Below are 57130 nucleotides of genomic sequence, written 5' to 3' on the forward strand. Positions count from 1 at the left end.
AATACCAAGGCGCTTGAGAGAACTCGGGTGAAGGAACTAGGCAAAATGGCACCGTAACTTCGGGAGAAGGTGCGCCGGTGAGGGTGAAGGACTTGCTCCGTAAGCCCACGCCGGTCGAAGATACCAGGCCGCTGCGACTGTTTATTAAAAACACAGCACTCTGCAAACACGAAAGTGGACGTATAGGGTGTGACGCCTGCCCGGTGCCGGAAGGTTAATTGATGGGGTTAGCTAACGCGAAGCTCTTGATCGAAGCCCCGGTAAACGGCGGCCGTAACTATAACGGTCCTAAGGTAGCGAAATTCCTTGTCGGGTAAGTTCCGACCTGCACGAATGGCGTAACGATGGCGGCGCTGTCTCCACCCGAGACTCAGTGAAATTGAAATCGCTGTGAAGATGCAGTGTATCCGCGGCTAGACGGAAAGACCCCGTGAACCTTTACTATAGCTTTGCACTGGACTTTGAATTTGCTTGTGTAGGATAGGTGGGAGGCTTTGAAGCGTGGACGCCAGTTCGCGTGGAGCCAACCTTGAAATACCACCCTGGCAACTTTGAGGTTCTAACTCAGGTCCGTTATCCGGATCGAGGACAGTGTATGGTGGGTAGTTTGACTGGGGCGGTCTCCTCCTAAAGAGTAACGGAGGAGTACGAAGGTGCGCTCAGACCGGTCGGAAATCGGTCGTAGAGTATAAAGGCAAAAGCGCGCTTGACTGCGAGACAGACACGTCGAGCAGGTACGAAAGTAGGTCTTAGTGATCCGGTGGTTCTGTATGGAAGGGCCATCGCTCAACGGATAAAAGGTACTCCGGGGATAACAGGCTGATACCGCCCAAGAGTTCATATCGACGGCGGTGTTTGGCACCTCGATGTCGGCTCATCACATCCTGGGGCTGAAGCCGGTCCCAAGGGTATGGCTGTTCGCCATTTAAAGTGGTACGCGAGCTGGGTTTAGAACGTCGTGAGACAGTTCGGTCCCTATCTGCCGTGGACGTTTGAGATTTGAGAGGGGCTGCTCCTAGTACGAGAGGACCGGAGTGGACGAACCTCTGGTGTTCCGGTTGTCACGCCAGTGGCATTGCCGGGTAGCTATGTTCGGAAAAGATAACCGCTGAAAGCATCTAAGCGGGAAACTTGCCTCAAGATGAGATCTCACTGGGACCTTGAGTCCCCTGAAGGGCCGTCGAAGACTACGACGTTGATAGGTTGGGTGTGTAAGCGCTGTGAGGCGTTGAGCTAACCAATACTAATTGCCCGTGAGGCTTGACCATATAACACCCAAGCAATTTGACTACTCGAAAGAGCATCAGATTGCGGTGTGTGAAGACGAAACGAACCGAAAGTTCGAGATGCTCACAAAACACCTGCTGTCACATACCCAATTTGCTGAAGCGCGGCCAACCGGCCACGATTCGGTACCCGAATTTCTTGACGACCATAGAGCGTTGGAACCACCTGATCCCATCCCGAACTCAGCAGTGAAACGATGCATCGCCGATGGTAGTGTGGGGTTTCCCCATGTGAGAGTAGGTCATCGTCAAGATTAAATTCCGAAACCCCAATTGCGAAAGCAGTTGGGGTTTTGTTTTTGTCCGCGGAAAAGTTCGTACACCGTATCAGACTATTGAACCTGAGTCGGATAGACGGCAGTCCCATCCGCTACCTAAACTGTCAGCAGATTTGGGGATCGGGGGGCAGTGGATGAATCGCAACGAACTTCGCAAGGCGGATATCAACCTGATGGTGGTATTCGAAACGCTGATGCTCGAGCGCAATGTCACTCGGGTGGCGGAGAAGCTGTTTCTCGGTCAGCCGACCATCAGTTCGGCGCTCAACCGCTTGCGTGCGATGTTCAATGATCCGCTGTTCATACGCGTTGGCCATCGCATGGAGCCGACGGCAAGGGCCGAGGAGATCATCAGGCACTTGTCGCCGGCGCTGGACTCCTTGTCCGTGGCCTTGAGCCTGACCCATGATTTTGACCCGGCCAGCAGCACGATGTCATTCCGCATAGGGTTGTCCGACGATGTCGAGTTCGGGCTGTTGCCGCCATTGCTGCGAGCGTTGCGCCAGGAAGCGCCCAACGTCGTGTTCGTTGTGCAGCATGTCGATTACTGGCGGATTCCCGACTTGCTCGCGTCCGGCGATATCACGGTGGGTATCAGCCAGACCCGTGGCTTGCCGGCCAATGCCAAGCGCAAGTTGCTGCGGCACATCCAGCCCAGCATTTTACGCGCCGATGCCTCTGACACACCGCTGACCCTCGATGAATATTGCGCGCGACCGCACGTGCTGGTGTCCCATACCGCCAACGTCAGTGGCTACGCCGACGAGTGGCTGGCGGACATCGGCCGTACGCGCCAGGTGGTGCTCTCGGTACCGCAATACAGCTCTTTGCCAGCCCTGCTTGCCGGGACGGACCTGATTGCCAGCCTGCCGGACTACACCGCCGAGGCGATGGCGGCATCGGGAGTGCTGTTCAAGGAACCCTTTCCCATCCAGACACCTACCCTGGACCTGTCCATGGTCTGGCTCAGTCATGTCGATAGCGACCCTGCCGAGCGCTGGTTGCGCTCGCGCCTGGAAGCCTTCATGAGTGAGCGTGCCGTTTTGCCACTGCCTGAATGAACGGGGCGGTGCTGTGTTATATGTACGACCTCTCCACCCACTTACAGGAACTGACTCATGCCTCACCTGCACATGGAATACACCGCCAACCTGACTGATCTGAATGCCGATGTGGCATTGATGCGGTTGAACAATACGTTGGTGGGTTCCGGTCAGTTTGCTGCCGAATTCGACATCAAGAGTCGCGCGGTCAAGGTCAATACATTCAAGGTCGGCACAGCACTGGCTGAGCGGGCGTTCGTGCATGTGAAACTGGCGCTGTTGAGTGGTCGTTCCGCTGAGATCAAAAAACAGCTGTCTGAAAGCCTGCTGGCGGTGGTGCGGGACCTGTGTGAGTGGCCGAGCAGCATTGAGGTCCAGTTGTGCGTGGAAATTCTCGACATTGATCGCGACTCCTACAGCAAGACCGCCATTAACAACTGAACATCAGGCTGATTCCTGCTCGACGCAGGCCTGGATCACTTGCGTTCGCAACCAGGTGCTGGCGCTGTCCTGATCGACACCCTGGCTCCACTGCATGTCGAGGGTGAAACCTGGCAAGCCTTCGGGCGCTTCACAGTGCTTGAAGGTGTCTGCACTGGCCAGCAATCGCTGGATGCGCCGGGGCAGGGTCAGGACATAGTCGGTGCCGGTAATCAGCTTCAGCGCTGCACTGTAGCTGTTGGCGCGTGCAACGATCTGGCGCTGTTGTGCCTGCTGCGCGAGCCAGCCATCGACCATGTTGGTGGCGGACGTCCAGGGTGTCGGGAACACGTGTCGACGTTCGACATAGGTTTGCAGGCTCAGACGTGGTTCCGCCGGCGTGGCGCGTTTGTCGAACACACACACCAGGTCATCTTCGAGCAGCGTTTGTGATTTGAAATCGACGTGACTGCGATGAAAGTTCGGGCCGAAGCACATCACCAGGTCCAGGCTGCCTTCGCGCAACGCTTCGGCAGGGATATCGGTCTGGAGCTTGAACACATTGACCATCACTGGAAGATCGGCGAGGTCGAAGGTTTTCAACAGGCGCGGCAGGATCAGTTGCTCGAAGTATTCCGGTGCGCAGATGTTGAAGGTCACCGGCTGCAGGCCGGGGTCGAACGTGGGTAAGCCGGCGTGACACAGGTTGATGCTATCCAGGATTTTCAGCACGTGAGGGTACATCGCGCCGGCCTTGCCGGTGGGCTGCATGCCGCCGGTACGGGTATTGATGAACAGTTCGTCCTCGAAACTGGTGCGCAGCTTTTTCAAGCAGTAACTCACCGTGGACTGACTGACGCAGAGCGTCTCGGATACGACGGTGACGCTGTTCTGCTCATACACGGCGACGAACACCATGAGGTCCTGCATGTCGAGTTTTCTAAGCGAATTACTGTTGAGCATCCATTCCATCTCGCTACGTCCCTTGTACTGACCATGCGCAAGGGTGGGTGAATTATCCTAGCGGAATGAGCGAGCAGGGAAAATGCCTTGCAGGACGTTTCGCCCAAGACCCTGTCAGCCCTGGACGATCGCCGACACGGCGCGGCGGCTGGACATCAATAACGCGAACATGCCGAGGCCTACCAGCACCGCGCCGGCCACTTCCAGCGGCAGCGGCATCTGGCGCCCCCATAGCCAGTGAAACAAGGTGAGGAACAGCGTGCTCAGGTAGATATAGGAAATCACCGAGGACGGTGCGATCACGCCGATGGCCCGGTGCAGCAACCAGAACGTCGCCAGTGTGGCGAACACCGCCAGGTACATCAGCCAATAGAAATCGTTGAGCGTCAGTAATGATGCCGAGCGCCAACCGCCACTCAATCCACAGAACACCAGCAGGAACAGTGCACCGAACAGCATGTTCCAGAACGTCATGGGCACGGGGCCGCGTCCCTTGAGGCTATCGGCTTTCAGGCGATGGCTGAGGGGCGCGTAGAGCGCCATCGCCAGGCAACCGATGCCGTACACCATCAATGCATGGGGCGATGGCAACTCGCCGGGGCCGGTGCCTTTCATGATCAACAAAACCGCCCCGGCAGCGGCGAGCAGCATCGGCACAATCCGTTGTTTCAGACGGCTGTCAGGTGTCAGCACGGCTTCGAAACACAGGGTCATCAGCGGCACCAGTGTGAACATCGTCCCGATGTTGACGGCTGAGGTGTAGCGCAATGCTTCGAACAGCGAACCGAAGTACAGCGCCAGCAGCAGGCCGAGCACAGCATGGCCGAACAGCGCGCGGGCGGTCATGACGGCATTGCCTTTTAGCAGCAACAATGGCAGAAACACCAAGGCGCAAAACAGCAGGCGCAAACCGGTCAGCAGAATCGGGTCGATGGCCTGGCTCACTTGTGCCGCCGCGGAAAACGATGCGGCGATCAACAAGGCCCAAAGCAGCATGCTGGCGTGAGCGACGGCGAAACCGGTGGATTTCATGGCAGGCTCCGGGTCAATGGATGTGGCGGGTGTAGTGCCTTGGGTTGAAACGCAGAACCATCAACATCATCAGCGCCATGACCGCCGTCAGCGACCACCAGGCCCATTCAAAGCTGCCGAGCCGGTCGCGGATGACCCCCGCCAGCAGCGGCGACAGGCCGGCGATCAAGTAGCCGATGCCTTGAACGAATGCGGTCAGGCCACCGGCACGCAATGGATTGTCCAGGTGATCCAGCGATACGATCAGGCTCATCGGGAACAGGCCGCCAATGCCCAGCCCCAGCAGGCATGGCCACATCAGGCTCAAATGCCCAGGGCTCAGAATCAGTCCGCAGAATCCGGCGATGATCAGTGCCAGCAATACCATCAGCACGACGCGGCGGTCGCGGCTGCGATTGGCGATGACGGGCGTCAGCAGGCCCGACAGCACTTCCATGGCGGTCAGAAACCCGAGCAGCAATCCGGCGTGCTGTTCGCTCCAGCCCTTTTCCACGTAGTACGGCGCCAGCCAGGCCAGAACACAGGTGTAGGACGCAGTGCCCAGGCCAAAGAAAATCGCGAGTAACCACGCGCGAGAATTGGCGAAGTACGAACCTTTGCTGGATGCCCTCGAATCCAGTGTTGGCATCCCCGCGCTTTGGCTGCGCCAGAAGAGCAATGCCAGCACGGCGAGAACGGCCCAGATCGCCAGGCCTATACGCCAGCTGCCGGTACGCTCCATCACCAGCGGCGCAAAGGAGGCACCCAAGGCGGCACCGCCCATGATCGACGTGACGTAGAGCCCCATGCACAGGGCAACGTGGTCGCTGAAGCGGGATTTGATCAGCGCCGGCATCAGGGCCTGGATCAGGGCGATCCCGATACCTGCCAGCACGGCGCTCAATAGCAGCTCCGCGGCTGAATCAAGGAACAAGCGCGAAACCGTGGCCACGCCGATGATCAGCAACGAGAACACCACCGTGCGCTGCTCGCCGAGTCGCTGGCTGATGCGCAGGCCGACAAACATCGCCAGTCCCATGGCCGTCACCGGCAACATGGTCAGCAGTGAAGCCTGACTGAAGCTCAGCGTAATGTTGTCGCGAATCGCCGAGAGCAGAGGCCCGACAGCCGCCATGGAAGGGCGCAGGTTCAGGGCAGCCAGGACAATGCTGAACATGAACCAGAGGGCAGGGCGGGAAGTGGCTCGGGTGTTTTCCATGATCGGACCTTGAACAGAAGGGTTCCGATTAGGCGCGCGAGGCCTGGAGGCGGCAAATCAGAAACTCCGGCGAAGTATTTGGAAATTAAATACACGTCGCAGCCAAATGTTTAGTCAGACGATATCCAAGGTTCTTCAAATCCTGATTTAACGACTTAAGCCATCGTGTGAGTCTGCGGGTCATCTGTTTTCTGCGGTTCTCTCTATGGACGGTTGGCCAGTCGCAATCCACTTCAAGGCATCCATCGACGCTCGGGCGTCGAGCCTTGGTCGTCGATTCACGCCAGCCACCGCGCCAAACCTCTCTGCACTTCCTTCTGAACTGGCTTTTTGGGCGCTGTGGCATTGCCGCCATGCGCGCCCGCCGGATTCCTGCTTTTTCCGCTGATTGTTCCTACATATTCCGCTCGATGGCGGGATTAAAGTGCGGGTGCTTTTGCGTACCTGTCTGACACGGAAAAAGAGAGTTCCCATGAGTTGTGCCACGACCTCGTTTGCCACCAAGCAAGAAGCGCTGACCTTTCTGGAGCAGAACCCGGATATTGAAATGTTCGAGCTGTTCATCCTCGACAACAACGGTGTGCCGCGGGGCAAGCTGCTGCATCGTGATGAGTTGCTGACGGTGTATGAAAGCGGGCGGCCATTGCCGAGTACAATCCTCGGCCTGACCATCAACGGCGATGACGTGGAGAACTCCGGGCTGGTCTGGGATGTCGGTGATATCGACTGCCGCGCCTACCCGATCAGCGGCAGCCTCACGCGTATGCCGTGGCGCCTGATACCGACCGCGGCCGTGCAGGTCAGCATGCACCCGACTGAGGGAATGCCCGCCACCATTGCCGATCCCCGCCACTTGCTGGCTAAAGTCATCGAAGGTTTGCAGGCTGAAGGTTATTACCCGGTCATGGCGGCGGAACTGGAGTTCTACCTGTTGGATCAGCAACGCGACAGCAATGGCCGGCCGCAACCGGCACGGGATGTCGATGGCGGACGTCCGCACGGCACTCAGGTCTATGGGTTGCGTGAACTTGAACAGATCGAGCCGTTCCTGGCCGACCTCTATAGCGCCTGCAAGCTCCAGGGGATTCCGGCGCGCACGGCCATTTCCGAATACGCGCCGGGGCAAGTGGAAATCACCCTCGAGCACCGCTGCGACGCACTACAGGCGATGGATGAAGCGGTGCGCTACAAGCGTCTGGTCAAGGGTGTGGCGCACAAGCACGGCATGACAGCCTGCTTCATGGCCAAGCCTTTCGATGACCTGGCCGGCACCGGGATGCACATGCACGTGAGCCTGGCGGACAAGGACGGCAACAACCTCTTCGCCAGTGAAGCCCCGGATGGAACGCCGCTGCTCAAGCAGGCCGTTGCCGGCATGCTCAGCACCTTGCTCGATTCGCTGTTGCTGTTCTGCCCCAACGCCAACTCTTACCGTCGATTCCAGGCCAATAGCTATGCGCCCCTGGCGGCCACCTGGGGCGTGGACAATCGCACCGTGAGCCTGCGCGTACCTGGCGGGCCGGCGTATTCCCGGCACATCGAACATCGAATCTGTGGCGCGGATGCCAACCCCTATCTGGCAGCTGCGGCGATTCTGGCCGGTATTCATCGCGGTATCCGCGAACAACTCGACCCTGGTGCGCCGGTGGAAGGCAACGGCTACGCCCAGGCCACGAAACTGTTGCCGACAGACTGGCTGACCACCTTGCGATCGCTGGAGGGTTCAAGTTGGGCCAGGGAAGCCTTCGGCGGTGAATTCCTCGGCGTCTACCTGGCGGTGAAACGCGCTGAATATCGTCAATTCATGGGGGAGGTCGGTGAGCAGGACTGGCGTTGGTATTTGCACCAGGCTTGAGTCGACGCTAAGCCAGAGCTGAAACATTCTCAAATAGTCTGTAAGTGTAAGGCGGGATAAGTAAGCCAACTAATTGTTGGCTTCTTTTTCACAAAAAATTGATGGTTGGCTACCTAAAATTAGAGCTGTCTCGGTAAATGAAATTTTCACATTTGCCGAAGACACCTTTTTTCAGGACCCGCCGAATCTCATGCTTAAGATTAAAGCCGTGCGCCCCGAATGGGTGACACTGATTGCCAGTGCTTTTTTGTTAGTTGGCTTCAATTTTGTACTCTGGCAGCACCTGTTCGAAATCACTGCATCCGATGGCAAAGGCATCGTCATGCGTGTGGCCTTTGGGGTGATGATCTTCGCAGCGTTCAACATTGTGCTGACCCTGCTGGCATTCCGGTCGGTGCTCAAGCCGGTCCTGATCCTGCTGTTCATGACCAGCGCGGGCGTGGCGTATTTCATGAGCCAGTATGGTGTTCTTATCGACACCGGCATGTTGCGTAACTTCGCTGAAACCAATGCTACGGAAGTGCGCGACTTACTGTCGCCAAAGTTGTTTGTTTATATTGTGCTGCTCGGCATTTTACCGTCCTGGCTATTGTGGAAGGCGCCGATTAATTATCGTCGCTGGCACCGTGAACTACTCAGTAAAGTTCTGGTGATTTTTGCCTCGGCAGCGGTCATTGGCGGTGTTGCACTGGTTAACTATCAAGGCCTGTCTTCGCTGTTTCGCAATCACCACGAGTTGCGCCTGATGGTGGTGCCAAGCAACTACATTGGTGCCACGTCCGGTTTCTTGCGCGAGAAAGTAGCGACTGCGCGGCAACCCTTTGTCAAGATCGGTGAAGATGCCCGGCTTAATCCGGTCTGGCAAACTCACGGACGCAAATCCCTGACAGTACTTGTCGTGGGTGAAAGTGCCAGGGCTGAGAACTTCGGCATCCTTGGCTATAGCCGCGACACTACTCCGAAACTGAGTAAGGAAGATGGTCTGATCGCTTTCACCGATGTGCATTCCTGCGGAACTGAAACCGCCGTATCGGTGCCTTGCATGTTCTCCAACATGGGGCGCAAGGACTACAACGCCAGCATGGCAAAAAACGAAGAAGGCCTGCTGGACGTGCTCAAGCATGCGGGTATTGACGTGATCTGGCGTGACAACCAGTCAGGCTGCAAAGGTACCTGCGATCGCGTCACCGTTGAAGACGTCAGCAATCTGAAGGACCCGGCGCTGTGCGCCAACAGCGAATGCCGTGACGAAATCCTGCTGCAAGGCCTGCAACACTTCATCGATACCCTGGACAAGGACACGGTACTGGTATTGCACCAGATGGGCAGCCACGGTCCGGAATACTTCAAGCGTTATCCGAAAGAGTTCGAGCGCTTCACTCCGGTTTGCGAGAGTAATGCCCTGAACAATTGCAGTCGCGAAAGTATCGTCAATGGCTACGACAACACCCTGGTCTATACCGACCATGTGCTGTCGACCCTGATCGATCTGCTTCGCAGCAACCAGGACAAAGTGGATACCGCGATGCTGTATCTGTCTGACCACGGCGAGTCCCTGGGTGAATACAACTTGTTCCTCCACGGCACGCCTTACATGCTGGCACCGGAGCAGCAAAAGCATGTAGCCATGTTTGCCTGGTTCTCCGACAGCTATAAAAAGTCCTTTGCGGTAGATACCCACTGTCTGCAACAGGGCCGTGAAAAGCCCCTGAGCCAGGACAACCTGTTCCATTCGATGCTTGGGCTTCTGGAGGTCAACAGCAAGGTCTACAACCAGGATCTGGACATGTTTACCGGATGTCGTGGTCCAGTGACTGACGGCGTGTTGGCCAAGGATTGAGTACTCCGATTCTGTTTCACGCGGCGGCCGCAGATCTGCGGCCGGTAGAACTATCACCAAGAGCCATTGCACATGTCCGCTCAGCCTCCATCCGCCATCGAGCTTGAGATCGCCCGGCACTACGACCAGGAGCACGCGCGCGTTTGCCTTCAGCCGCAAGCGCCGAGTCTGGCCGGGCGCTTGGCGCTCTGGCGTGAGGAGCGTCTGGTGCGCAATGCACTCAAGGTCGCTGGCGAGCCTGGTCTGATCCTTGATGTGGCTTGTGGTGTGGGACGTTTTTGGCCAGTGCTGGCCGAGCACGCGAATCGGGTGATCCTCGCAACGGATCCGTCCCAGGACATCCTCGATCATGCCCGGACACATCATTCGCAGAGCCTGTTGAAGCGGGTCAAGACCTTTCAAAGCTCCGCGTTCTCGATTGGCTTGTCGGAGAATGCGGTTGACTGTATTTTCTGCATGCAATTGTTCCAGCACCTCCATAACCCGGAACATCGTCTGGCGATGCTGGGTGAGTTTTACCGGGTCAGTCGCGATACGGTGATAGTCGCGCTACGCCTCGATGGCCTTTTCAAGGGCGCGCATTCAGGCGTGGAGGGCGTTCCGGTCCGGCCGTTGCCGAGCAAGACCGGATTGGAACGCGAGTTCAGGCAGGCGGGGTTTCGTTTGCTCAGCCATCAGGACTTTTTCCCCGGTTGCGCGCGGATGCGGATCTACGTGCTGGGTAAGACCAGCTAGCCCGACGTTGTCGGACTATTCTGTATGTCACGTAGTAAATTTCGCTAACGCTCTTGTTCAGTGGATGCGCGGAAATCGCCGGGGGCGATATATACTGCGCGCCATTCTTCAAGGGAGAGCCGTGTGGCCATCGATATTCACTGGATTCGCGACAACGATAGCCTCGGACGGTTGTGCGCCGAGTGGCAACAGTTGCCATTCGTTGCCCTCGACACCGAATTCATGCGGGTCGACACCTTCTACCCAATCGCCGGCCTGCTGCAGATCGGAGACGGTGTTCGCGCCTATCTGATCGACCCGCTGACCATCGACAACTGGCAGCCATTGGCCGCGTTGCTGGAAAACCCGGCGGTGCTCAAGGTTGTCCACGCGTGCAGCGAAGACCTCGAAGTTCTGCTACGTCTGACCGGAAGCCTGCCGGTGCCGCTGTTCGATACGCAACTCGCTGCCGCTTACCTGAACCTTGGTTTTTCCATGGGCTATTCGCGATTGGTGCAGGAAGTGCTCGGCATCGACCTGCCCAAGGGTGAAACCCGTTCCGACTGGCTGCAACGTCCGCTTTCCGAAACCCAGATCAGCTATGCGGCCGAAGACGCCGTGCATTTGGCTGAAGTCTTCGTAAAGCTGCGTCCAAAGCTGTCTGACGACAAATGCGCCTGGGTCCTGGAAGACGGCGCCGAACTGGTGGCCAACCTGCGCCGCGAGATCGATCCGTACGAGGTCTATCGGGATGCCAAGCTGGCCTGGAAGCTGTCCCGCGCCCAACTTGCCGTTTTACGTGAGCTCTGCGCCTGGCGCGAAAAGGAAGCCCGGGCCCGTGACCTGCCGCGCAACCGGATTATCCGCGAACATTCGTTGTGGCCGCTGGCGCGTACGCAACCGGATAACCTCGGCGCCCTGGCGAAAATCGAAGACATGCACCCGCGTACCGTGCGTCAGGACGGCGAGTTTCTGCTTGATCTGATCAAGCGCTCTGGCAGTGTGTCGCCTGATCAGTGGCCGCCAGCCGTGCCGGAGCCGTTGCCGGTGGATGCCGCTGCACTGCTCAAACAAATGAAGGCCATAGGCCAGGCCGAAGCCGAGCGCCTGAACATCGCGCCGGAACTGATGCTGCGCAAGAAAACCCTGGAAGCGCTGCTCAAAAGCGGCTTCCCCAATGGTCCCTACCAATTGCCTGATTCGCTGCGTGGCTGGCGCCGCGAGTTGATGGGCCAGGCGCTGCTCGACAGCCTGGCCACCGCCGGAGAACAGCCTTGAAACGTATTTGTTCCATCTACCGCAGCTCGAAGAGAAACGAAATGTACCTGTATGTGCTCAAGAGCGATGCTCTGGAGCGCGTGCCGGACCCCCTGATGGCAGCCTTCGGCAAGGCCATCCACGCGTTCGACCTGGTGCTGAGCCCCGAGCGCAAGCTGTCGCGCGAGGACATCGCGGTCGTGCTGGAAAACCTCGAAAAACAGGGCTATCACCTGCAAATGCCACCTGCCGAAGACGAGTACATCGAGCATTTGCCGGAAGAGTTGTTGCGTCGCAACGATCCGGTGTGAGCGGCAGACAGGCTCTGTTCAGAGTGGTTATGAAACACTGATTGATTTTAGCGATGGCCGCATCGACGGATGCACAGCACTGTCGGCGGCCGTCTGCACCGTTTTTGAAAGGTTTGAAGCATGCGCGTCCTGATTGCTGAACACGACTACCCCGTGTACGCCCAACTGTTGCGCGAGGCGGCACCGGACCTGGAGGTGCTGACCAGCGGTGATTCCGCCGAACTGGCCAGCCAGGCCGGCGATTGCCCGGTGTGGCTCGGCCAGCCTGATTTGCTGGCGACCCTGTTACGCCAGGGCCATCAGCCGCAATGGCTGCAATCGACCTGGGCCGGCATCACGCCGCTGCTGGCCGATGGCTTGCCGCGGCACTATCGGCTGACCCGTGCAGTCGGAATCTTCGGCCAGGTCATGGCCGAGTACGTGCTCACGTACATGCTCGGTCACGAACGTGAAGTGCTGGCGCGGTTGGTCAGCCAGGTCGAGCGCAAGTGGGACAGTCGCCATGGCCAGAGCCTGGCGGGGCGCAAGGTGTTGATCGTCGGCACCGGTGATATCGGTCAAAGTGTGGCGCAGTTCCTCGTGCCATTCGGCGTCGAGTTGTATGGCGTGGCCAGTAGCGCGCGGGAACAGGCGCCGTTTATCGAAGTTGGTTCGATGGCGGATTTGCCGCGGTTGGTCGGTGAAGTCGATTACGTGGTCAATCTGCTGCCAAACACTGCGCAAACCCACGATGTCTACGATGCGGCGCTGTTCAAGCAATTCAAGCCGACCGGGTTGTTCATCAACGCCGGGCGCGGTGTGGCAGTGGTCGATGCGGATCTGGTGGATGCCTTGAAGGAAGGGCATCTGGCGGGCGCCGTGATCGACGTGTGCCGTCAGGAACCCTTGCCCCAGCGACATCCGTTCTGGACGGCCTGGGGCCTGCTGCTGACGGGGCACAGCTCGGCACCGACTTCGCCGTCGATGATGGTGAAGCTGTTTGTCGAGAACCTGCGGGCTTATGAGGCGGGAGAGGCATTGCGCGGGGAAGTGGATTTCGAACGCGGTTACTGAAATCACCACTACCCAATGTGGGAGCGAGCCTGCTCGCGATAGCGGTGTGTCATTCGCATTAACGTTGACTGACACGGCCTCATCGCGAGCAGGCTCACTCCCACATTGCTATGTGTAGTGGCTTAGAGGGTGAAGTCACCTTCGGCCGCCAACTCGCTCAACGGACGACGCGGGCTGGGTTCTTCACGGGCTTGCAGGTAATCCGCCAGGCTGGCCTTGTCCCCCAGCTTGCCCACCGCGACGGCCGCGTGCAGTGCGTAGCCTTCGGGAATGTTCAGCTCCTTGCGGGTCAGCTCCTGGTCGAAACCGGCCATGCCGTGGGTGTGCCAGCCGCTCAGGCTCGCTTGCAAGGCCAGGTGGCCCCAGGCGGAGCCGGTGTCGAAGGTGTGCCACAGGGCCGGGGTTTCTTCGCTGGCGCCGGGTGCGGTGAAGGTGGTTTTCGAAATCACGATCACCAGGGCCGATGCATGTTGCGCCCAGCTGCGGTTGAATTCGTTCAGCAGACCCAGGTAACGCTCCCAGTTCGGCGTATCGCGACGTGCGTAAAGGAAGCGCCAGGGTTGCGAGTTGTAGGCCGAGGGTGCCCAGCGGGCGGCTTCGAAGAAGCTCAGCAGGGTTTCCTCTGGAATCGTTTCGCCGGTGAAGGCGCGGGGCGACCAGCGATCGGTGAACTGAGGGTGAATGGCGTAATCGGCAACGCGTGGGTTGGCACTCATCAAGAGATTCCTGGCTACGTTTGAAAGTGGGAGCAACGCAAAACCCTACTTGGCAGCGCAAAAACTGACAAGCCCGTTCTACCGACAGTCGCCAATGCTTGGCCCGCGGGGCTACGGGCACTAGACTGGCGGCCTTTTCACCACCTGATGTCGATACCCGAACCATGGCCGCCAAAGTAGAACCGTTCTGGATACGCAAGACCCTCGATCAACTCGATCAGGAGGAATGGGAGTCGCTGTGCGACGGCTGTGGATTGTGCTGCCTGCAAAAGCTTGAAGACGAAGACGACAACAGCGTCTATTACACGCGCATCGCCTGCAAACTGCTGGACCTGAAAACCTGCCAGTGCAAGGACTATCCCAACCGTCGAGACTCCGTTCCGGACTGTATCCAGCTCACGCCGGGCAAGGCCGACGAATTCAAATGGCTGCCGCCGACCTGTGGCTATCGCCTGGTCAGCGAAGGCAAGGACCTGCCGTTGTGGCATCACCTGGTGTGCGGTGATCGCGATGCCGTTCATCACGAGCGGATTTCCCAGTCCGGGCGCATGCTCGCCGAAGGCAGCGTGCCGGAAGATGACTGGGAAGATCACCTGATTTTTCGCGCGGGCTGATTGCCTGACGTTTCGCGAAGGAGTGTGTATGGCTGTGGGGTGGCGGCAGGCATGTGTCGTGGGATTACTGGTCGTGAGTTCGCCCGCATGGGCTGCGAACAAGGTCAATCTGGATTATCACGTGCGGCTGTTGCCCCAGAGCGATCAGGCCGAGGTGCGCCTGACGCTCGCCCGGGGTTCGGCGGTGCGCAGCCTGGATTTCGACCTTGGCGACGGTAGCCACTACAGTGATTTCAAGGCTGACGGCCAATGGCAACTGACCCCGGGCAAAGCGGTGCGCGGTGTCTGGCATCCGACCGCCGACAAAGCCAGCCTGACCTACCGCGTGAACATCAACCACGGCCGCAAGAACGGCGGCTTCGACACGCGCATGACGCCAAACTGGGCGTTGATGCGCGGCGACGATCTGGTGCCGGCTGCCAGGCTCGATCAACAGGACGGCATCGAACTGGTTGCACGCCTCGAATTCGAGCTGCCCGGTGGCTGGAAAAGCGTTGAAACCGCGTGGCCACGAATCGGCCCGAACAAATTCCGTATCGATAACCCTTCCCGACTGTTCGACCGGCCCACGGGCTGGATGCTCGCTGGCCAGCTCGGCAGTCGCCGTACTCGTCTGGGCGAGACCGAAGTCACCGTTGCTTCGCCGCTGGGGCAGGGCATGCGACGTATGGATGTGCTGACGCTGCTGACCTTCGTCTGGCCGCAAGTGCAGGCGCTGTATCCGCGACACCCGGGCAAACTGCTGATCGTCGGGGCCAATGACCCCATGTGGCGCGGCAGCCAGTCGGCGCACGAGTCGATCTACCTCAACAGTCGCCTGCCGTTGGTCAGCGAAAGCGGTACCAGTGCCCTGGTCCGTGAGTTGGCCCAGATGTTCGGGCGGATCAACGGCACCCAACGCAGTGACTGGATCGGCGAAGGCTTTGCCGAGTATTACGCCATCGAACTGGTGCGCCGGGCCGGCGGCATGAGCGATGAGCGCTACGAAAACCTGCACGGCAAACTGGTCAGGAGCAGCCAGAAAGTCACCACGCTGCGCGGTGAGCAGGTCGGCCCGGCGCAGGTGGCCAGGGCGGTGGTGTTGCTGCAGGAACTGGATCGCGAGATTCGCCTGAAAACCCACAACAAGCGTTCGCTGGACGACGTGCTGCGCGGGGCGATACGGCTGGGGGATATCGATACCAAAGCGGTTGTTCAGCTCAGCGAGAGCGTGATCGGTGGTTCTTCAAAAGTGCTGAATACCGAGTTGATTCAGTAGCACCGCCATCGCGAGCAGGCTCGCTCCCACATTTGGTCTGCGTCGTACACAAATCCCCTGTGGGAGCGAGCTTGCTCGCGATGAGGCCAGATGCTTCAGCGCAAATCCAGGATCAAGCCCCGGCCTTCGGCGACTTCAAGGAATCATTCCCGGTAACGGTCGCGGTTTTGGTCGCTGCATCGGCATTGGCCTTCAACTGGCTCAACTCTTCACCCGCCCGCTGGATTTTCGCCCGCACGTTGTTCATGTCCTGACGGCCTTTCTCCAGCAGGCTTTTCGCCGAGCTGTGGCCGGTAATACCACGGGCCAGGGCCACGCCGCCGATGGCCACCTGGATCAGGCCAAAGATCCCGCCACGACGCAGGCCCTTGCCCACCATCACCACGCCGCCGGCCAGGGAGCCGACGCGCTCCCAGCCCTGCACGTTCTGCTCGGAAGGGCTCTGGAATGGGGTGGATTCGATACGCTCGACGCGTTTGAGTTCGCTCATGGTCTGTCTCCAGGCTTCAGGGATCGATAGTCAAGCTGACTGCCAGGGCGGGCAGCTTGTTCAATCGGATGTGCGGCGATTAGCGGAATTTTGGCCCGGAACGGGTATTGAGCCCCTTGGACAGGCGGTCATAGAGCACGACGTTGACCGTGGCGGCCAGGTTCATGCAGCCGGTGGTCGGAATGTAGACCACGTCTTCGCACCAGTCGCGAATCTCTTTATCCAGCGATCCGTCTTCCGGGCCGAAGATGTAGAGCGCGCGATCGGGGTGGGTGTATTCCGGCAACGGGCGGGCGCCCTCGACCAGTTCCACGGCGACGGGCACACAATTGAGGGGCAGGATTTTCTTCAGGTCGTCGATGCCGATCAGCGGGATGTCGTAGTGCACGCGCTTGGTATCGGTGACGAAGTCGGCGGCGCGCTCATAGCGCTTGCCGGTGTAGAACACCGACGCCACGCCGTAACAGCCGGCGGCGCGCATCACCGAACCGACGTTCTCCGGTGACTTGGGGTTATACAAACCAATGCAGCTGTACCGTTTGTCTGCCACGAGCGGGGTGCCTTTCGGGAAAAAAGCGCGATTATACGGGGATTGGGCGGCAGCGGTCAGTTTGGAGATTGGCGGTGGCAGGGCTATTGCTATCGCGAGCAAGCTCGCTCCCACAGTTGACCGAGGTGTCCTGACGGGCGCAGAACAATGTGGGAGCGAGCTTGCTCCGGGCGGCGTTCCGACGATGAGGTCAGATCAAGCCCTGAAAATCTTCAGTCTTCTTTCTTCATCAACCCGGCGAGCGCCGCAAACGGGTTGTGCGTGGCCTTGGCGATTTTCGGCGTGCTCAGCGAGCCTTCGCCGAAATACTGCTGGTCGGTATAACGCGAGTGCTCGTTATCGTGGCAGTACAGGCACAACAGCTCCCAGTTCGAGCCGTCCTGCGGGTTGTTGTCGTGGTTGTGGTCGCGGTGGTGCACGGTCAGTTCGCTCAGACGCTTGCCGGAGAACTCACGGGCGCAGCGGCCACAGACGTGCGGGTACATCTTCAGGGCCTTGTCGCGGTAGCCCATTTCCTTGTCGCGCTGGTTGTCGGCGAGGATGCGATCCAGCTTTGAAGTGTTGGTCGGGGTGGACGAACTCATGGGTTCACCTTTGTAGAAAGACTAATGACGGTTATAGGGTGAAGTTTAGCCTAGCCCTTGAGCTTCTCGGCAATCCAGATGGTGTGGCGGGTGCCCTTGTTGCCGTGGGCGAAGACCTGCACTTCCTCGGCCTTGAAACCCGCCTTCTTCAGTTTGTCGGAAAATTGCCGGTCAGCACTGGCCGACCAGACGGCCAGCACGCCTTTTGGTCTCAGGGCCTTGGCGCAGGCGCTCAGGCCGCCGGCGGAGTACAGCCAGCTGTTGGCTTTCTGGGTCAGGCCTTCGGGACCGTTGTCGACGTCGAGCATGATCGCATCGAAACCCTGGGGCTCGGCCTGCAGGACTTTGGCCACGTCTTCCATGCGAATCACGGTCCGCGGGTCTTGAAGCGGGTTTCCGGCTTTCTCGCCGAGTGGCCCGCGATTCCATTCCACAACACCAGGCACCAATTCAGCGACCACCACTTCGGCGGTCTTGCCCAGGTGCTTGAGTGCCGAGGCGAGGGTGAACCCCATGCCCAGGCCGCCGATGAGCACCCGTGAATTCGGTCGACCGGCGACCTTGCGACACGGGATCTCGGCCAGGGCATCTTCGGAGCCGTGCATGCGCGTGTTCATCAATTGTCCGCCGTCGCCGCCCTGGATCTTGATGACAAAATCCTCGCCGTATTCGAACAGGCACAGGGCGCCGCCGTTTTCAGGGATGGGGGTGGTGTCCAGCAGAACGAAACGTTTCATGGGGCTCACTTGAAGAAAATTGGCAGAACTCGGGAGGGCAAACAGACGCAGTTGGGAGTAGCCTGTTTATGACGACAAGGCCAACGGAGCCATTGATGAAGCGCACCATTCTAACGGTCATTGCCCTGGCCGCGCTCTCGATAACTGCAGTGCAGGCTCAACAGCTGCAATCGATTCCCGTCAGCCCCGCGCCGATGCCCGGTTCACCCGGCACTGCGACGCCCACCCCGTACCCGCAGATCAGCCCGGCACCTTTGCCTAAAGTCGGCCCCGGCAGTAGCGGTCCGCCGTTGGTGCCAATTGAAATGCCGAGCCCCCCGACCAAGGACCAGCCCGTGCCGGGGATTGAGCCCAATCCGCCGAAAGTCAAGTCGCCGGGCGGCTAGACCTGCTGCGAAAGCAGTTGGCCGTCGGCCATGCGCAGGCGTTTGGAAAGGGACACGGCGAGGGCGCGGATGATCTTGGCGGCGATCTTCGGTGCGTCGTTGAGCATCTTTTCCAGCGAGTCCTTGCCCAGGTTGAGCAACTGGCAGTTGCTTGCAGCCAGGCAACTGGCTGAGCGCCGTTCGCCATCAAGCACGGCCATTTCGCCGAACGAGCGGCCGCTGCGCAACGTGGCGATGGTGACTCGCTGCCCGTCAGCGTTGGTTTTCTGCACTGCCACCTGACCGGTGTGGATGATGCACATGAAGCTGCCCGCATCGCCCTCCTGGAAGATCTCCTCGCCCTGGGCAATGGTGCTGATACTGAAGTACCCCGAAGCCGTGGCGAAGTCTGCCGGCAGCAGTTGATTGAACAGGCCGCAATCCATCAGCCAGTCGCGAATTTCGTTGTTCAGAAAGGTTGGTTCAGACATGTCGTCACGGTCTTTTTGTAGTGTCTGTTGTTCCGGGTATTGAATGGCCTTTGTAGGAGCGAGCCTGCTCGCGATGAGGCCGGCACATTCAATATTGATGTTGAATGCGCCACCGCTATCGCGAGCAGGCTCGCTCCTACAAGGGATACGGGTTGTATCGGCCGCCGGTGCGTGGAGTTAAGACCGGCACACCGCGCCAGGTTCCTCAGGCAATACCCAGAACCTTGAACAAAAATGCATATTCGAGTGCTACGTCACGCAATCCCTGATATCGACCGCTCATCCCGCCATGCCCGGCACCCAGTTCAGTCTTGAGCAGCAGGGGATGGCTGTCGGTCTTGGTCGCGCGCAATTTAGCCACCCACTTCGCCGCTTCCCAATACTGCACGCGGCTGTCGTTGTAGCCGGCGATCACCAGGGTCGCCGGATAAGCTTGCGCGGTGACGTTTTCGTACGGGGCGTAGGCCTTGATCCGATCATGGACGTCCGGTTCTTCAGGGTTGCCCCACTCGTCGTATTCCGTCACGGTCAATGGCAGGTCAGGGTCGAGCATGGTGTTGAGCACGTCGACGAACGGCACTTCGGCGATGGCGGCGCCAAACAGCTGCGGCCGTTGGTTGAGCACCGCGCCGATCAGCAAGCCGCCGGCGCTGCCGCCACTGATCGCCAACTGTGGTGCAGTGGTGAAACCTTGGGCGATCAGGTGTTCGGCGCAGGCGATAAAGTCGCTGAAAGTGTTGTGCTTGTGCTCCTGCTTGCCGGCGCGATACCAGGCTTCCCCCAGTTCGCCACCGCCACGCACGTGGGCAATGGCAAACGCCATACCGCGATCCAGCAGGCTCAGGCGCGCATGGGAAAACCACGGGTCGAGGCTTTCGCCATAGGCACCATAGCCGTAGAGGTACAACGGTACGGGTTTGCCCAAGTCTGCACGTTTGATCACCAGGCTGATGGGCACTTGCGTGCCGTCCGGCGCGGTGGCCCACAGGCGTTGGCTGACATAGGCGTCGGCATCGAAGGGGCCGAGCACCGGGGTTTGCTTGAGGACTTTCTGCTCGCCGGTCGCCAGTTCAAGCTGGCGGATTTGCGCCGGACGGTTCAACGCTTCGTAGCGCAGGCGAATCCGCTCGCTTTCGAACTCCAGGCTGTTTTGCACGTGCAGACTGTAGGCCGCATCCGGCAGTTGCACGCGATAAGGCGCCAGGCCTTGCGGGTGAACTTCAATGACCGGCAAGCCGCCAACCCGCAGGCTCAGGGTCATGGCCCCGGTGTTCAGGCTGATGCCGTCGATCATCACCGTGTCGCTGTGGGGGATCAGGTTCCGCCAGTCGGCTTCGGTGGGAGCGGCGCCGGTATCGACGGCGGTGTACAAGGCGAAATTGATACCGTCACGGTTGCTACGAATGAACCAGGTCCATTGACCGTCGAGCACACCGTGATCGACGTCGTACTCATGATCCTCGACACGTGGCGCGATGCAGATAAAGGCTTGCTGCGGCTGGTTGGCATCGAGGACCCAGGCTTCGCTGGTGGTCTTGCTGCCCACGGACAGCAGCAATTGCTGTTCGGAGCTTGAACGGTAGCAATGCATGAAGAAGCGCCCGTCCGGCTCATGGAACACTTCTTCGGCCGCCGTGCCGTCCAGGCGATAGCGGTATAGCTTGTGGGGGCGATGGGTGTCGTCCAGTTCGCCAAAGAACAACGTCAGGCTGTCGTTGGCCCAGGTCATGCTGCCGTCGCAGTCCTGGAATTCCAGTTCGCTGACACGTCCGTCGGACAATTCCTTCACGAACAGCGTGTAAATCTCATCGCCACTGGAATCGATGCTGTAGGCCAGGCGCTGATGGTCCGGGCTGATGCTGAACGCTCCGAGCGAAAAGAAGCCGCCGTCGGCCAGTTCGTTGGGGTCCAGCAGCAACTGTTCGCGGCTTTCGTCGAGGGTCAGGCTGTCATCGGCTGGACGCGGGCAGCGGTAGTGCCGAGCGTACTCATCGCCCGCCGTGGTGCGGGTGTAATACAGATAGGGTCCCCACGGCGAGGGCAGGGACAGATCGGTCTCGAGAATCCGCCCCTTGATCTCTTCGAACAGGGTTTCACGCAGCTCGGCCTGGTCGGCGGTTTGCGCTTCCTGATAGCTGTTTTCAGCCTTCAGGTAGTCAAGCACTGCCTTGGTGTCGCGTTCTTGCAGCCAGGCATACGGATCGGAGCCATCAGCCATGTGGGCAATCGGAGCGTCTTGAATGTTGGCGGATAGGGGCATGAAGGGCTCTCGAACAGTGTACGAAACAGGTTTGGAACCTGTGGGAGCGAGCCTGCTCGCGATGAGGCCAGTACATCCAATATTAATATTGACTGTCAGTCCGTCATCGCGAGCAAGTTCGCTCCCACAGGGTTATGTGTTTTGACCGAAGGCATTGATGCAGCCTGACGGGCGAAAAGCCGTTATCATAAGCGCCTCTTTGCCTGCCTTGCCATGGACACCATGACCGAGAACGACTATCTGATCGCTTGGGGCCTCTACGCCTTCGCCGCTTTGGGCTGCCTGTTGGTGTGGATGCGCTTGACCCGCTGGATGTGGCGTTGGCTGCGCGAGCCGCTGCGGCTGGCGATGGCCGTGTTGCTGTTCAGCCCGACCATCATCGACCCGGTGAAGGACAAAGTCGCACCGGCTGTCGCCATTACCGCCCTCGACCTGCTGTTCAAGGTCGGCAACAACGCCTGGCGGGCGATTTCCGATCTGTTCATGTACGGCATGATCGCGTTCGGCCTCTATCTGGTGCTGGTGGCTATCCGCTTCCCTATCGAACGCGCCTCCAACGCCCGCAAGGAACAGGCTGCCGCCGCCAAAGCCGCCGTTCGCGCCGACGAGTCTGAGGGTGATCAACCGTTCGGCGGTGCTGGCGATGATCGTTATGGTCGTCCACCGGTGCCGAGCAGCCCTCAGCGGATGCGAGTCGAACCCCGTCTGTAACCGTGCCCCTGCGATTGAGCGAGAGTCCGAGCATGTGTGAGTTATTGGGCATGAGCGCCAATGTCCCGACCGATATCGTGTTCAGCTTCACCGGGCTGATGCAGCGCGGCGGGCGCACCGGCCCGCACCGCGATGGGTGGGGCATTGCCTTCTATGAAGGCCGTGGGCTGCGGCTGTTCCAGGACCCGGCGGCGAGCTGCGAGTCGGAAGTCGCGAACCTGGTGCAGCGTTATCCGATCAAGAGCGAAGTGGTGATCGGGCACATCCGTCAGGCCAACGTCGGCAAGGTCTGCCTGTCCAACACGCATCCATTCGTTCGTGAGCTGTGGGGGCGCAACTGGTGTTTCGCCCATAATGGCCAGTTGGCGGACTTTCAGCCAGCGGCCAGTTTCTATCGCCCGGTCGGCGATACCGACAGCGAAGCGGCGTTCTGCGATTTGCTCAACCGTGTGCGCGCGGCCTTCCCCGAACCGGTCGAGGTCGAAGCATTGCTGCCGGATCTGGTGGCCGCTTGCGCCGAGTACCGCAGTAAAGGCGTGTTCAACTGCCTGCTCAGCGACGGCGACTGGCTGTTCTGCTATTGCTCGACCAAACTGGCGCAAATCACCCGGCGCGCACCGTTTGGCCCGGCGCGCTTGAAAGATGTCGACGTAATCGTCGACTTTCAGGCCGAAACCACGCCGAACGATGTGGTGACCGTCATCGCCACCGAACCCTTGACCGAAAACGAAACCTGGACCCGTTACGAACCGGGTCAATGGAGCCTGTGGCGACGCGGCGAATGCGTCAGCCAGGGCCAGACCTCATAAGGATTCAACCCCCATGTTGCTCAGTTATCTACGGCTGGTGTTGTTTGCGGCGGGCCTGTTGATCGGTGTCCAGGTGCCGGGGTTCATCAGCGATTACGCCAAGCGGGTCGAGGCGCATCTGATCGAGGCGCAGGCCAGTCTGAGTGGCTTCCAGAACACCGCCACTCAGTTCTTCAAGGGGGATATGCAGGCTCTGGTCGCGCATTACCGCGCCAGCGAAGACCCGATCTTTCGCAGCGATGCCGACAGCCTGGGCAACCTGCTGACCCGTCAGGTGGCGCTGGACAAGCAATTCCAGGCGATGCAGGGCCCGTGGTACATCCGCTTCCTGCAAGTGGTGCTGGCCGCCGATCCGGATATCCGCAAGGAAACCTGGAATGGCTACAGCTACCAGATCCTGTTGACGCCCGAAGCAATGGTCTGGGGCATGAGCGGCGCGTTGCTGCTGTCGTTCGGGATCGAGTGCCTGTTCCGGCTGATTGACTGGGTGGTGTTGGGCGGCAAGCGTCTGCGCCAGAGCCGACCGATCGAAGAGCGGGATTTGCGCGGCTTGTAACACCGTCGAACGTCAAGGAGCCGGCAAGCCGGCTCCTTGTTTGATTACCAATCTATCGAATAGGTCATGCTCAAGGTACGCCCTTCGGCGTTGGGGTATGGCGCTCTGGCGTTGGCCTGGGCGAACAGGTTGACGTATGTGCGGTCGGTCAGGTTGTACACCCCGCCTTCCAGGCGACCGACCGGCAAGTCCACGGAGCCGAGCAGGTCCACCAGTGTATAGCCTTCGATGTCGCGCCCGTTGTTGTCCTTGGCGGCGGCGTCGTAACTGGCCAGGTGCATGCCTTGCAGGCGCAGGGAGTAATCGTCTTCGGTGTAGCCGACGAACAGCGTGGTCTTGGCCGGTGAAATGCGTGTCGCCGGCAGATCGATCCATTTCCCGTTCTGCTGGGTTTCGCCTTTGGCCCAGGCATAGGTGCCACCTACCGACCATTGATCGGTCGCGCGGTAGGTCAGGCTGTTTTCGATGCCGCGAACCCGTTCCTTCTGATTGATCAGGCGCAAGACACGGCTATTGGCATCGTAGAACTGGGTCACGTCCGAGGTGTTTTCATAGACGGTGACGTCGGCTTGCCACCGGTCCCAGTCACCGCGCCAGCCCAACTCGTAGCTGTCGACCTTGAGGGCCTGGGCGTTGAGGCTCTGGATGTCGAAGGTGCTGCTCACGTCACGCAAGAAGCGCTGGATGTCCGGCAGCGAAAACCCCTGGCTGTAATTGGCGAAGACGTCCTGATGTTCGCTCAGGTGATAGACCGCGCCCAGGTTATAGAGCGTGGCGTCGTATTTGAGGGTGTCGCCGGGCAGGATGGCGCGTACGCCGGTCTGGACGATCTGACCATAGGCGATGCTGTCGGAGACCTCGCTTTCGATCCATTCGCGGCGCACACCGCCACGCAAGGTCCAGTCACCGATGTCCCAGGACATCTGCCCGAACAGCGCCTTGGTGGTGGTTTCGATATCCGGGCCCATCTCGTATGTGGTGCCGGTCTTGGTGTAGGTCAGCCCTTTGAGGGTGTATTGGTCACCGCGCTGGCGGGAGCGTTCGTGATCGTAGTCGGCGCCCCAGACCAGGTTACCCGTGGCGTTGCCGATGGCCGGCAACGGCGTGTCGATGGCGGCACGCAGGCCGTACACATCCTGCACGCTGTTGTTGTCGGCGATCCCGGCCTTGCCCCGCGACAGGTCCGGGAAGAACAGCGCGTCGGCCCGGCGCCAGTAACTTTCCAGTTGCAGGCCCTGGCCGTAGAAGTCGTTGTCGGTGTAGTTGAGGTTGGCCGCCTGGTTATGGGTGTAGGGCTGGTCGTCGAGTTTCAGTCCTTTGACCGCCACGGCCTCTTGCAGGTTTTTCGGGTCTTTTGTGTAGTCGGTGTCCTGCTGGTCCTTGTAGTCCTGCAGCGACAGGCTGAGTTTCTTATCGGCATCCAGTTCGTAACCGAAACGACCTTGCAGGTCATAGGTGTCGGTGTCCATGTTGCTGCCCTGGGATGTGTCCTGAGGGATGCGATTGCCGTTGCCGTCGTACTGATCGTTGCGCTGGGTCAGGTCGGCGGACAGGTACCAGTCCAGGGCATCCTTGCGCCCGGTCACACTCTGAAAGGCCTCGTAGGCAAAACCCTTGCTGTTGAGGTTGTTGCCGGTGGTCAGGCCCAGTTTACTGCTGTAGGCAAGGTCCTGACCCTGGTTGCGCTTGGTGATGATGTTGATGATGCCGCCCGAAGCACCGGCGCCATAGATGCTGCTGGCACCGGAAACCACCTCGATGCGTTCGATACTGGCCGGCGCGATGCTGTTGAGCTGGCGGAAGTTGTCACGCGTGGCGTTCTGCGACACGCCGTCGATCAACACCAGCATGTTGCGCCCGCGCAGGGTCTGACCGAAGTTGCTCATCCCGCCGCTGGACGGCGCCAGGCCGGGAACCAGTTGCCCCAGGATGTCGGAGACCCGACGCCCGGCGCCACTCTGTTGGCGGATCTGCTGTTCGTCGATCACCTGTACCGAGCCTGGAATCGAGGCAATGGTCGCTTCGCTGCGCGTCGCGGAAACGACGGTGGCCTGCATGTTCAATGTGCCGGGTTGCTGCTCGGTGTCCTCGGCCCAGGCCTGGGCGCCGACGGAGCCGAGCAATGGAATCAACAGGGAAAGTTTGGTTCGGGTCATGAGTTAGTCTTTTTTTTAGTCGTGATAAGTGTGGGTGGATAAAATTGCGGGGGCAGGCGTGGAGGTGAATGAGCGCACCCAACGGATTCCGATGGCAGCCAGTGCGTAGGTCAGCGCCACCAGCCAGAAACTGTGGGCCAGGCCGACCAGCCCCATGCCGATCCCGCCGAGGACGGCACCGAGCAGGGCGCCAGCCTTGGCCGCGCTGTTGCCCAGGCCGAGGGCAAACCCCTGCTGGCTTGAAGACACGGTGTTGGCGATCAGCGCATAGGCGACGGGGAGCAGTGCGCCTTGCCAGATGCCCCAGACCAACCGGCTGACGAGAAAACCCAGCCATTCGCTGGCCAGTGCCGTGGCCGCGAGCGTCAGGGCGCAGAGCCAGGCAACGCATTCGATGACACGCAAGGTGTAAGCCGGCTGCCAGCGGTCGAACAGACGCCCCCACAGCGGTGCGGAGATGGCCAGGGTCGCGGCGCTCGCCGCGTAAGTAGCGCCGATCAGCCAGCCCGGCGCGCGTAGAATTTCGGCGACGTACAGCGCGTAGAAGGGTTGCGGCATCATCTTCGCGGCTTGAATCAACACGATCACCAACAGGATTCCACTGAGCCAGCCTTTTGGCAGGGCCACAGGCGCAACCGTTTTCTTCATCGAGGCTCGCGCCTTGTCGGCCGGCAGGAAAAAACTCCCCAGTGCACACAGCAGGCAAATCGCCGACGCGCCATAACAGAGCAGGGCAAACCCCGAGATGTCCATCAGCCAGCCGCCCAGTACCGGGCCGATCAGCGAGCCGACGGCGGTTGCCGATTGCAGGCGGGCCAGGGTGTGACCGCGCCGGGAACTGTCGCAGCAGGCCAGGGCATAGGCTTGCGCGGCGGCGAGAAATCCGGCCAATGCGCCTTGCATCACGCGAATGCCCACCAGCAGCCACGGGTCGAGGGTAATCGCCGCCAGCCCCTGGCATAGTGCAAGTGCCAGCAACGCCCGAACGATCATCGGCTTGTGCCCGGTGCGATCACCCAACCGTCCCCATGCGGGCGTCAGCAGCATGGCCGCCAGCATCGGACCGGCATACACCAGCGCCGATAGCAGCGCCGTGTAGCCGGCACCCGCTGGCCCAAGCAGATGCTGGATCTGCAAGGGCCAGAACGGGCCGCTCATTTCCATGGCGCCCATGGAGACAAACTGGATGACGATCAGCAGTCGCAACGCACGACCATCAGCGAGCATGGGCATTGGTTCGCAGCGGATTACTCAGGCGTCCGACGATGTCGGCGTGGCTGTCGTGCAAGCGCATGCGCATGAACGATTTGGCCGGCCAGTCCTGTTCAAGCAGGGCGTGACGCTCGCTTTCCCAGCGTGCCGGTTCGACGTGTTCGCGCACGTTCTCGAAGCACTGTTCAACGTGCGTGGCCAGGCGACCCCAAAGGCTGTTTTCCGGCACATTCCAGTGGCGGGCGCAGAGCAACGTCAACTCGCCGAGGTGGCACATGAACGTGGTGTGCAGGAGCTTGTCGCGGACAAAACCGGCGTCGTCGTACAGGGTCATTTTCGGATCGTGCAGCTGGATATCCAGACCCTTGGCGTGCAGGGTTTTGCGATCGATGCGAATGTCGCCGAAGTCACGCAGCAGCAGCCGATTCAATTGCCCGTCAGCGCCCATCACCATGAAGCTGTTTTGCTGGTGCGCTTCGAAGGCTACGCCGTACTTCAGGTAGATGCCCAGCAGGCTCGGGACGGCAATCGACAGGTAATCATCGAAGAACGCCAGCATGGCTTCGCTGTCGTCACGACCCTGAGCCAGTTGCACCCAGTCGCGCAGCAACGGTTGTTCGAATTCGTTGACGGCGAACAGGCTGCCGACCGGCACGGCCAGCTCGCCTTCTTGCAGCAGGGTCAGAGGGTTGTCGCGGTACAACACGGCGGCATGCCGGGACCGTTCGTCATTGGCCGGTTGTGGCGCGTAATGAACGCCGATGCGTTCCGGCACGATGTTCAGCAGGCGCTGAATCCGCGGTTCATGATCGAGAATCTGCAGTATCAGTTGGCTGATGCGCGGTCCCATCCGGGCCGAGCGCGGTGACACGGTGCGCTGCACGCTGGTCAGGCGCAAGGCCACCGGCAGTTTGACCATCGGCGCAACGCGGCTGGCCTCTGGTACGACCGTGCGGAAGGACATGGTCGGGTGGCCGGTGAAGGCAACGATGTCGGTGACGATCAGCAGGTTGTCGGCGATCTCGCCGGCGAACGAACTGGACAGTTCTTCATTGACTTGCCATGGGTGCGACGGCAGCGGGAGGTAGTCCGTTACCTCCAGGCCCCGTTGCTGCAAATGGCGCTGCAAATGCTCGGCGGCCTGCGGGAAGTGGCCCTGCCACCAGTCCCAGTAATCGGCGGTGCCGGCCAGTGACTCGACGTGTGCGTACTGACGGTGCAGGGCGCACAGCACAATCGGAAAACTCGCTTCGAATTCCGGCGAGAACGCGATGACCTGCGCAGCGCTCAAGCCCAGTTTGGTCTTGTAGTTCGGGTGCCAAGGGTGGCCGAGCGTGCCCCACTGTTCGAGCAATGACGTCGGGTTCTGATGGTCGGGGCTGGCTTTGAGCCAGGCAAGCAGATTGTCGTTGTGCTCGGTGTCGATCTGCTCTCTCAGGCGCTCGGTCCATCCATGGTGGAACGCCAGGCACAGGGTGTCGTTGCTGTAGCTGTCGTCCAGCTCGCGGGCCAAACGCTCCAGTACCTGTGGGGAGGCGGGCGGGTTGAGCTGAGTGCTGAGGTGCGCGAGCAGTTCGCTGGGCAACTGGATTTTGTGGGGCAGGCCGTCGGGGGTGTGCAGGACGATGCTGCCGCGAACGTCCCAGCTGTTCATTCTTCCGCCCGACAGGTGATCGAAGCAAAGCTGCGCACCGTCGCCAAGCGGCAGCCAGCAACGACTGTCATCGTCGTATTCGCAGGCATCGGGGTTGATCAGACCTTCTCGAAACAGTGCCTGGATCAGGCGTTGGAAGCTGCGCTGCGCGGCGGGCTCCAGGGCATTGCTCAAGTGGTCGAGGGTGATGCGGTGGGACTGGAAGGCCGGAGTGCCGAGTGCTTCGCTCCAGTTTGAGAGCAATTGCTGCTGTTTTTGCGTGTAAGCGCGCATCGAGTCCGACTCCTTCTGGACAGTGATTTAGCTGAATGCGCGCAGAGAATACATTTTCAAAATATTAATGCAAATGATAGCAATTACTACTTATGACGTTTAGAGCTCCTTTTCAGAGGCCGGCCAGGGGTTTGCTCAAAACCATGTAGTGCTCCCCCACCCTCTGCGCATAGTGCTCCACCACGTGCTGACACAGCGTCACGATCTCTTCGACCAGCTCTGCACCGACCCGCCATGACACCACCACTTGCAGGTTGGGCGGGCGTTGGTCGATGGCCAGCAAGGTCAATTCCCCCCGCTCCAGTTCCTCGGCCACCAGTACCGGCGGCAAAGCGCCGACGCCGAAACCGTCGCGCAACAAACGGGTGATGGCCGACACCGAATTCACGCAGTTCAGTCGCGGTGTCATGACACCATTGGCCTGCATCAGCGCCAGCACTTCCTGATGCGGATGGGAGTTTTTCGAATAAGTGATGATCCGCTCACGCGCCAGTTCGGCGACGTTCATGTAATTGCGGTTGTAGATCGAGTTACTGGCGACGATCCAGCCCATGGGGTGGCTGGCCAGCTCCAGGCTGCGCACGCTCTCCTGGCGCAATAGATCGGTTTGCAGGATTACATCGAGGAAGCCTTTTTGCAGCTGATCGCAGAGGTTGAGCGAGGTATCGGCCACCAGCTCGATTTCCACCAACGGGTAGTGATCGGTCATCTGCGCCACCAACGGGCTGAGCCAGGTGTGGATCACCGTGTCCATCACGCCGATGCGCACCCGTCCGGCCTTGCTCGAACGGGTCTCGATCGACTGCTTGAGTGCCTGCATGGTGTCCATCATCTGCTCGGCATAATCGAGCACTTTCAGGCCTTCCGGCGTCAGGCTCACACCGCGCGAATCCCGCAGAAACAGCTTTACCCCGAGCTCGCCTTCAAGCACTGCGATGCGGCTGGAGATCGAGGCCTGAGTGGTGAAGAGCTTGTCGGCGGTCAGGCGGAAACTCTTGAGTCGGGCGACCCAGACAAAGGTCTCGAGAAACTTCAGGTTCATGGGATAAAGATTTCTTATGTCTAAGGCGGGTTTTTATTAGTTGGACGCAGCAGGGGCGCGCATCCAAGAATCGACGCATCCGGTTCCCACGATAGGCGTCGTCGGGGCTCAGAACAATACCAATAAAATCAGCGCGGAGATTTGCCATGAGTGCGCCCGACACCCCCTTCATTGCGAAAGCCTCGTCCCGTCCGGGACCTTTCGACTGGTATCGCAATATCAATCAGCAGGAACGCCGCACCTTCTGGAGCTGCAAGATCGGTTATGGCCTGGACGGCATGGACACCCAGATGCTCAGCTTCGTGGTGCCGACCCTGATTGCCATGTGGGGCATCACCACCGGCCAGGCCGGGCTGATTCACACCAGCACGCTGATCGCTTCGGCCATCGGTGGCTGGGTGGCGGGGATTCTCTCCGACCGCATCGGTCGTGTGCGCACCTTGCAACTGACCGTGCTGTGGTTTGCCTTCTTCACCTTCCTCTGCGGCTTTGCCCAGAGCTACGAGCAACTGCTGATTGCACGGACCCTGATGGGCTTCGGTTTCGGCGGCGAGTGGACGGCCGGCGCGGTGCTGATTGGCGAGGTGATCCGTGCCCAGGACCGTGGCAAGGCGGTTGGCATGGTGCAATCCGGCTGGGCGCTGGGTTGGGGGCTGACGGCGATTCTGTATGCGCTGCTGTTCTCGGTATTGCCACCGGAAGACGCCTGGCGCGCGCTGTTCATCCTTGGCATCGTGCCGGCGATCTTCGTGATCTTCGTCCGCCGTCTGGTCAAGGACCCGGAAATCTACCGTGAAGCCAAGGCGAAACAGGAGCCGAGCAACCCGTCGAAGTTCTACGAGATCTTCGCCCCCGGCATGCTCTTCACCACGATTCGCGCTTCGTTGCTGACCACCGGCGCGCTGGGTGGCTACTACGCGATCACGTCCTGGTTGCCGACCTTCCTGAAGAACGAACGGGGTTTGAGCGTACTCAATACCAGCGGTTATCTGGCGATGGTGATCATCGGGTCCTACTTCGGTTATGTCATCAGCGCCTATTTGACCGACATCCTCGGACGTAAAAAGAACTTCATCCTGTTCGCCGTCGGCTCGTTCACCATTGTGTTGCTGTACACCCAACTTCCGGTCAGCAACGGCGTGATGCTATGGCTGGGCTTTCCGCTGGGCTTCTTTGCCTCGGGGATTTTCAGTGGCATGGGCGCATTCCTGACCGAGTTGTTCCCCACGCGCATTCGCGGTTCGGGCCAGGGTTTTTGCTACAACATCGGTCGGGCACTGGCGGCGTTGTTCCCGCTGCTGATCGGCCTGCTCAGCCAGACAGTACCGCTGAGTGTGGGCATCGGTGCCTTTGCGGCGGTTTCCTACGGCGTGGTGATCCTCGCGGCCCTGAGTTTGCCGGAAACCCGTGGCAAGCAACTCGATGCCCAGTAACTGATAACCTGCGGGGCTGTCTTATGGATATGTCCCGCAGCTGAAAAGAATAAAGCCTACAGGAGTGTTCAGCGTGAGCCGCCTGCTATTGAACTGCGACATCGGCGAGAGTTTCGGCAGCTGGACCATGGGTCTGGACGCGGAAATCATGCCCTTCATCGATTGCGCCAACATCGCCTGCGGTTTCCACGCCGGCGACCCGAGCATCATGCGCAAGACCGTCAGCCTGGCCCTCGGCCACGGTGTGCAAGTTGGCGCGCATCCGGCCTATCAGGACCTGGTGGGGTTCGGCCGTCGTTCCATGGCCTATGCCACCCAGGAGCTTCAAGACATCCTGCATTACCAGATCGGCGCCCTCGACGGCATCTGCCGAGCCCAGGGTGGACGGGTCAGCTACGTCAAACCCCATGGCGCGATGTACAACGACATGATGGCCAACCCGGCGCAGCTGCGTGCGGTGCTGCAAGCGGTAGCGTCCTATGACCGCAACCTGCCGTTGATGTTGATGGCCACCCGCGACAACAGCGTCGCCCAACAACTGGGCGATGAATACGGCGTGACCCTGTGGTTCGAAGCCTTCGCCGACCGCGCCTACGACAGCGCCGGCAGACTGGTGTCGCGACAACTGCCGGGGGCGGTTCATCACGATCCGGAAAAGATCATCGAGCAGGCGCTGACCATCGCCCGTGGCGATCCGCTCACCGCCAGCGACGGCAGCGCCCTGCACTTGCAGGCCAACACCTTGTGCGTGCACGGCGACAACGCCAGCTCGGTCGCTGCCGTGCAACGCATCCGTGAAGCCTTGAACCGGCAGAGCGCGTCATGAAGCCGCGGGTAGAAGTGGTGGCGCTGGATTGCCTGATGGTGCGCCTGTTCGATGAAATCGCCGAAACCAACATGCCGTGGATGCTGGCAGCCAGTGAAAGTCTGCGCACGGCGTTCGCCGGGCATCTGATCGATCTGGTGCCGTCCTACACAACGTTGATGGTGCATTACGACCTGACCGCGTTGAGTCCGAACCAGGCCCGGGAACTGATCGCCGAAGCCTTGATCGACCTGACGCCCAACGCGCGCACTCGTGGCACCTGCCATGTGTTGCCGGTGTGGTACGACTTGAGCGTCGGCCCGGAATTGAGCCTGTTGTCGCAGCGCAGCGGGCTGCCGGTAGAGGAGGTGATCCGTCGCCACAGCGCGCATGAATATCAAGTGTTCGCGCTGGGTTTTGCCCCGGGCTTCGCCTTCATGGGGCTGGTGGAAGAGGTGCTCGCCGCGCCGCGCCTGAGCACGCCACGCAAGAAAGTCGCCGCCGGCAGTGTCGGCATCGCCGAACGACAGACAGCGGCCTACCCGGTGGTGTCGCCGGGCGGCTGGAATTTGATCGGCCGCACGCCGGCCAAATTGTTCGATCGCCACCGTGACGGCTACAGCCTGATGCAACCCGGTGACACGGTACGGTTCGAAGCGGTCGGCCATGCCGAATTCATTAACCTGGGCGGTGACGACACGCCACTGGAGGCCATGGCATGAGCCGTCTGACGATTGAAGTGAGTACGGCGCTGTGCCTGTTGCAGGATGCCGGTCGATTCGGCGTGCGGCATCTGGGCGTGACCCAGGGCGGAGCGGCCGATTGGCGTTCGATGGCCTGGGGTAACTGGCTGTTGGGCAACGGACTGGATGCGCCGGTAGTCGAAATCACCCTCGGCGGGTTCACTGTCGTTGCCGAGGAAGACTGCATGCTGGCCCTGGCTGGAGCGGATCTGGGTGCGCAGGTGGACGGCGAAGTGCTGGCCCCATGGCGCAGTTTCAGGTTACACAAAGGCCAGCGTTTGCAATTCACCCGCCCGTTGCTCGGCGCCCGGGCCTATCTGGCGGCGCCGGGCGGGTTTGATGCACCGAAAGTGCTGGGCAGCAGCGCGACGGTAGTCCGTGAAGAGCTCGGCGGCCTGGACGGAATGGGCCATGCGCTGGGCAAAGGCGCGACCTTGAACTACTCGGGGAATTCGCTGGTATTACTGCGGGAGTTGCCGAGCCGATGGGTGCCGGATTTCACTCGCGAGCCATTGCTGGATCTGGTGCTTGGTGCGCAGAACGGCGAGTTCAGCGGGCAGAGCCTGTTCGATGCGTTCAACAGCGTGTGGAGCCTCGACAGTCGTGCCGACCGGATGGGCATTCGCCTGTTGGGTACGGCGCTGCAGTACCAGGGCAAACCGATGATTTCCGAAGGCATTCCGTTGGGGGCGGTCCAGGTGCCGCCCGACGGGCAGCCGATTGTGCTGCTCAATGATCGGCAGACCATTGGTGGATATCCGCGATTGGGAGCGTTGACGCCATTGGCGCTGGCGCGGCTGGCGCAGTGTTTGCCGGGTGCGCGGGTGCGGTTGCGGCCGGTGGTGCAGGAAGTGGCGCACCGCGAGCAAATCGAGTATTTGCGCCGCTTCAACAACAGCTAAAAGCATCGCGAGCAGGCTCGCTCCCACAGGGATCTTATGCACGACAAAGATCCAATGTGGGAGCGAGCCTGCTCGCGATGGCGTCAGACCAGACAACAAAGATTACTTGGAAAGAAACCGCATCCCTTCTTCCAACCCGCGAAGAGTCAGCGGATACATCTGGTCCTCAATCAAATCCCGCACGATGTTGGTCGACGAGGTATAGCCCCAGGTGTCCTTCGGATACGGGTTGATCCAGATGAGCTTCTTGTACTTCTCCTTGAACCGCTGCATCCACACGTAACCGGCTTCTTCGTTCCAGTGCTCGACGCTACCGCCCGGCTGGGTGATTTCATAGGGCGCCATGGCGGCGTCGCCGATGAAGATCACCTTGTAGTCGGCGCCGTACTTGTGCAGCAGGTCCATGGTCGACGTGCGCTCGGAGGTGCGACGCATGTTGTTCTTCCACACCGATTCATAAATGAAGTTGTGGAAGTAGAAGTACTCCAGATGCTTGAACTCGGTCTTGCAGGTCCGAGAACAACTCCTCGCAAATCTTCACGTGGGCGTCCATCGAGCCGCCGATGTCGAACAGCAACAACAGCTTGACGGTGTTGCGCCGCTCCGGCCGCATCTGGATGTTCAGCAGGCCGGCATCCTTGGCGGTGTGGTCGATGGTGCCATCGATGTCCAGCTCTTCCGCCGCGCCCTGACGGGCGAACTTGCGCAAGCGCCGCAGGGCGACCTTGATGTTGCGCGTACCCAGCTCGACGGAATCGTCGAGGTTCTTGTATTCGCGCTGGTCCCAGACCTTGGCCGCCTTGCCCTGGCGCTTGCCGGCATCGCCAACCCGAATGCCTTCCGGGTTGAAACCGCCGGAGCCGAACGGGCTGGTGCCCCCGGTGCCGATCCACTTGTTGCCACCGGCATGGCGTTCCTTCTGTTCTTCGAGGCGTTTCTTGAACTCTTCGATCAGCTTGTCCAGGCCACCGAGGGACTGGATCGCCGCCCGTTCTTCATCGGTCAGCGAGCGCTCGAACTCCTTGCGCAGCCAGTCTTCGGGGATCAGCGCCTGCAGGTGATCGTCGAGCTTTTCCAGACCGTTGAAGTAAGCACCGAACGCTCGGTCGAACTTGTCGAAATGCTTTTCGTCCTTCACCAGGATCGTCCGGGACAGGTAATAGAACTCGTCCATGTCGGCGAACGTCACGCGCTGTTTCAGCGCGTTGATCAGGTCCAGCAGTTCACGCACCGAGACCGGTACCTTGGCTGCGCGCATTTCATTGAACAGGTTGAGCAGCATGGCATCAGCCTCTTAGCGGGTGCCGCGACGGCTCATGAACGCCAGTCGCTCCAGCAGTTGCACGTCCTGTTCGTTTTTCACCAGCGCACCGGCCAGAGGCGGGATGGCCTTGGTCGGATCGCGCTCGCGCAGCACCGCTTCGCCGATATTGTCGGCCATCAGCAGCTTCAGCCAGTCCACCAGCTCGGAGGTCGAAGGCTTCTTCTTCAGGCCCGGCACCTTGCGCACGTCGAAGAACACGTCCAGCGCTTCGCTGACCAGATCTTTCTTGATGTCCGGGTAGTGCACGTCGACGATCCGCTGCATTGTCACGCGGTCGGGGAAGGCGATGTAGTGGAAGAAGCAGCGGCGCAGGAAGGCGTCCGGCAGCTCCTTTTCGTTGTTGGAGGTAATAATGATGATCGGGCGCTTCTTGGCCTTGATGGTCTCGTCGATCTCGTAAACGTAGAACTCCATCTTGTCGAGTTCTTGCAGCAGGTCGTTGGGGAATTCGATGTCGGCCTTGTCGATCTCGTCGATCAGCAGGATGACCCGCTCTTCGGATTCGAAGGCTTCCCAGAGCTTGCCCTTTTTCAGGTAGTTGCGAACGTCGTGGACCTTTTCCGTGCCAAGCTGCGAATCGCGCAGGCGGCTGACCGCGTCGTACTCGTACAGGCCCTGGTGGGCCTTGGTGGTGGATTTGATGTGCCAGGTGATCAGCTTGGCGCCAAAGGATTCGGCCAGTTGCTCGGCGAGCATGGTCTTGCCGGTGCCCGGTTCGCCCTTGACCAGCAACGGCCGCTCCAGGGTGATGGCGGCGTTGACCGCCAGCTTCAGGTCATCGGTGGCGACGTAGGCCTGGGTGCCTTCGAACTTCATCTGCTAATCCTCGAACGGTAACGCCGACCTGAAGGAGGCAGGGCGGGGGCGCAATAAAATGGTCAGCCCCGACTATAACGCGGTGCCCGGTCGACTGTGAACGCAGACGGCTTATTCAGTCTCTGAATGGGGCGTCACATCTTGACTCAGTCTCGGTTGCTGGCCAGTATAGAGATATCGCCATTTTGGCGATAGCATGCCGGGCATGTCTACAAAACACCGATTTCGAGATACATACCGCATTCAGTTGCGCGAAAAAAATCATCCACCGCCACATGTTCATCTGACGGGTGGCGGACTGGACGTCATGTTGAGCCTGGAAACTGTCGAAGTGATGATGGGCAAGGCACCGCCGCTGATTCTCAGGGAAGCTCTGGAGTGGGTCAGAGCTCACCAGACTCAATTGCTGGAGGATTGGAAACGATGCTACCCATGAAACGACCACGGCTATCGGCAGTGCAAGCGTTGTCGGATTATCGTTTGGCGCTGACATTTATCGATGGCCAGCAACTGATACTCGATTTGAGCCGTGACCTGCAGGCCTATCCAGGCCTGCAACCTTTACAGGGAGTCGCTTTTGAGGAGGCGGTGTCGGGTGACGATGGCTGGAGTGTCGAATGGCCTGAGCTTGATATCCAGATTGGCGCAGACACTCTCTACCTGGATGCCTTGGCGCAAAATGCAGCCGACGAGAACACCCGAATCTTTATCGATTGGCGTGCTCGCACCGGGTTACCGCTTAATCAGGCGGCTGAAGCGCTGGGGGTCAGTACCCGCAGTATCACCCGATACAGCAGTGGTCGCGAAGCGGTGCCGCGATCGTTAGCCCTGGCCTGTCTGGGTTGGGATTTCCTGCAACAGCAATCGAATTCGCCCCGTGCGGCAGAAGACACTGGCCGATATATCGTCACGCGCAAAAATTAGCCTGCATCCGGCTGGGGCTGTTCATACCGCGCATTGAACGCCTGGATGAATCCATTGCGTAAAATCTGCAAAAAAGCCTGGAATGCGCTGACATCTTGCTGATGTACATTGCCCTTGAGTTCGACCCGTGTCGCAAACTGGTTTTTGCCCTGGTTTTTCAAGAGGGTCTCGGTACCGCCGACGAGAGCTTCCCAAATCGAGCGGAACAGTCCTTTGTCCTTGTTTTCCACATCCTGCTGCCAGTTGAACACATCAACATCGCGTAGCAGTGGCTTGATGTAGCCGGTCAGTCGCCCCTTGCTGGCCGAGGCTTCGATCACCACGTCGCCATGGCCTGCATTGAAGTCGAACTTGCCGTAGGCCGCGGCGAAGTCGTTCAAGCGCTTGAGCTCGATATCCGTGGTGCGCAAGCGAAACTCGAAGTCTTCGAAGTCGCTCAATGGATCGAAAGTGGCCGTGGTTTCCAGTGGCGCGTGCCCCAGCAGCAGCGCTTTGCCTTCGAAGCGCGCATCACGCTTGCCTTTGGTGTCGACTATGTTGGTCAGGTTGTGGATGTTGGCATCCACTTTTGTGGCATTCATGTTCACGGGTGGTTTGGAATTGAAGTTGCGAAAACTGATCTTGCCGTCGCTGATCCGCACTTCGTTCAGGGTAATGGGCAGCAACTTGCCTAATTGAGCACGCCAGTCGGTGCCTTCGCCGGTCTGGGAATTTTGCTTGTTGGCCCCGCCGTCGACGAAATTGACCTCGGGATTGATGAACTGCACCTTGGCCACCACCGCATGGTCGTACCAGAGCGAACGCCAACTGACCGAGAGGTCGACCAGCGGCGCGTTGACGAAAGGCACTGGCACCTTGCCGTCGATCTTGACGATTTTCAGTCCGTTGATTTTGTAGGCGCCGCGCCAAAGGGCCAGGTCCACGTCGGTGATCTGGCCGCGGTAGTCACCCATGTTCGCCAGCCGCTCATTGAGGTAGTCGCGCACCAGATAGGGCAAGGCGATGTGGAGCGTTATCAGCAACATAACGAGGCCGATGAGGGTCCCCAGGGGCCAGCTGTATCGACGTTTCATGGCGGCAAATCTCTGGCGATCTAAAGCCATTGACTGCACTGATAAGCGGACGTTCGACCTGACTGGACGCCTGCGGGCAAGAGGGCTTACCTTGATGCCCTATTTCAATGCTGTCGTTAAGGACCCAGCCATGAGCCGCATTTTCGTTGACAACGCCCACTCCATCGGCAACACGCCGCTGGTGCAGATCAATCGCATTGCGCCGCGTGGTGTGACCATCCTGGCCAAGATCGAAGGGCGCAACCCGGGTTACTCGGTCAAGTGCCGGATCGGCGCGAACATGATCTGGGATGCCGAGGGCAGTGGCAAACTCAAACCGGGCATGACCATCGTCGAACCCACCTCCGGCAATACCGGCATCGGCCTGGCCTTTGTGGCCGCCGCCCGTGGCTACAAACTGATGCTGACCATGCCGGCGTCCATGAGTATCGAGCGCCGCAAGGTGCTCAAGGCTCTGGGGGCCGAACTGGTGTTGACCGAGCCGGCCAAAGGCATGAAGGGCGCCATCGAGAAAGCCGGTGAAATCGTTGCCGGCGACCCGTCGAAGTACTTCATGCCGGCGCAATTCGACAACCCGGCCAACCCGGCCATCCACGAAAAAACCACCGGCCCGGAAATCTGGAACGATACCGACGGCGCGGTCGACGTACTGGTGGCAGGCGTCGGAACCGGTGGAACCATCACCGGCGTTTCGCGGTATATCAAGAATACCCAGGGCAAACCGATACTCTCGGTGGCGGTGGAACCGGTGGTGTCGCCGGTGATCACCCAGGCCCTGGCCGGTGAGGAAATCAAGCCAAGCCCGCACAAGATCCAGGGTATCGGTGCCGGTTTTGTGCCGAAGAACCTCGATTTGTCGATCGTCGACCGGGTGGAACTGGTCAGTGACGAAGAGTCCAAGGCCATGGCCTTGCGCTTGATGCAGGAAGAAGGAATCTTGTGCGGGATTTCCTGTGGCGCCGCCATGGCGGTAGCCGTAAGACTGGCCGAGACCCCGGAAATGCAGGGCAAGACCATCGTCGTGATTCTGCCGGACTCCGGTGAACGTTACCTGTCGAGCATGCTGTTCAGTGATCTGTTTACCGAGCAGGAGAATCAGCAGTAAGCGCTGAACATTGGCGGGTCGTGGCTGGTGGTGACGGTTGAGGCGTTGTCGCTGGTTGCGATCCATTGATCTGGTCCGGCTGATGATGGATTTTCATCAGCCAGCGTTCAGGCACCTTATGTTAATGAGTGCTTTGTTGCACATTCATTAACAAAGAATGTTGAAAAGTGCAGGTTTTCACCGGGGCAGTAGTCTTTATCGTGCTGGCAGCCACGTCGGGCAATGGACGTGGTGCGGTGTCGTTTATCTTCAAAGGAGTTGTTGATGACCTTATCGGTTGCCGCGAAGGCCTCGTTGTTGTTGGTGTTTCTCGGTAGCACTCTCTATGTGCATTTGCGCGGCAAGGCGCGTCTGCCGGTTTTGCGCCAGTTCGTTAACCATTCGGCACTGTTCGCCCCCTATAACGCTTTGATGTACCTGTTTTCCGGTGTGCCTTCGAAACCGTATCTGGATCGCAGCAAGTTCCCGGAACTGGATGTGCTCAAGGACAACTGGGAGGTGATTCGCGACGAAGCGATGCACTTGTTCGACGAGGGGTATATCCGCGCGGCGGCAAAGAACAACGACGCCGGTTTTGGCTCGTTCTTCAAGAAGGGCTGGAAGCGTTTCTATCTCAAATGGTATGACAAACCGCTGCCTTCCGCCGAAGCCTTGTGCCCGAAGACCGTGGAACTGGTCAGCGGCATTCCCAGTGTCAAAGGCGCCATGTTCGCGCTGCTGCCGGGCGGCAGCCACCTCAACCCGCATCGTGATCCGTTTGGCGGTTCCCTGCGTTATCACTTGGGCCTCTCCACCCCCAATTCCGATAATTGCCGCATCTTTGTCGACGGTCAGGTTTACGCCTGGCGCGATGGTGAAGACGTGATGTTCGACGAGACTTACGTGCACTGGGTCAAGAATGAAACGCCAAAGACCCGTGTCATCCTGTTCTGCGATATCGAACGTCCGCTGAGCAATCGCTTCATGACCCGCATCAATCGCAGTGTCAGCGCCTGGCTGGGCCGCGCCACTGCCCCTCAGAACCTGGACGACGAACGTGTGGGCGGCATCAACCAGGTCTACGCCTGGAGCAAGAACTCCAGCGATAAATTCAGTGGCGTGGTCAAACAGTGGAAACGCCTTAACCCCAAGGCATATCGCGCTTTTCGGCTGGTTTTGGCCGCAGCGGTATCTGGATTGCTTGTCTATTGGTTGTTTGTCTGAGCTGTCCCGCCGGATAGGAAAAAAGACCGCCGAACGGCGATCTTTCTTTCGGTAATGTGGGAACTTTGTTACAGCTTTGTAGTACGATTCGTCCCCGTAAACGCCCTGAGACTACAGTGGTAACCCTGTGTCGGATTTATGTCGTCTCAGGCTCCACTGGTCTTGTTGGCCTGTATTTTGCTTTGAAATTTGAGTTCGTTTTACATGGAGTTTGTACGCGAGATGTTCGAAACCTCACTTAAATCAGGCTGAAAGCCAAGAAGGATGTGCTCAAGAACGCAGTCCCAGCCCAGTGGAGATACCGCTGATGGCCGGGTGCAGTGTTGCTTGAGATGTTGTGTGGGAATTCGGATGTGCAGTTCTGACTCCGCTTGCGCTGCCTGAATAATCAAGCTCTGAAAACGATTCGAATCCTTATCGTGTTGATTTTAATAAAGAAGTACTAATTGACATTACACCTGTCATGTACACGGAAGGAGATTTTGTGGGTATCTTGGGATCCAGCTTTCTTCATTCTTGCGCCGGTACCACGTTGAGTGATTGCCGAACTGAAAAAGTCGCAATTCTGATGTGTTCCTACAATGGAGAATCGTTTTTAGCCGAGCAGCTTGAGTCGTTTCAGCAGCAGTCTCATTGTGACTGGACTGTCTATGTCTCGGACGATGGCTCCCAGGACCGGACGCTGGACATCCTTCAAGTCACGACGACCCAGTGGGGGGCGGGGCGTCTCCAGGTTATCGAAGGGCCTGGTCGAGGCTTCGTCGCAAACTTCCTTTCGCTCACTTGTCGGACAGACATTCACGCAGACTTCTATGCGTGGGCTGATCAGGACGATATCTGGAAGCAAGAAAAACTCGAGAAGGCAATAGCCTGGCTGAAGTCAGCCCCGGAAGGTGTGCCGGCCCTTTACTGTGGGCGTACCGAACTGATTTGCGAATCAGGTTTTTCTTTTGGCTACTCTCCCAAATTTGCTCTTGCGCCGCACTTTTCCAATGCGCTCGTGCAAAATATCGGGGGCGGCAACACAATGGTTTTTAACCAGGCCGCACGCGCGTTGCTGCAAGAGGCAGGCGACAATCTGAATGTACCTTCGCATGACTGGTGGGCGTATCAGTTGATTTCCGGTGCGGGTGGCGCTGTCCACTATGACCCTGTACCAACGGTGCTATACCGTCAGCACAATGAAAACGTGGTAGGGACCAACTCCAGTTGGCTGGCACGCCTCAAGCGCTTGCGCATGGCGTTCAGGGGTCTTTTTTACGAATGGAATACTCAAAATATTCATGCTTTGGAATCTATGCGTCATCGATTGAGCCAAGAGCATCGGGTGAAGCTTGATCAATTCAAGGCAGCGCGTAGCAAACCACTTTTACCAAGGATTCTGGGTTTCAAGCGTGCCGGTCTGTACCGGCAGACGGTCGCTGGAAACCTGGGGCTGATCCTCGCAACTTTACTGAAAAAGATCTAAATCAATGACTATCTTAGTAACTGGCGGTGCAGGTTTCATCGGTGCGAACTTCGTATTGGACTGGCTGGCTCAGTCTGATGAGACTGTGGTCAATCTGGACAAGCTGACCTATGCAGGCAACCTGGATAACCTCAGCAGCCTGGCCGGTAACGAGCGGCACGTATTTGTGCGTGGTGATATCGGTGACAGCGCCCTGGTGGCCCGCCTGCTGGAAGAGCATCAACCTCGCGCAATCCTGAACTTCGCCGCCGAGTCGCACGTTGATCGCTCCATTCACGGTCCGGAAGACTTCATTGAGACCAACATCGTTGGTACGTTCCGCTTGCTGGAAGCCGTGCGCGCTTACTGGAAGGGCCTGGCATCCGATGCGCAGCAGTCGTTTCGCTTCCTGCATGTGTCTACCGACGAAGTCTATGGCTCGCTGGCCAAGGATGAAGCCGCGTTCAGCGAAAGCCACCAGTACGAGCCGAACAGCCCTTACTCGGCCAGCAAGGCCGCCAGTGATCATCTGGTACGTGCCTACCATCACACCTATGGCCTGCCGGTACTGACGACGAACTGCTCGAACAACTACGGGCCGTATCACTTCCCGGAAAAACTCATTCCGCTGATGATCGTCAACGCACTGGCCGGCAAGGCATTGCCTGTCTACGGTGATGGCCAGCAGATTCGTGACTGGCTGTATGTCAAAGACCACTGCAGCGCCATTCGTCGCGTGCTGGAAGCCGGCATCGTGGGTGAGGTCTATAACGTGGGCGGCTGGAACGAAAAGCCGAACCTGGACATCGTGCACACGGTCTGCGCCTTGCTCGACGAGATGCGTCCACGCGCCGACGGTCAGCCTTACAACGCTCAAATCACCTACGTGACCGATCGTCCCGGGCATGACCGCCGTTATGCCATCGACGCTCGCAAGCTTGAGCGCGAACTGGGCTGGAAACCGGCAGAAACCTTTGAAACCGGCATCCGTAAAACCGTCCATTGGTACCTGGATAACCAGGATTGGGTCAGCAATATCCAGTCCGGTGCTTATCTTCAGTGGGTGGAGAAAAACTACGCCGGACGTACTGCATGAAAATTCTATTGCTCGGTAAAAACGGCCAGGTCGGGTGGGAGTTGCAACGCAGTCTTGCCCCGCTAGGTGAGTTGCTCGCACTGGACTCCCGCAGCCCGGATTACTGTGGCGATCTGAATGACCTGGCGGGGCTCGCCGCCACCGTACAGCGCTTTGCGCCCGACGTTATTGTCAATGCCGCGGCGTATACCGCTGTCGACAAGGCTGAAAGCGAATCGCAGCAGGCGCATCGGGTGAATGCCGAAGCGCCGGCAGTGCTGGCCCGGGAAGCGTTGGCTCTGAATGCCTTGCTGGTGCATTACTCCACGGACTATGTATTCGCCGGCGACGGTGAAACCCCTTGGCGGGAAAGTGATCCGGTCGCACCGTTGAGTGTCTATGGCTCCAGCAAACTCGCGGGCGAGCAGGCGATTCAGGCCAGTGGCTGCACGCACCTGATTTTCCGTACCAGTTGGGTGTATGCCGCACGAGGCAACAACTTCGCCAAGACCATGCTGCGCCTGGCCCGTGAGCGCGAGAACTTGAACGTCATCGACGATCAGTTCGGTGCACCGACCGGGGCGGAGCTGTTGGCCGACGTCACTGCCCATGCTGTGCGCAGCACCCTCGCAAGCCCGGAACTGAGCGGGCTCTACCATCTTGCGTCCTCAGGTGAAACCACCTGGTGCCGCTATGCGCGCTTTGTGCTTGAACGAGCCGAGTTGGCAGGCGTGGACTTGAAAGTCTCCCCGACGCAGGTCGGAGCGATTGGTACTGAAGCATACCCAACGCCAGCAAAACGTCCGTACAACTCCCGCCTCGATACCCATAAACTGCGAAACGCCTTCGCGCTGAACCTGCCTGATTGGCAAGTCGGTGTGGCACGGATGCTTACAGAAATTCTAGAGAAGTGAATATGTTCAATCGTAAAGGAATCATCCTGGCCGGCGGCTCGGGAACTCGACTGCACCCTGCAACATTGTCCATCTCCAAGCAATTGCTGCCGGTATACGACAAGCCGATGATTTACTACCCGCTGAGCACCCTGATGCTGGCCGGTATCCGCGATATCCTGATCATTTCCACGCCGCAAGACACCCCGCGCTTCGAGCAACTGCTAGGGGATGGCGCCCGTTGGGGCTTGAACATTTCCTATGCGGTGCAGGCGTCGCCGGATGGTCTGGCACAGGCATTCATCATTGGCGAGGATTTCATCGGTAACGATCCGTGCGCCTTGGTGCTGGGCGACAACATCTATCACGGCCATCATTTCAACGAACTGTTGCAGAGCGCCATGGAGCGCGTCGACGGGGCCAGTGTTTTTGCCTACCACGTCAACGACCCGGAACGTTACGGGGTGGTGGAGTTCGATGCTCAAGGCAAGGCGATCAGCCTGGAAGAGAAACCGCTCCAGCCAAAGTCGAACTACGCCGTGACCGGTCTGTACTTCTACGACAAGCAAGTTGTCGAGATTGCCAAAAGCATCAAGCCGTCGCCCCGTGGCGAACTGGAAATTACTGACCTTAACCGCATTTATCTTGAGCAAGGCAACCTGTCCGTGGAAATCATGGGCCGCGGTTACGCCTGGCTGGATACGGGCACCCACGACTCGCTCCTGGAGGCCAGTCACTTCATTGCCACACTTGAGCATCGCCAGGGTCTCAAAGTCGCCTGCCCGGAAGAGATTGCCTTCCGCCAGAAGTGGATCGATGCCGAACAGCTTGAAAAACTCGCTGCTCCGCTTTCGAAAAACGGCTATGGCCAATATCTCAAGCGTCTCCTGCAGGAGACGATTTTCTGATGAAAGCCACACCATTAGCCATCTCCGATGTTGTGTTGTTCGAACCTAAAGTGTTTGGTGATCCGCGCGGGTTCTTCTTTGAAAGTTTCAATCAGCGCGCTTTTGAAGAGGTAGTGGGGCGTTCCGTTCATTTCGTACAGGACAATCACTCTCGCTCAACCAGGGGCGTATTACGCGGCCTGCACTATCAGGTACAACAGCCCCAGGGGAAACTCGTTCGCGTTGTCCAGGGCGAAGTGTTTGATGTGGCCGTTGATATTCGTCGTGACTCCGCGACATTCGGGCAGTGGGTCGGCGCTTATTTGTCAGCGGAAAACAACCATCAGCTATGGGTGCCCGAAGGTTTCGCCCATGGATTTGTCGTGCTCTCGGACACCGCGGAATTCCTTTACAAGACCACGGACTTCTACGCGCCATCCCATGAGCGGTGCATACGCTGGGATGACCCGGCACTGGGTATCGATTGGCCGATAAATGAGCCTCCGGCACTGTCGGCGAAAGATGCACAAGGCGCTTTGTTGGCGCAGGCTGAGGTGTTTGGTTAATGCAACATTTTTCGACTTCTCCGATCGAAATGGTTGCCAGTTTCTGGCGTAACCGCGCACTGATTGCCGCGCTCACCAAGCGAGAAATATTGGGTCGTTACCGGGGCTCCAGTCTTGGTTTGTTTTGGTCGTTGTTTAACCCGATATTAATGCTTGGGGTTTACACCTTCGTATTCAGCGTTGTCTTCAATGCAAGATGGGGAGGGCACGAAGAGGGGTCTAAAACAGAATATGCCTTGGTGTTGTTTGCCGGTCTAATTGTTTTTAACGTGTTCTCGGAGTGCGTCGGGCGTGCCCCAAGCTTGATACTGACGAACGTGAACTATGTGAAAAAAGTTGTTTTCCCATTAGAGGTTCTTCCTTGGGTATCGATGGGCGCCGCACTGTTTCATAGTTTAATTAGTATTGTCGTGTGGCTGGTGTTTTATTCCGTGTTCTTCGGCGTGCCTCATTCAACTGCGTTGTTTCTGCCTTTTGTCATGTTGCCCTTGTTAATGTTTTCAATGGGGATCTCTTGGGCTCTGGCTTCGCTGGGAGTATATTTGCGTGATATTACGCAAGTCATCGGTGTCGTGATTACAATGCTGATGTTTCTCTCAGGAATATTTTATTCCGTTTCGTCATTGCCTACCGAATACCAACAAATCATGCAGATGAACCCACTTGTTCCAATTATTGAGCAAGCAAGGGCTGTGTTGATTTGGGGGGAATGGCCGAATTACCTGGTATTGCTGGGCTATTCTGCTGGCGCATTGACCTTTTCATGGCTTGGCTTTGCCTGGTTCCAGAAAACGCGAAAGGGATTTGCCGATGTCCTCTGAAGAGAAAATGCAGGCCGGCGTCAGTCCTGATGAAATAGCGCTGATTCCCGCTTTGAGTAGTCAGGTAGCCATTCGGGTAAGCAACCTGAGCAAGTGCTTTCAAATATATGAAAAGCCCAGCGACAGACTGTTGCAGATGTTAGCTCGTGGCTTCAAGAAATATTATCGTGAATTCTGGGCTTTGAAGGACGTTTCGTTCGAGGTCAGAAAGGGCGAGACCGTGGGTATCGTCGGCCGTAATGGCAGTGGCAAATCAACGCTGTTACAAATGATTTGCGGCACATTGAATCCCAGCGGTGGGGATATCAAGGTCGACGGTCGGATCGCAGCGCTTTTGGAGCTTGGTTCAGGTTTTAATCCCGAGTTTACCGGGCGTGAAAATGTTTATATGAACGCCGCTGTACTCGGTCTCACAAAAAAAGAAATCGATGCCCGTTACGCAGAAATCGAAGCGTTTGCCGATATAGGCCAGTTTATCGATCAGCCCGTAAAAACATACTCCAGCGGTATGTCGGTTCGATTGGCGTTTGCCGTGGCGATAAACTCGGATCCTGAAGTGCTCGTCGTTGATGAGGCCCTGTCGGTAGGCGATGAATTGTTTCAGCGTAAGTGCTTTTCGCGGATTGAAAGTATCAAGGCCAAAGGCACGACCATTTTGTTTGTGTCGCACTCTGGCAATATTGTCGTGGAGCTTTGCGATAGAGCAATTCTGATGGATGCTGGAGAATTGCTGTTGGTGGGCGAGCCAAAAGAGATTATCGGTAAATATCAGCAATTGCTCTATGCGCCACAGGAAAAGCGGGCTGAAATTCGTTCTGATATCGCGCTGGCTGCAGTTGTTCCTGTATTGGGTGTCGATACGGCTTTGCCGGTACCAGTGAAAGAAGCTGAAGACTATTTCGATGCTGGATTGAAGTCCGACTGCATGATCGAAACGGACTCACAAGGTGCCCACATTCAGAATCCAGGGATAAAGACGCTGGACGGTCGTCCGGTCAATACGCTGGTGCGTGGTCGAAAATACAAATATAGCTATCAAGTGCATTTTTCCCAGTCAGCGACGTTGGTCAGATTTGGTACGGTAATAAAGACAAAGTCAGGTTTTCCACTAGGCGGTGTTTTGTCGGTGCCTTCGCAAGATCTAACCATTCCCTATGTCAGTGCCGGTACAGTAATTGACGTGGAGTTTGAGTTTAATTGTATCTTGAGTTCGGGAGTGTACTTTTTTAATGCCGGAACATTTGGTGCGCTCGGGCAGGATGAAACCGTATTGCATCGGTTGATCGATGCCGTGGCATTTCGCGTGCTGCCGATAAAGCAGGACATAGTGACGGAAATCATTGATTTTGGCTTTTCTCCTAGGGTTTTGATAAATGATTAACTTTTTCTCGGGGCTTCTGGTTTCCAGCCCTAACGAAGGCGGTTTGTTTTTAGTCAATGAAAATAAAGTTCATAAGCTGGATGGCACTAGTGCGACAGGCTTGGGACGTGCTTCCAGGCACTTTGTAAGAGGACTGCAACCTGGCACTTTGTTGATTCACGGCGAGCAGACACTTGAGGTAACCGAGTCGACTGTAAAGTTTCATGATATTCACGATGCGCTAATCGTCGACGCTCATATTTATATCGTTGCCACGACCGGGAACGAAATTGTCAAGTTGAGCCTTGATGGCGAAGAAGAGCAGCGTTGGGTCTTTCCTGGTGAGAATGACTCGCTGCACATAAACTGTCTCGCTGTTTGGGGGGGGGCTGTTGTATTTTCTGCGTTCGGAAAATTTGCCGAACATCGGGGCTACAAAGGTCATACCCGGAATTCGGGCTACGTACAAGATTTGAATACCGGAACGCATTTGGTCACTGGGCTTTCACAACCCCACAGTCTCACTGCGTTTGGTGAGAACCTTCTGATCGCTAATTCTGAAGAGCAAGGGCTTTGTGAATACTCTCCGGCAGGTGAATTGCTCCGCTCCAGGGCGCTGGGAGGATATGCACGAGGTATCTGCGTAAGCGAAAAGTACATTTATGTCGGTCTAAGCAAGTCGAGAAATATCAGTACGAACGGTGTCGAAACGGCAACGCTCCTCTGCCTGGATGTTCACTCGTGGGAGGAGTTGGATCGTATACAGATTCCTAGTGCCGAGATTTACTCGATTGAACTGATCTCTGATCAGGCCGAGTTATTGAACCTCGTTGCTAAAATTTCGAGTAGTACTGCATCAAGGTACTCAGCCACGATTACTCAGCAGGCAAACCAGATTGGTGACCTCGGCGAGATCCTCGGCGAAAAGGAACGGAATGTCGAGGGACTAGGTAGAATAGTCGCTGAGCGCGAAAAACATATTGAAATACTGAAAGAATCGGTACTGGCTTCCGAAAATCAAATACACCACCTTAGCCAATCCATTGGCGAGCGCGACCAAAGGTTGGTGGAATCGAAGCAGCTCTTGAGTGAGCGGGAGGCGCAGATTCGGACGATCGAGGCTTTGGTGCTGGAGCGCGATGCGAAAGTTATTCAACTGAATCAGCTCGTCGAAAGCCGGGAAGCCGAACTGTCGGATCAGGGCGTGATGCTGAAGCAGCGCGATAGCAAGATTGCCGAGATCAATGACGCTCTACTCATGCGTGATCAGCAAATAGCCAACCTTGACCAAAGTCTTGTCGCTCGGGATAAAAATCTGTTCGACCTGAGTGCAACCAGAGGCGAAGAGCAGGAACGACTAAGGGTGCTTGACCGCCTGTTGCTCGAGAAGGAAAACCAGATTGCGAGTCTTGACCAGAATCTTGTCGAGCGTGATATCAGGCTGACGGAGCTCAATCAAGCATTGAGCGATGCACAGGAAAAACTGGCGGAACTCGACGAGTTACTGCTCCAGCAAGATCAGCAAATTGCTAGCCTGGATGCCGAAAAAGACAAGAGTCTGTCTGAGTCGAGTGAAGCTTTGATTGAGGGGCAGTTGAAGCTCAAAGCGCTCGAAAAATTATTGCTTGAGCATGAGGAGCATACTGTAAGCCTCATTCAAGCGTTGGCTGAACAAGCTGAGCATCTTTCAACTTCTAATGAGGCTCGCTCTGTGCGTGATGCCCAAGTTACCAACCTGAATAACCAGATTTTTGCAAGCGCTGAAAAAATTGCGCGCCTCGAACAGAGCTTAGCCGATGTCGATAAGAGGCTGCTGGACCACGAAGCTCAAAAGGAAGAGGTCGTTCGTCGCGGACAGTGGGCACTCAGGTTGACCGAAGAGCTAAAAGAAGCTCGGGAGCGAATTGCAGAGCTGGAAGGTAGCAGTTCTTGGCGTTTGACCTTGCCACTTCGCGAAATTAGCCGTTGGGTGTTTTCGCCGATCAAACAGATCAAGCGTTACATCAAGTTTTTGCTCAGGAACGTTAAGCGGGTATATCAGAAATTACCGTTCAGCCCGAAAACCAAGGCGTCACATAGAAATTTATTGATTAATAAATTTCCGTCCGTGATTGCGGCGGCAGATGTTCAGGTTGAATACAAGCAGCTCTCGATCGAGCCTTCGATATTGAATGAAGGTTTCGCTGAATGCGCAGAAGGTTCGTTCGGCGAAATAAGCATCGAGACCTCGTTGCAACCGCTCGTCTCTATCATTGTACCTATCTACGGTAAGTGTGATTACACGCTGCGCTGCCTGGCTTCTGTGGCTGAAAACACCACTGGGATTCCTTTTGAAGTCATCGTTGTCGACGATTGCTCGCCGGATAACTCCGTTGAGCTGCTTAAGGCAGTAAACGGAATTCGCCTGGTTTGCAACGAAGTTAATCAGGGCTTCATTCGCTCTTGCAATAATGGTGCACTTGCAGCTAAAGGAAAGTATTTGTGTTTCCTGAACAACGATACAAAAGTGTTGCCTCGCTGGCTCGATGAGCTGCTCAGGACTTTTCAGGAGTTCCCAGGTACCGGGCTGGCAGGTTCGAAGCTTATTTACCCGGATGGTACTCTGCAAGAAGCCGGTGGGATAATCTGGCAAGATGGCAGTGCGTGGAATTTTGGTAGAAACCAGAATCCGGACTTGCCTGTCTATAACTATGCGCGCGAAGTTGATTACTGCTCAGGGGCTTCGATTCTAGTCCCGAAAGATCTATTCGAAGAGTTGGGCGGTTTTGATGAACATTATTTGCCAGCCTATTGTGAGGATGCCGATCTGGCTCTGAAGATCAGGGATCGGGGCTATCGTGTTATCTATCAACCGCTTTCAGTCGTAGTGCATTATGAGGGTGTGACTTCGGGGCGGGATGAAACCCAGGGAGCCAAGTCCTATCAGGTTGTGAACATGCAAAAAATGTTCGCTCGCTGGAAGGAACGTCTGCAGACATATCAAAAGAACGGGCAAAACCTTGATCTTGCAAAGGATCGTATGGCCACTCGACGGGTTTTGATTCTGGATCACTGCACCCCAACGCCCAATGAAGATGCTGGTTCGGTATTGGCTTTCAATACGTTCTTGCTGCTGCGTGAAATGGGCTTCCAGGTAACGTTTATTCCGGAAGATAATTTCCTGTATATGCCGGGCTACACTGAAGCTCTGCAACGAGTAGGCATCGAAGTGCTTTACAGGCCTTATGTCAAGACGGTTGAAGAGCATTTGCTGGAAGCCAAGGATCGTTATGATCTTGTTTACCTGTTGCGCCCTAAAGTAGTTGAGCGAAATCTGGAACTGGTTCGCAAGCACTGCCCCCGTGCCAAGGTCTTGTATCATACGGTAGACCTGCATTTCCTGAGAATGGAGCGCGAGGCCAAGTTGCTGGATGATCCGGCAAAGGCCATTGCAGCTAAAGACATGAAGGAAGTGGAGTTCTCGGCAATCAAGGGCGCGGATGCTGCAATTGTGGTCAGCACAAATGAACTTGAATTATTGCGCCCTCAACTGCCGAATGAAAAAATCCATTTGTTCCCTTTGATCATGGACGTCACAGGTACTGAAGTAGGCTACAAGGCTAGACGAGACATCCTGTTTGTTGGCGGTTACCAGCACACTCCAAACGTCGATGCCGTTCAGTATTTTGTTGCCGAGGTCATGCCGTTTTTGCGAGAGCGATTGCCAGGTGTGCGCTTCTACGCGGTTGGCAGTAAGCCGCCGGCAGAAATTTTGGCGCTCGAAAGTGAAGACGTAGTCATCACCGGTTTTGTCGAAGACTTGCCACCACTGCTGGACAAGATGCGGGTGTCCGTCGCACCTCTGCGCTACGGTGCCGGTATCAAGGGCAAAATCGGTACATCAATGGCTCACGGTTTGCCAGTTGTAGCTACATCGTTGGCGGCAGAGGGAATGTTGCTGACGGCCGATAAAAATATTCTTGTGGCCGACGATGCTGAAGCTTTCGCCGAAGCGATTGTACGGGTCTATGAAAATGAATCGCTTTGGAATGAGTTGAGCGAGTCGGGGCAACGCTTCGCACTGCAGGAATGGGGAGTAGAAGCCGCGTGGGTATCACTAAGCAATATTCTTGATGATATCGGCTTCAGCACAACCCGCTCCCAGTTGCCGCTAAGTTCGTACTCGTTCGCCGAGAAAAACCTGGCATAAAGTTTTTACGCCTCTTGGTCGATGTTTGAGTTGTTAGGGCTTAACAACTCAAGCATTGAGGCCTGTGGTGAGCTCTGTAGAGGTGGCCTGTAGTGAAGTGCAGGTTTGTTGGAAGGACGAGCTGTTGTTTGGCTTATTGGCACTGGGTAGGGATTGATGCGTAGTCTAAATTCTATAAGTGATGTCTATCGGCCAGATATTGATGGTTTGCGAGCAATCGCTGTCTTGTCCGTAGTGCTCTATCATGCCGGGCTTAATGTTTTCAGTGGCGGCTTCGTAGGCGTCGATATATTTTTTGTCATTAGTGGTTTTTTGATCACTCGGCTTCTTTTGAACGAAATTGAAGAAAAGGGCAAGCTGGATTTCGGACGGTTTTATCTGCGTCGTGCCAGGCGGTTATTGCCGGCCTTCTTTTTTACATTGACCTGTTCCGGCTTTTTCGCAGTTCTTGTGTTTTCTCCTCAACTGTTGGAAAGCTTTGGTGGTTCGCTGATCAACGCTGTTTTTTCGATTTCCAATATCTATTTTTTTTCAAATAGTGGTTACTTTGATACGGACTCTGCTCTGAAGCCGTTGCTGCATACATGGTCACTAGGGGTTGAAGAGCAATTTTACATGCTCTGGCCAATATTTCTTTGTCTGTTGGCTCCGCGAAAATGGCTAGCCCCTGTTGCGGTAGTCGTGGTGGGTTTGATTAGCCTTTATTTCGCACAGTCGATGTTGGCGAAGCATCCTGACGCTGTGTTTTTTTTGATGCCTTTTAGGGTCTTCGAGTTTTCAATCGGGGCTATTACGGTCTGGTTGTTGCGGGTTCAGATAAAAAACAAGATTGCTTTGGAGTTTTTGTTTTGTGGTGGGGTTGCTTTATTAATATATTCAATCTTTTTCTATAGTGAAAAAACACAATTTCCTGGTGTTAATGCATTGCTTCCGTGTGTTGGCGCGGCACTGTGTATTTATGCAGGTAATGTGAGCATCGCCGGTAAATTGCTGAGTAACAGGTTGTTCGTAGCAATTGGCTTGATTAGCTATTCGTTGTATTTGGCCCATTGGCCGGTCGTTGTGTTTTATAGATATTGTTTCGGTGGCTCTGCACTGTCTGTATTGGAAGCCTGTCTGCTTACAGTCGCTTCATTTGCCATTGCCATATTTATGTATTATTCCATCGAAAAGCCTTTCAGACGAGGTGGGGCTACCCATTCGAGCTTTTTAACAGGCGGTGCGTTCGTTGCGCTTTCGATTAGTTTTTTGGCAGTTTCAATGTGGGCGCAAGAAGGCTGGGGATGGCGTGACTGGGCTACTTCGGGCAGCATTTCCAGTGAAACTGTCAAAAACGGTAAACAAGAGCGATTTAAAATCAGGCAGGAAATTTGCGTACGTAAAGGCTGGGCTGAATGCGATAGCTTGATTTCGGGGCGAGTCAATGCGTTGATCCTGGGTGATAGCCATGCAATTGATGCATTGAATGCTTTTGAAAAAATATATCCGGATCACAGTTTTGTGATGTCGGAGTTGGGTGGGTGTCCGCCGTATCGCGATATAGAAAAAATTACGCAGCCTAATTATCCTGGTCGTGAAAATTGTAAGAAACTGAACGCCGGCAGGTTTGATGTCGAATATTTGAAAAAGTTTGATTATATTGTAATCAATCTTCTTTTTACTTGGTATACGCCTGAGTATTTGCGTGAATATCTTGATTTTCTCAAAGAGAATGAAATCAAGAAGGTTGTCGTCATTGGCGACTACCTGGTTATGAAGAAAGATATGTACGAACTGCTGAATGACTATGGTTTCAATTCCAAGGCGCTGTCGGAGTGGGTCGACCAAAGTAATAACGTCGAATCGGTATTGAAGTCGGAAGTGAGTGAAGACGGTTATTTTTACTTGAGTAAGCGGGCGGCACTTTGCAAGGGTGATGTTTGCGAAATGTTTGATAGTAACAAGGTTCCTTATACTTACGATAAAGATCACTTATCCTATGAGTTTGCTGCACGGCTTGCTATCGGCGAAAAAGACTCTCTAGATCAATATTTGGGGCTTGACGGAAATCGCGAGGCCGGAACGTTAAATGTTGCTGCTAAAACAGCTGCGACCGTGGTGAGGTCTGATTTGCGGAGCGTGCATCCGGCAAAAGCCTCGATGATATCGTTAATCCCGGCATCTATAAGCTCATGTCAGGGCGCTGCAACGGTCAAGGTGCGGTGGGATGTCCATGGTCAAAGTGGTGTCAGCCAAACGGCTGAGGTCTGGGTAAGGGATGTCAATGGCAAGGAAAAGTTATTTTTTTCCGGGCATAATGCGGGAGAGAGGAATACGGGGGCTTGGGCTCGCCCTGGCATCTTGTTTACGCTAAAAGATGCAAGTAATGGGGCTGTCTTGGATAGTGTCGAGTTAGAGGGGCAAGCCTGTGTCAGGTCTTGAATATGCCCGGGGCTTTTGCGTGTGCATTGTGCCGCGTTCAAAGCGCATGAGGTCACTAAAATTGAAAATTCCAACATGAAAAAACTTCTTGTTACAGGTTTGACCGGCTTTGTCGGCGGGCATCTCCAAGCGCTGTTAGCGACAACTGAAGTTGGATCGTGGCAGGTACTTGCACCTAAGCCTTATAATCTGCTGGATAGTGCTTCTCTGGATGCCTGGCTGCAGGAAGAGTGTCCCGATGCTGTCGTTCACCTGGCCGGACAGACCTTCGTTCCTGAGGCATTTCGTGATCCGCAGCGGACACTGCAGATTAATTTGCTGGGTACGTTGAACTTGCTGCAAGCGCTCAAGCGCCGCGGCTTTTGCGGCACTTTTCTATATGTCAGCTCGGGTGACGTTTATGGTCAGGTCGAGGAAAAGAACCTGCCGATCAGTGAGTGTCTGGCACCACGCCCGCGTAATCCCTATGCCGTGAGCAAGGTTGCTGCCGAACTGCTTTGCCAGCAGTGGAGTTATAGCGAACCTTGGCGAATTGTTATTGCCCGTCCGTTTAATCATATCGGTCCGGGGCAGGGTGAATCTTTCGTTATTCCGAGTATGGCGCGCCAACTGATTCGCGTGCGCCAAGGCTTGCAGCCGGCCCAATTGGAGGTCGGTGATGTTGATGTAACCCGTGACTTTCTCGATGTTCGTGATGTGCTACAGGCCTATCTGGGGTTGTTGGAACATGGACGTAACGGTGAAATTTACAACGTCTGCTCGGGAGTGGAGTGGCGAGTGCGCGATCTGATCATGCAAATGGCTGGTTTGACCGGAGTTGAGGTTGAACTGGTACAGGACGCAAGTCGATTGCGTTTGTCTGAACAGCGCAGAGTCGTTGGCTGTTCAAACAAATTACAAAAAGAAACTGGGTGGAAGCCTGGAGTGTCAATCACGAAAACTCTTCAGAGTGTGCTCTCTGAATGGGAAGCAAGAGAACTAAAAAATGTCTAAATCTGCATTGATTACTGGTGTTACCGGGCAGGACGGCGCTTACCTGGCCAAGATGTTGCTCGAAAAGGGTTACGAGGTTCACGGTCTCGTGGCAAGACGTAGTAGCGATACGCGCTGGCGGTTGCGTGAACTGGGCGTTGAGGATCAGATTCGCTATCACGAAGGCGATCTGGCCGACGCCTGTTCGATTCAGCGCGCCGTAATCAAATCCAAGCCTGATGAAATCTATAACCTTGGTGCTCAGAGCTTTGTCGGTAGCTCTTGGGACCAGCCGGTAACAACGGCTGTTGTAGATGGTCTGGGCGTTACGCATTTGCTTGAAGCCATCCGCCAGTTTTCACCGGAGACGCGTTTTTACCAGGCATCGACCAGCGAGATGTTTGGTTTGATTCAGGCCGAGCGCCAGGACGAGAACACTCCGTTCTATCCGCGTAGCCCCTATGGCGTGGCCAAGCTTTATGGCCACTGGATTACCGTTAACTATCGTGAGAGCTTTGGCCTGCACGCTTCCAGCGGGATCCTGTTCAACCATGAGTCGCCACTGCGCGGCATTGAATTTGTCACCCGAAAGGTTACTGATGCTGTCGCGCGGATCTCGCTGGGCAAGCAGAAAGAACTGCGACTGGGCAATATCGACGCTAAGCGTGACTGGGGCTTTGCCGGTGATTACGTCGAAGCCATGTGGTTGATGCTGCAACAAGAACAAGCCGACGATTACGTGGTAGCTACCGGTGTAACCACCACAGTACGTGATATGTGCAAACTGGCCTTCGAGCATGTTGGTTTGAACTATCAGGATTATGTTGTCATTGATCCGCAATTTTTCCGCCCTGCCGAGGTTGAAGTGTTGTTGGGTAATCCAGGCAAGGCCGAGCAGAAACTTGGCTGGGCGCCAAAAACCAGTTTGAACACTTTGATTCAGATGATGGTTGAAGCTGACCTGCGCCGCGTTGGTAGGGAGTAAGTCCCATGATTATCCCCGTCATTCTTTCCGGTGGCGCCGGCACCCGTTTGTGGCCCGTGTCGCGCGAGGATCATCCGAAACCCTTTATGCGTTTACCGGGTGGTCAGACGCTGCTCGAGAAAACCTACCTGCGCGCCGCCAGTTTGATTGCCGAGGGTGGTGAAATTGTTACGGTGACCAACCGTGAACACTACTTCGAGAGCCGTGATCATTTCACCAGTACCAAGCTTGGCCATCACCAGGCGCGCTTTCTGCTGGAGCCTCAAGGTCGCAATACCGCATCGGCACTTGCCGTGGCTGCTTTGGTACTGGCCGAAGAGCAGGGTGACGATGCGGTAATGGTGGTAATGGCCGCCGATCACCTGATCCATGATTTGCCCGGGTTCAAGGTTGCTACCGAGCAAGCCGTAGCGCTGGCTCGACAAGGCTATCTGGTCACCTACGGAATTCGCCCTACCGCGCCAGAAACCGGCTTTGGTTATATCGAGGCTGGAGAGGGACTGGATGAAAGTGGTGGTTGTCGGGTAGTGCGTTTCGTCGAGAAGCCTGATCAGGTCACTGCGCAAGAGTATCTTGATAGCGGCTGTTTTCTCTGGAACTCGGGGATGTTCTGCTTCACCACCGGGGGGCTGATCAGCCAATTGCAAGAGCATGCGCCTGAGCTGCTCGAGCTGGCCCGTGCTTGTGTCGCGCAAAGCCCGCGTTCGACGGGAGCCAATTCGCAAATGCACGAGTTGCACGCGCAAAGTTTTGCGGCCATGCCTGATATTTCCATCGACTATGCGTTGATGGAGCGTTCAGCCAAGGTGGCGGTGGTTCCAGGGATATTCGACTGGAACGACATTGGCTCATGGACCGCACTTCGCGATCTGGTGGAGTCTGACGCAGAGCAAAACCGTGCTCAGTGCGATGCAATCTTTATCGATAGTCGCAACACTTTTGTACAGAGCCAAGGGCGCCTGGTTGCAACTGTCGGTGTAGATAATCTGATCGTGGTGGAGACTGCTGACGCCGTGCTCGTTGCGCATGCCGATCGGGCGCAAGAGGTAAGACAGGTTGCCAAGCGTCTGAAGTTGCAGAACCATCAGGCTTATCGCCTGCATCGTACAGTGTCTCGTCCCTGGGGCACTTATACCGTGCTAGAGGAAGGTCCACGCTTCAAGATCAAGCGCATTGTGGTTAAACCCGGCGCGGCACTGTCACTGCAGATGCATCACCACCGCAGTGAGCACTGGATCGTAGTGCAGGGCATGGCCAAGGTAGTCAATGGCGGCGAAACTCGATTGATCAATACCAATGAGTCGACTTTTATTCCCGCGGGGCACCAACATCGCCTGGAAAATCCTGGCGTTATTGATCTGATGATGATCGAAGTGCAAAGCGGTGAGTATCTGGGTGAAGACGATATTGTGCGTTTCGAAGACCAATACGGACGGGTTCAGTAATGGTGGATGGATT

At 57.2% G+C, this 57130-nt stretch carries 50 protein-coding genes, 2 rRNA genes and 1 pseudogene (1 of these 53 running past the window's edge); 36 read left to right on the plus strand and 17 right to left on the minus strand.

Annotated features, from left to right (window positions below):
* From AC3ITA_RS06915 to AC3ITA_RS06930, 4 genes are all read left to right on the plus strand, one after another.
* Positions 1-1268: ribosomal RNA gene (locus tag AC3ITA_RS06915) — 23S ribosomal RNA — on the plus strand; it begins 1624 nt to the left of the window's first position.
* Between the two features lie 156 nt (positions 1269-1424).
* Positions 1425-1540: ribosomal RNA gene (rrf, locus tag AC3ITA_RS06920) — 5S ribosomal RNA — on the plus strand.
* 158 nt (positions 1541-1698) lie between these two features.
* A complete protein-coding gene (locus tag AC3ITA_RS06925; protein WP_095945381.1) occupies positions 1699-2625 on the plus strand; it encodes a LysR substrate-binding domain-containing protein in 927 nt (308 codons plus the stop codon).
* Between the two features lie 57 nt (positions 2626-2682).
* Positions 2683-3048 carry a 5-carboxymethyl-2-hydroxymuconate Delta-isomerase gene (locus AC3ITA_RS06930; RefSeq protein WP_095945380.1) on the plus strand — a complete coding sequence of 122 codons (366 nt, stop codon included), beginning with the start codon at positions 2683-2685 and terminating at the stop codon, positions 3046-3048.
* Between the two features lie 3 nt (positions 3049-3051).
* Here the strand turns inward: AC3ITA_RS06930 and AC3ITA_RS06935 are convergent, their stop codons facing one another.
* The 3 genes from AC3ITA_RS06935 to AC3ITA_RS06945 form a co-directional block, all read right to left on the minus strand.
* Positions 3052-3990 carry a LysR family transcriptional regulator gene (locus tag AC3ITA_RS06935; protein WP_150673558.1) on the minus strand — a complete coding sequence of 313 codons (939 nt, stop codon included), beginning with the start codon at positions 3988-3990 and terminating at the stop codon, positions 3052-3054.
* 114 nt (positions 3991-4104) lie between these two features.
* Positions 4105-5022, minus strand: a complete 918-nt coding sequence (locus tag AC3ITA_RS06940; RefSeq protein WP_489279841.1) for a DMT family transporter — start codon at positions 5020-5022, stop codon at positions 4105-4107.
* Between the two features lie 13 nt (positions 5023-5035).
* Positions 5036-6220 carry a cyanate transporter gene (locus AC3ITA_RS06945; RefSeq protein WP_489279843.1) on the minus strand — a complete coding sequence of 395 codons (1185 nt, stop codon included), beginning with the start codon at positions 6218-6220 and terminating at the stop codon, positions 5036-5038.
* Between the two features lie 472 nt (positions 6221-6692).
* On the opposite strand from AC3ITA_RS06945, the gene AC3ITA_RS06950 reads away from it, so the two are divergent.
* From AC3ITA_RS06950 to AC3ITA_RS06975, 6 genes are all read left to right on the plus strand, one after another.
* On the plus strand, positions 6693-8075 hold the full coding sequence (locus AC3ITA_RS06950) for a glutamine synthetase family protein (protein WP_414929228.1): 1383 nt from the start codon (positions 6693-6695) through the stop codon (positions 8073-8075).
* A gap of 190 nt (positions 8076-8265) precedes the next feature.
* Positions 8266-9915 (plus strand): phosphoethanolamine transferase, encoded by a 1650-nt coding sequence (locus tag AC3ITA_RS06955; RefSeq protein WP_095945374.1) that lies wholly within the window; start codon positions 8266-8268, stop codon positions 9913-9915.
* Positions 9916-9987: 72 nt separating this feature from the next.
* Positions 9988-10650 (plus strand): class I SAM-dependent methyltransferase, encoded by a 663-nt coding sequence (locus AC3ITA_RS06960; RefSeq protein WP_489279844.1) that lies wholly within the window; start codon positions 9988-9990, stop codon positions 10648-10650.
* Between the two features lie 123 nt (positions 10651-10773).
* A complete protein-coding gene (gene rnd, locus AC3ITA_RS06965; RefSeq protein ID WP_095945372.1) occupies positions 10774-11907 on the plus strand; it encodes a ribonuclease D in 1134 nt (377 codons plus the stop codon).
* Positions 11904-12197, plus strand: coding sequence for a YcgL domain-containing protein (locus AC3ITA_RS06970; protein WP_033048390.1), 294 nt, complete (start codon positions 11904-11906; stop codon positions 12195-12197). The genes rnd and AC3ITA_RS06970 overlap by 4 nt, the downstream gene beginning before the upstream one ends.
* Before the next feature lie 120 nt (positions 12198-12317).
* Positions 12318-13250, plus strand: coding sequence for a D-2-hydroxyacid dehydrogenase (locus AC3ITA_RS06975; RefSeq protein WP_095945371.1), 933 nt, complete (start codon positions 12318-12320; stop codon positions 13248-13250).
* 122 nt (positions 13251-13372) lie between these two features.
* Here AC3ITA_RS06975 and AC3ITA_RS06980 read toward each other — a convergent pair whose 3' ends face one another.
* Positions 13373-13966, minus strand: a complete 594-nt coding sequence (locus AC3ITA_RS06980) for a nitroreductase family protein (RefSeq protein ID WP_095945370.1) — start codon at positions 13964-13966, stop codon at positions 13373-13375.
* Positions 13967-14130: 164 nt separating this feature from the next.
* On the opposite strand from AC3ITA_RS06980, the gene AC3ITA_RS06985 reads away from it, so the two are divergent.
* Both AC3ITA_RS06985 and AC3ITA_RS06990 read left to right on the plus strand, forming a co-directional pair.
* The gene (locus tag AC3ITA_RS06985) at positions 14131-14580 is read left to right on the plus strand and encodes a YcgN family cysteine cluster protein (RefSeq protein WP_095945369.1); all 450 of its coding nucleotides are present in this window, start codon (positions 14131-14133) and stop codon (positions 14578-14580) included.
* Between the two features lie 28 nt (positions 14581-14608).
* Entirely contained in the window at positions 14609-15838 is a 1230-nt protein-coding gene (locus tag AC3ITA_RS06990) for a hypothetical protein (RefSeq protein ID WP_489279846.1), read from the plus strand.
* A 112-nt stretch (positions 15839-15950) separates the two neighbouring features.
* On the opposite strand, the gene AC3ITA_RS06995 is transcribed toward AC3ITA_RS06990, so the two are convergent.
* The 4 genes from AC3ITA_RS06995 to AC3ITA_RS07010 form a co-directional block, all read right to left on the minus strand.
* Positions 15951-16328, minus strand: coding sequence for a YgaP family membrane protein (locus AC3ITA_RS06995; protein ID WP_414929232.1), 378 nt, complete (start codon positions 16326-16328; stop codon positions 15951-15953).
* Positions 16329-16407: 79 nt separating this feature from the next.
* Complete coding sequence (locus AC3ITA_RS07000) at positions 16408-16878, minus strand: RNA methyltransferase (RefSeq protein ID WP_046043857.1); 471 nt, start codon at positions 16876-16878, stop codon at positions 16408-16410.
* A gap of 212 nt (positions 16879-17090) precedes the next feature.
* Entirely contained in the window at positions 17091-17462 is a 372-nt protein-coding gene (locus tag AC3ITA_RS07005) for a YajD family HNH nuclease (RefSeq protein WP_007944009.1), read from the minus strand.
* A 50-nt stretch (positions 17463-17512) separates the two neighbouring features.
* Positions 17513-18199, minus strand: a complete 687-nt coding sequence (locus AC3ITA_RS07010; RefSeq protein WP_046043858.1) for a spermidine synthase — start codon at positions 18197-18199, stop codon at positions 17513-17515.
* 95 nt (positions 18200-18294) lie between these two features.
* Here AC3ITA_RS07010 and AC3ITA_RS07015 point away from each other — a divergent pair, with 95 nt between their 5' ends.
* Positions 18295-18585: a hypothetical protein gene (locus AC3ITA_RS07015; RefSeq protein WP_008049201.1), complete on the plus strand. Its 291-nt coding sequence runs from the start codon at positions 18295-18297 to the stop codon at positions 18583-18585.
* On the opposite strand, the gene AC3ITA_RS07020 is transcribed toward AC3ITA_RS07015, so the two are convergent.
* Together AC3ITA_RS07020 and AC3ITA_RS07025 are read right to left on the minus strand one after the other, a co-directional pair.
* Positions 18582-19055, minus strand: a complete 474-nt coding sequence (locus AC3ITA_RS07020) for a cyclic nucleotide-binding domain-containing protein (protein ID WP_489279848.1) — start codon at positions 19053-19055, stop codon at positions 18582-18584. The two genes, AC3ITA_RS07015 and AC3ITA_RS07020, sit on opposite strands and share 4 nt — an antisense overlap.
* 205 nt (positions 19056-19260) lie before the next feature.
* On the minus strand, positions 19261-21315 hold the full coding sequence (locus AC3ITA_RS07025) for a S9 family peptidase (RefSeq protein ID WP_095945365.1): 2055 nt from the start codon (positions 21313-21315) through the stop codon (positions 19261-19263).
* A gap of 213 nt (positions 21316-21528) precedes the next feature.
* Here AC3ITA_RS07025 and AC3ITA_RS07030 point away from each other — a divergent pair, with 213 nt between their 5' ends.
* From AC3ITA_RS07030 to AC3ITA_RS07040, 3 genes are read left to right on the plus strand one after another with little or no spacing between them, the layout of a single operon-like run.
* A complete protein-coding gene (locus AC3ITA_RS07030; RefSeq protein WP_095945364.1) occupies positions 21529-22026 on the plus strand; it encodes an MFS transporter in 498 nt (165 codons plus the stop codon).
* Between the two features lie 32 nt (positions 22027-22058).
* On the plus strand, positions 22059-22835 hold the full coding sequence (locus AC3ITA_RS07035; protein ID WP_095945363.1) for a class II glutamine amidotransferase: 777 nt from the start codon (positions 22059-22061) through the stop codon (positions 22833-22835).
* Positions 22836-22848: 13 nt separating this feature from the next.
* Complete coding sequence (locus AC3ITA_RS07040) at positions 22849-23391, plus strand: DUF2937 family protein (RefSeq protein WP_150673551.1); 543 nt, start codon at positions 22849-22851, stop codon at positions 23389-23391.
* Positions 23392-23435: 44 nt separating this feature from the next.
* Here AC3ITA_RS07040 and AC3ITA_RS07045 read toward each other — a convergent pair whose 3' ends face one another.
* The 4 genes from AC3ITA_RS07045 to AC3ITA_RS07060 form a co-directional block, all read right to left on the minus strand.
* The gene (locus tag AC3ITA_RS07045) at positions 23436-25547 is read right to left on the minus strand and encodes a TonB-dependent receptor (protein ID WP_095945361.1); all 2112 of its coding nucleotides are present in this window, start codon (positions 25545-25547) and stop codon (positions 23436-23438) included.
* A 15-nt stretch (positions 25548-25562) separates the two neighbouring features.
* Complete coding sequence (locus AC3ITA_RS07050; RefSeq protein ID WP_150673549.1) at positions 25563-26774, minus strand: MFS transporter; 1212 nt, start codon at positions 26772-26774, stop codon at positions 25563-25565.
* Positions 26764-28686: an IucA/IucC family protein gene (locus AC3ITA_RS07055; RefSeq protein WP_150673548.1), complete on the minus strand. Its 1923-nt coding sequence runs from the start codon at positions 28684-28686 to the stop codon at positions 26764-26766. Before AC3ITA_RS07055 ends, AC3ITA_RS07050 begins: the two co-directional genes overlap by 11 nt.
* Before the next feature lie 112 nt (positions 28687-28798).
* Entirely contained in the window at positions 28799-29728 is a 930-nt protein-coding gene (locus AC3ITA_RS07060) for a LysR family transcriptional regulator (RefSeq protein WP_095945358.1), read from the minus strand.
* 146 nt (positions 29729-29874) lie between these two features.
* Here AC3ITA_RS07060 and AC3ITA_RS07065 point away from each other — a divergent pair, with 146 nt between their 5' ends.
* From AC3ITA_RS07065 to AC3ITA_RS07080, 4 genes are all read left to right on the plus strand, one after another.
* A complete protein-coding gene (locus tag AC3ITA_RS07065; protein ID WP_489279853.1) occupies positions 29875-31161 on the plus strand; it encodes an MFS transporter in 1287 nt (428 codons plus the stop codon).
* A 73-nt stretch (positions 31162-31234) separates the two neighbouring features.
* The gene (locus AC3ITA_RS07070; RefSeq protein WP_414929239.1) at positions 31235-31987 is read left to right on the plus strand and encodes a 5-oxoprolinase subunit PxpA; all 753 of its coding nucleotides are present in this window, start codon (positions 31235-31237) and stop codon (positions 31985-31987) included.
* Positions 31984-32688, plus strand: a complete 705-nt coding sequence (locus tag AC3ITA_RS07075) for a 5-oxoprolinase subunit B family protein (RefSeq protein ID WP_489279854.1) — start codon at positions 31984-31986, stop codon at positions 32686-32688. The genes AC3ITA_RS07070 and AC3ITA_RS07075 overlap by 4 nt, the downstream gene beginning before the upstream one ends.
* Positions 32685-33611: a 5-oxoprolinase subunit C family protein gene (locus AC3ITA_RS07080; protein WP_489279855.1), complete on the plus strand. Its 927-nt coding sequence runs from the start codon at positions 32685-32687 to the stop codon at positions 33609-33611. Before AC3ITA_RS07075 ends, AC3ITA_RS07080 begins: the two co-directional genes overlap by 4 nt.
* Before the next feature lie 102 nt (positions 33612-33713).
* On the opposite strand, the pseudogene AC3ITA_RS07085 reads toward AC3ITA_RS07080, so the two are convergent.
* Together AC3ITA_RS07085 and AC3ITA_RS07090 are read right to left on the minus strand one after the other, a co-directional pair.
* Positions 33714-34893: pseudogene (locus AC3ITA_RS07085) on the minus strand (vWA domain-containing protein).
* A gap of 12 nt (positions 34894-34905) precedes the next feature.
* A complete protein-coding gene (locus AC3ITA_RS07090) occupies positions 34906-35751 on the minus strand; it encodes an AAA family ATPase (RefSeq protein ID WP_007984829.1) in 846 nt (281 codons plus the stop codon).
* A 205-nt stretch (positions 35752-35956) separates the two neighbouring features.
* Between AC3ITA_RS07090 and AC3ITA_RS07095 the strand changes: the two genes are divergently transcribed.
* On the plus strand, positions 35957-36187 hold the full coding sequence (locus AC3ITA_RS07095) for a DUF4160 domain-containing protein (protein WP_095945383.1): 231 nt from the start codon (positions 35957-35959) through the stop codon (positions 36185-36187).
* Positions 36175-36675 carry a DUF2442 domain-containing protein gene (locus AC3ITA_RS07100; protein ID WP_489279857.1) on the plus strand — a complete coding sequence of 167 codons (501 nt, stop codon included), beginning with the start codon at positions 36175-36177 and terminating at the stop codon, positions 36673-36675. Before AC3ITA_RS07095 ends, AC3ITA_RS07100 begins: the two co-directional genes overlap by 13 nt.
* Here AC3ITA_RS07100 and AC3ITA_RS07105 read toward each other — a convergent pair.
* Positions 36672-37748, minus strand: a complete 1077-nt coding sequence (locus AC3ITA_RS07105) for an AsmA family protein (protein ID WP_095945352.1) — start codon at positions 37746-37748, stop codon at positions 36672-36674. The genes AC3ITA_RS07100 and AC3ITA_RS07105 overlap by 4 nt on opposite strands.
* Positions 37749-37878: 130 nt before the next feature.
* Between AC3ITA_RS07105 and cysK the strand changes: the two genes are divergently transcribed.
* From cysK to AC3ITA_RS07175, 14 genes are all read left to right on the plus strand, one after another.
* A complete protein-coding gene (gene cysK / locus AC3ITA_RS07110) occupies positions 37879-38853 on the plus strand; it encodes a cysteine synthase A (protein WP_095945351.1) in 975 nt (324 codons plus the stop codon).
* A gap of 264 nt (positions 38854-39117) precedes the next feature.
* The gene (locus AC3ITA_RS07115) at positions 39118-40056 is read left to right on the plus strand and encodes an aspartyl/asparaginyl beta-hydroxylase domain-containing protein (RefSeq protein WP_489279859.1); all 939 of its coding nucleotides are present in this window, start codon (positions 39118-39120) and stop codon (positions 40054-40056) included.
* Positions 40057-40540: 484 nt separating this feature from the next.
* A complete protein-coding gene (locus AC3ITA_RS07120) occupies positions 40541-41524 on the plus strand; it encodes a glycosyltransferase family 2 protein (protein WP_224790034.1) in 984 nt (327 codons plus the stop codon).
* Between the two features lie 4 nt (positions 41525-41528).
* Entirely contained in the window at positions 41529-42599 is a 1071-nt protein-coding gene (gene rfbB, locus AC3ITA_RS07125; RefSeq protein ID WP_150673542.1) for a dTDP-glucose 4,6-dehydratase, read from the plus strand.
* On the plus strand, positions 42596-43492 hold the full coding sequence (rfbD, locus tag AC3ITA_RS07130; protein WP_150673541.1) for a dTDP-4-dehydrorhamnose reductase: 897 nt from the start codon (positions 42596-42598) through the stop codon (positions 43490-43492). The genes rfbB and rfbD overlap by 4 nt, the downstream gene beginning before the upstream one ends.
* A gap of 2 nt (positions 43493-43494) precedes the next feature.
* Positions 43495-44379: a glucose-1-phosphate thymidylyltransferase RfbA gene (gene rfbA / locus AC3ITA_RS07135; RefSeq protein WP_150673540.1), complete on the plus strand. Its 885-nt coding sequence runs from the start codon at positions 43495-43497 to the stop codon at positions 44377-44379.
* Positions 44379-44924, plus strand: coding sequence for a dTDP-4-dehydrorhamnose 3,5-epimerase (rfbC, locus tag AC3ITA_RS07140; protein ID WP_095945346.1), 546 nt, complete (start codon positions 44379-44381; stop codon positions 44922-44924). The genes rfbA and rfbC overlap by 1 nt, the downstream gene beginning before the upstream one ends.
* Positions 44924-45745, plus strand: a complete 822-nt coding sequence (locus AC3ITA_RS07145; RefSeq protein ID WP_150673539.1) for an ABC transporter permease — start codon at positions 44924-44926, stop codon at positions 45743-45745. The genes rfbC and AC3ITA_RS07145 overlap by 1 nt, the downstream gene beginning before the upstream one ends.
* 52 nt (positions 45746-45797) lie before the next feature.
* Positions 45798-47126, plus strand: coding sequence for an ABC transporter ATP-binding protein (locus tag AC3ITA_RS07150; protein WP_489280756.1), 1329 nt, complete (start codon positions 45798-45800; stop codon positions 47124-47126).
* Complete coding sequence (locus tag AC3ITA_RS07155; protein ID WP_489279863.1) at positions 47119-51294, plus strand: glycosyltransferase; 4176 nt, start codon at positions 47119-47121, stop codon at positions 51292-51294. Before AC3ITA_RS07150 ends, AC3ITA_RS07155 begins: the two co-directional genes overlap by 8 nt.
* A gap of 156 nt (positions 51295-51450) precedes the next feature.
* Complete coding sequence (locus tag AC3ITA_RS07160; RefSeq protein ID WP_150673536.1) at positions 51451-53715, plus strand: acyltransferase family protein; 2265 nt, start codon at positions 51451-51453, stop codon at positions 53713-53715.
* Positions 53716-53790: 75 nt separating this feature from the next.
* Complete coding sequence (locus AC3ITA_RS07165; RefSeq protein ID WP_150673535.1) at positions 53791-54708, plus strand: GDP-mannose 4,6-dehydratase; 918 nt, start codon at positions 53791-53793, stop codon at positions 54706-54708.
* Complete coding sequence (gmd, locus tag AC3ITA_RS07170; RefSeq protein ID WP_095945341.1) at positions 54701-55672, plus strand: GDP-mannose 4,6-dehydratase; 972 nt, start codon at positions 54701-54703, stop codon at positions 55670-55672. Before AC3ITA_RS07165 ends, gmd begins: the two co-directional genes overlap by 8 nt.
* A gap of 5 nt (positions 55673-55677) precedes the next feature.
* Positions 55678-57117, plus strand: a complete 1440-nt coding sequence (locus AC3ITA_RS07175; RefSeq protein WP_095945340.1) for a mannose-1-phosphate guanylyltransferase/mannose-6-phosphate isomerase — start codon at positions 55678-55680, stop codon at positions 57115-57117.
* Positions 57118-57130: the final 13 nt, after the last annotated feature.

The organism is Pseudomonas sp. GL_090, assembly GCF_057837765.1.

What these genes read in the sequence shown, in the direction of transcription:
- AC3ITA_RS06925 (WP_095945381.1), top strand. Translation starts at nt 1,699, where the DNA reads ATGAATCGCAACGAACTTCGCAAGGCGGATATCAACCTGATGGTGGTA.
- AC3ITA_RS06930 (WP_095945380.1), top strand. Translation starts at nt 2,683, where the DNA reads ATGCCTCACCTGCACATGGAATACACCGCCAACCTGACTGATCTGAAT.
- AC3ITA_RS06935 (WP_150673558.1), bottom strand. Translation starts at nt 3,990, where the DNA reads ATGCTCAACAGTAATTCGCTTAGAAAACTCGACATGCAGGACCTCATG.
- AC3ITA_RS06940 (WP_489279841.1), bottom strand. Translation starts at nt 5,022, where the DNA reads ATGAAATCCACCGGTTTCGCCGTCGCTCACGCCAGCATGCTGCTTTGG.
- AC3ITA_RS06945 (WP_489279843.1), bottom strand. Translation starts at nt 6,220, where the DNA reads ATGGAAAACACCCGAGCCACTTCCCGCCCTGCCCTCTGGTTCATGTTC.
- AC3ITA_RS06950 (WP_414929228.1), top strand. Translation starts at nt 6,693, where the DNA reads ATGAGTTGTGCCACGACCTCGTTTGCCACCAAGCAAGAAGCGCTGACC.
- AC3ITA_RS06955 (WP_095945374.1), top strand. Translation starts at nt 8,266, where the DNA reads ATGCTTAAGATTAAAGCCGTGCGCCCCGAATGGGTGACACTGATTGCC.
- AC3ITA_RS06960 (WP_489279844.1), top strand. Translation starts at nt 9,988, where the DNA reads ATGTCCGCTCAGCCTCCATCCGCCATCGAGCTTGAGATCGCCCGGCAC.
- AC3ITA_RS06975 (WP_095945371.1), top strand. Translation starts at nt 12,318, where the DNA reads ATGCGCGTCCTGATTGCTGAACACGACTACCCCGTGTACGCCCAACTG.
- AC3ITA_RS06980 (WP_095945370.1), bottom strand. Translation starts at nt 13,966, where the DNA reads ATGAGTGCCAACCCACGCGTTGCCGATTACGCCATTCACCCTCAGTTC.
- AC3ITA_RS06985 (WP_095945369.1), top strand. Translation starts at nt 14,131, where the DNA reads ATGGCCGCCAAAGTAGAACCGTTCTGGATACGCAAGACCCTCGATCAA.
- AC3ITA_RS06990 (WP_489279846.1), top strand. Translation starts at nt 14,609, where the DNA reads ATGGCTGTGGGGTGGCGGCAGGCATGTGTCGTGGGATTACTGGTCGTG.
- AC3ITA_RS06995 (WP_414929232.1), bottom strand. Translation starts at nt 16,328, where the DNA reads ATGAGCGAACTCAAACGCGTCGAGCGTATCGAATCCACCCCATTCCAG.
- AC3ITA_RS07005 (WP_007944009.1), bottom strand. Translation starts at nt 17,462, where the DNA reads ATGAGTTCGTCCACCCCGACCAACACTTCAAAGCTGGATCGCATCCTC.
- AC3ITA_RS07010 (WP_046043858.1), bottom strand. Translation starts at nt 18,199, where the DNA reads ATGAAACGTTTCGTTCTGCTGGACACCACCCCCATCCCTGAAAACGGC.
- AC3ITA_RS07015 (WP_008049201.1), top strand. Translation starts at nt 18,295, where the DNA reads ATGAAGCGCACCATTCTAACGGTCATTGCCCTGGCCGCGCTCTCGATA.
- AC3ITA_RS07020 (WP_489279848.1), bottom strand. Translation starts at nt 19,055, where the DNA reads ATGTCTGAACCAACCTTTCTGAACAACGAAATTCGCGACTGGCTGATG.
- AC3ITA_RS07025 (WP_095945365.1), bottom strand. Translation starts at nt 21,315, where the DNA reads ATGCCCCTATCCGCCAACATTCAAGACGCTCCGATTGCCCACATGGCT.
- AC3ITA_RS07030 (WP_095945364.1), top strand. Translation starts at nt 21,529, where the DNA reads ATGGACACCATGACCGAGAACGACTATCTGATCGCTTGGGGCCTCTAC.
- AC3ITA_RS07035 (WP_095945363.1), top strand. Translation starts at nt 22,059, where the DNA reads ATGTGTGAGTTATTGGGCATGAGCGCCAATGTCCCGACCGATATCGTG.
- AC3ITA_RS07040 (WP_150673551.1), top strand. Translation starts at nt 22,849, where the DNA reads ATGTTGCTCAGTTATCTACGGCTGGTGTTGTTTGCGGCGGGCCTGTTG.
- AC3ITA_RS07045 (WP_095945361.1), bottom strand. Translation starts at nt 25,547, where the DNA reads ATGACCCGAACCAAACTTTCCCTGTTGATTCCATTGCTCGGCTCCGTC.
- AC3ITA_RS07050 (WP_150673549.1), bottom strand. Translation starts at nt 26,774, where the DNA reads ATGCTCGCTGATGGTCGTGCGTTGCGACTGCTGATCGTCATCCAGTTT.
- AC3ITA_RS07055 (WP_150673548.1), bottom strand. Translation starts at nt 28,686, where the DNA reads ATGCGCGCTTACACGCAAAAACAGCAGCAATTGCTCTCAAACTGGAGC.
- AC3ITA_RS07060 (WP_095945358.1), bottom strand. Translation starts at nt 29,728, where the DNA reads ATGAACCTGAAGTTTCTCGAGACCTTTGTCTGGGTCGCCCGACTCAAG.
- AC3ITA_RS07065 (WP_489279853.1), top strand. Translation starts at nt 29,875, where the DNA reads ATGAGTGCGCCCGACACCCCCTTCATTGCGAAAGCCTCGTCCCGTCCG.
- AC3ITA_RS07075 (WP_489279854.1), top strand. Translation starts at nt 31,984, where the DNA reads ATGAAGCCGCGGGTAGAAGTGGTGGCGCTGGATTGCCTGATGGTGCGC.
- AC3ITA_RS07080 (WP_489279855.1), top strand. Translation starts at nt 32,685, where the DNA reads ATGAGCCGTCTGACGATTGAAGTGAGTACGGCGCTGTGCCTGTTGCAG.
- AC3ITA_RS07090 (WP_007984829.1), bottom strand. Translation starts at nt 35,751, where the DNA reads ATGAAGTTCGAAGGCACCCAGGCCTACGTCGCCACCGATGACCTGAAG.
- AC3ITA_RS07095 (WP_095945383.1), top strand. Translation starts at nt 35,957, where the DNA reads ATGTCTACAAAACACCGATTTCGAGATACATACCGCATTCAGTTGCGC.
- AC3ITA_RS07100 (WP_489279857.1), top strand. Translation starts at nt 36,175, where the DNA reads ATGCTACCCATGAAACGACCACGGCTATCGGCAGTGCAAGCGTTGTCG.
- AC3ITA_RS07105 (WP_095945352.1), bottom strand. Translation starts at nt 37,748, where the DNA reads ATGAAACGTCGATACAGCTGGCCCCTGGGGACCCTCATCGGCCTCGTT.
- cysK (WP_095945351.1), top strand. Translation starts at nt 37,879, where the DNA reads ATGAGCCGCATTTTCGTTGACAACGCCCACTCCATCGGCAACACGCCG.
- AC3ITA_RS07115 (WP_489279859.1), top strand. Translation starts at nt 39,118, where the DNA reads ATGACCTTATCGGTTGCCGCGAAGGCCTCGTTGTTGTTGGTGTTTCTC.
- rfbB (WP_150673542.1), top strand. Translation starts at nt 41,529, where the DNA reads ATGACTATCTTAGTAACTGGCGGTGCAGGTTTCATCGGTGCGAACTTC.
- rfbD (WP_150673541.1), top strand. Translation starts at nt 42,596, where the DNA reads ATGAAAATTCTATTGCTCGGTAAAAACGGCCAGGTCGGGTGGGAGTTG.
- rfbA (WP_150673540.1), top strand. Translation starts at nt 43,495, where the DNA reads ATGTTCAATCGTAAAGGAATCATCCTGGCCGGCGGCTCGGGAACTCGA.
- rfbC (WP_095945346.1), top strand. Translation starts at nt 44,379, where the DNA reads ATGAAAGCCACACCATTAGCCATCTCCGATGTTGTGTTGTTCGAACCT.
- AC3ITA_RS07145 (WP_150673539.1), top strand. Translation starts at nt 44,924, where the DNA reads ATGCAACATTTTTCGACTTCTCCGATCGAAATGGTTGCCAGTTTCTGG.
- AC3ITA_RS07155 (WP_489279863.1), top strand. Translation starts at nt 47,119, where the DNA reads ATGATTAACTTTTTCTCGGGGCTTCTGGTTTCCAGCCCTAACGAAGGC.
- AC3ITA_RS07160 (WP_150673536.1), top strand. Translation starts at nt 51,451, where the DNA reads ATGCGTAGTCTAAATTCTATAAGTGATGTCTATCGGCCAGATATTGAT.
- AC3ITA_RS07165 (WP_150673535.1), top strand. Translation starts at nt 53,791, where the DNA reads ATGAAAAAACTTCTTGTTACAGGTTTGACCGGCTTTGTCGGCGGGCAT.
- gmd (WP_095945341.1), top strand. Translation starts at nt 54,701, where the DNA reads ATGTCTAAATCTGCATTGATTACTGGTGTTACCGGGCAGGACGGCGCT.
- AC3ITA_RS07175 (WP_095945340.1), top strand. Translation starts at nt 55,678, where the DNA reads ATGATTATCCCCGTCATTCTTTCCGGTGGCGCCGGCACCCGTTTGTGG.